General features: G+C 41.8%; 61 protein-coding genes, 4 pseudogenes and 1 riboswitch (1 of these 66 cut by a window edge). Of the genes and pseudogenes, 49 read left to right on the forward strand and 16 right to left on the reverse strand.

What is annotated here, in order from left to right:
• Nucleotides 1-336: 336 nt before the first annotated feature.
• The 5 genes from CU633_RS00410 (at nt 337) to CU633_RS00430 (ending at nt 4,743) form a co-directional block, all read left to right on the forward strand.
• Entirely contained in the window at nt 337-1,125 is a 789-nt protein-coding gene (locus CU633_RS00410) for a PAS domain S-box protein (RefSeq protein WP_101657756.1), read from the forward strand.
• Nucleotides 1,126-1,390: 265 nt separating this feature from the next.
• Nucleotides 1,391-2,524 (forward strand): ABC transporter ATP-binding protein, encoded by a 1,134-nt coding sequence (locus CU633_RS00415; RefSeq protein ID WP_101657757.1) that lies wholly within the window; start codon nt 1,391-1,393, stop codon nt 2,522-2,524.
• A complete protein-coding gene (locus tag CU633_RS00420; protein ID WP_101657758.1) occupies nt 2,525-3,172 on the forward strand; it encodes an ABC transporter permease in 648 nt (215 codons plus the stop codon). It abuts the gene before it with no gap.
• Nucleotides 3,173-3,202: 30 nt separating this feature from the next.
• Nucleotides 3,203-4,096, forward strand: a complete 894-nt coding sequence (locus CU633_RS00425; protein ID WP_101657759.1) for a glycine betaine ABC transporter substrate-binding protein — start codon at nt 3,203-3,205, stop codon at nt 4,094-4,096.
• A 14-nt stretch (nt 4,097-4,110) separates the two neighbouring features.
• Nucleotides 4,111-4,743, forward strand: coding sequence for an ABC transporter permease (locus CU633_RS00430; RefSeq protein WP_101657760.1), 633 nt, complete (start codon nt 4,111-4,113; stop codon nt 4,741-4,743).
• A 41-nt stretch (nt 4,744-4,784) separates the two neighbouring features.
• Here CU633_RS00430 and CU633_RS00435 read toward each other — a convergent pair whose 3' ends face one another.
• On the reverse strand, nt 4,785-4,967 hold the full coding sequence (locus CU633_RS00435; protein WP_101657761.1) for a hypothetical protein: 183 nt from the start codon (nt 4,965-4,967) through the stop codon (nt 4,785-4,787).
• A 264-nt stretch (nt 4,968-5,231) separates the two neighbouring features.
• Here CU633_RS00435 and CU633_RS00440 point away from each other — a divergent pair, with 264 nt between their 5' ends.
• The 3 genes from CU633_RS00440 to cotJC are packed head-to-tail and all read left to right on the forward strand — an operon-like array spanning nt 5,232 to nt 6,307.
• Complete coding sequence (locus CU633_RS00440; RefSeq protein ID WP_101657913.1) at nt 5,232-5,459, forward strand: spore coat associated protein CotJA; 228 nt, start codon at nt 5,232-5,234, stop codon at nt 5,457-5,459.
• Nucleotides 5,456-5,716 (forward strand): spore coat protein CotJB, encoded by a 261-nt coding sequence (locus tag CU633_RS00445; RefSeq protein ID WP_101657762.1) that lies wholly within the window; start codon nt 5,456-5,458, stop codon nt 5,714-5,716. The genes CU633_RS00440 and CU633_RS00445 overlap by 4 nt, the downstream gene beginning before the upstream one ends.
• Before the next feature lie 21 nt (nt 5,717-5,737).
• A complete protein-coding gene (cotJC, locus tag CU633_RS00450; protein WP_101657763.1) occupies nt 5,738-6,307 on the forward strand; it encodes a spore coat protein CotJC in 570 nt (189 codons plus the stop codon).
• A 52-nt stretch (nt 6,308-6,359) separates the two neighbouring features.
• Here the strand turns inward: cotJC and CU633_RS00455 are convergent, their stop codons facing one another.
• The gene (locus CU633_RS00455) at nt 6,360-6,521 is read right to left on the reverse strand and encodes a VOC family protein (protein WP_257958344.1); all 162 of its coding nucleotides are present in this window, start codon (nt 6,519-6,521) and stop codon (nt 6,360-6,362) included.
• Between the two features lie 144 nt (nt 6,522-6,665).
• Here CU633_RS00455 and CU633_RS00460 point away from each other — a divergent pair, with 144 nt between their 5' ends.
• Together CU633_RS00460 and CU633_RS00465 are read left to right on the forward strand one after the other, a co-directional pair.
• A complete protein-coding gene (locus CU633_RS00460; protein WP_101657764.1) occupies nt 6,666-7,427 on the forward strand; it encodes a kanamycin nucleotidyltransferase C-terminal domain-containing protein in 762 nt (253 codons plus the stop codon).
• Nucleotides 7,428-7,678: 251 nt separating this feature from the next.
• Entirely contained in the window at nt 7,679-7,966 is a 288-nt protein-coding gene (locus CU633_RS00465; RefSeq protein WP_101657765.1) for a YfjL-like protein, read from the forward strand.
• 701 nt (nt 7,967-8,667) lie between these two features.
• Here CU633_RS00465 and CU633_RS00475 read toward each other — a convergent pair.
• Nucleotides 8,668-9,303, reverse strand: coding sequence for a hypothetical protein (locus CU633_RS00475; protein ID WP_101657767.1), 636 nt, complete (start codon nt 9,301-9,303; stop codon nt 8,668-8,670).
• 851 nt (nt 9,304-10,154) lie between these two features.
• Here CU633_RS00475 and CU633_RS00480 point away from each other — a divergent pair.
• Entirely contained in the window at nt 10,155-10,325 is a 171-nt protein-coding gene (locus tag CU633_RS00480; protein WP_219620939.1) for a hypothetical protein, read from the forward strand.
• Here the strand turns inward: CU633_RS00480 and CU633_RS00485 are convergent.
• Together CU633_RS00485 and CU633_RS00490 are read right to left on the reverse strand one after the other, a co-directional pair.
• Entirely contained in the window at nt 10,318-11,061 is a 744-nt protein-coding gene (locus CU633_RS00485; RefSeq protein WP_101657768.1) for an alpha/beta hydrolase, read from the reverse strand. The genes CU633_RS00480 and CU633_RS00485 overlap by 8 nt on opposite strands.
• 145 nt (nt 11,062-11,206) lie before the next feature.
• On the reverse strand, nt 11,207-11,416 hold the full coding sequence (locus CU633_RS00490) for a YozQ family protein (protein ID WP_101657769.1): 210 nt from the start codon (nt 11,414-11,416) through the stop codon (nt 11,207-11,209).
• A 169-nt stretch (nt 11,417-11,585) separates the two neighbouring features.
• Between CU633_RS00490 and CU633_RS00495 the strand changes: the two genes are divergently transcribed.
• The 6 genes from CU633_RS00495 (at nt 11,586) to CU633_RS00520 (ending at nt 18,164) form a co-directional block, all read left to right on the forward strand.
• Entirely contained in the window at nt 11,586-12,347 is a 762-nt protein-coding gene (locus CU633_RS00495) for a TraR/DksA C4-type zinc finger protein (protein WP_101657770.1), read from the forward strand.
• Nucleotides 12,348-12,611: 264 nt separating this feature from the next.
• Entirely contained in the window at nt 12,612-13,298 is a 687-nt protein-coding gene (locus tag CU633_RS00500) for a zinc metallopeptidase (RefSeq protein ID WP_101657771.1), read from the forward strand.
• A gap of 129 nt (nt 13,299-13,427) precedes the next feature.
• Nucleotides 13,428-14,183 (forward strand): GDSL-type esterase/lipase family protein, encoded by a 756-nt coding sequence (locus tag CU633_RS00505; RefSeq protein ID WP_180954809.1) that lies wholly within the window; start codon nt 13,428-13,430, stop codon nt 14,181-14,183.
• 292 nt (nt 14,184-14,475) lie between these two features.
• The gene (locus CU633_RS00510) at nt 14,476-15,960 is read left to right on the forward strand and encodes a spore germination protein (RefSeq protein WP_101657773.1); all 1,485 of its coding nucleotides are present in this window, start codon (nt 14,476-14,478) and stop codon (nt 15,958-15,960) included.
• A 6-nt stretch (nt 15,961-15,966) separates the two neighbouring features.
• The gene (locus CU633_RS00515; protein WP_257958347.1) at nt 15,967-17,085 is read left to right on the forward strand and encodes a GerAB/ArcD/ProY family transporter; all 1,119 of its coding nucleotides are present in this window, start codon (nt 15,967-15,969) and stop codon (nt 17,083-17,085) included.
• A gap of 2 nt (nt 17,086-17,087) precedes the next feature.
• The gene (locus CU633_RS00520) at nt 17,088-18,164 is read left to right on the forward strand and encodes a Ger(x)C family spore germination protein (protein WP_101657774.1); all 1,077 of its coding nucleotides are present in this window, start codon (nt 17,088-17,090) and stop codon (nt 18,162-18,164) included.
• A gap of 92 nt (nt 18,165-18,256) precedes the next feature.
• Here the strand turns inward: CU633_RS00520 and CU633_RS00525 are convergent, their stop codons facing one another.
• A complete protein-coding gene (locus CU633_RS00525) occupies nt 18,257-19,021 on the reverse strand; it encodes an HAD family hydrolase (RefSeq protein ID WP_101657775.1) in 765 nt (254 codons plus the stop codon).
• A 190-nt stretch (nt 19,022-19,211) separates the two neighbouring features.
• Here CU633_RS00525 and yhfZ point away from each other — a divergent pair, with 190 nt between their 5' ends.
• The 13 genes and pseudogenes from yhfZ (at nt 19,212) to CU633_RS00590 (ending at nt 31,965) form a co-directional block, all read left to right on the forward strand.
• On the forward strand, nt 19,212-20,132 hold the full coding sequence (gene yhfZ / locus CU633_RS00530; protein ID WP_101657776.1) for a GntR family transcriptional regulator YhfZ: 921 nt from the start codon (nt 19,212-19,214) through the stop codon (nt 20,130-20,132).
• 126 nt (nt 20,133-20,258) lie between these two features.
• Nucleotides 20,259-20,621: a PRD domain-containing protein gene (locus CU633_RS00535; protein ID WP_101657777.1), complete on the forward strand. Its 363-nt coding sequence runs from the start codon at nt 20,259-20,261 to the stop codon at nt 20,619-20,621.
• Nucleotides 20,621-20,992 carry a DUF2620 domain-containing protein gene (locus CU633_RS00540; RefSeq protein WP_101657778.1) on the forward strand — a complete coding sequence of 124 codons (372 nt, stop codon included), beginning with the start codon at nt 20,621-20,623 and terminating at the stop codon, nt 20,990-20,992. The genes CU633_RS00535 and CU633_RS00540 overlap by 1 nt, the downstream gene beginning before the upstream one ends.
• Nucleotides 20,993-21,003: 11 nt before the next feature.
• Entirely contained in the window at nt 21,004-22,506 is a 1,503-nt protein-coding gene (locus tag CU633_RS00545; protein WP_101657779.1) for a YhfT family protein, read from the forward strand.
• Between the two features lie 58 nt (nt 22,507-22,564).
• Nucleotides 22,565-23,482 carry a phosphotriesterase family protein gene (locus CU633_RS00550; protein ID WP_101657780.1) on the forward strand — a complete coding sequence of 306 codons (918 nt, stop codon included), beginning with the start codon at nt 22,565-22,567 and terminating at the stop codon, nt 23,480-23,482.
• A 54-nt stretch (nt 23,483-23,536) separates the two neighbouring features.
• Nucleotides 23,537-24,643 carry an aminotransferase class V-fold PLP-dependent enzyme gene (locus CU633_RS00555; RefSeq protein WP_101657781.1) on the forward strand — a complete coding sequence of 369 codons (1,107 nt, stop codon included), beginning with the start codon at nt 23,537-23,539 and terminating at the stop codon, nt 24,641-24,643.
• Between the two features lie 7 nt (nt 24,644-24,650).
• On the forward strand, nt 24,651-25,814 hold the full coding sequence (locus CU633_RS00560) for a YhfX family PLP-dependent enzyme (RefSeq protein WP_101657782.1): 1,164 nt from the start codon (nt 24,651-24,653) through the stop codon (nt 25,812-25,814).
• 3 nt (nt 25,815-25,817) lie between these two features.
• Nucleotides 25,818-27,005: a phosphopentomutase gene (locus tag CU633_RS00565; protein ID WP_101657783.1), complete on the forward strand. Its 1,188-nt coding sequence runs from the start codon at nt 25,818-25,820 to the stop codon at nt 27,003-27,005.
• A gap of 53 nt (nt 27,006-27,058) precedes the next feature.
• Nucleotides 27,059-27,802 (forward strand): glucosamine-6-phosphate deaminase, encoded by a 744-nt coding sequence (nagB, locus tag CU633_RS00570; protein ID WP_101657784.1) that lies wholly within the window; start codon nt 27,059-27,061, stop codon nt 27,800-27,802.
• Between the two features lie 164 nt (nt 27,803-27,966).
• Nucleotides 27,967-28,785, forward strand: a complete 819-nt coding sequence (locus CU633_RS00575) for a histidinol-phosphatase (protein ID WP_101657785.1) — start codon at nt 27,967-27,969, stop codon at nt 28,783-28,785.
• A 19-nt stretch (nt 28,786-28,804) separates the two neighbouring features.
• Nucleotides 28,805-29,668, forward strand: a pseudogene (locus tag CU633_RS00580) (aldose epimerase family protein).
• 262 nt (nt 29,669-29,930) lie between these two features.
• Nucleotides 29,931-31,031 carry a glycerol dehydrogenase gene (locus tag CU633_RS00585; RefSeq protein ID WP_101657786.1) on the forward strand — a complete coding sequence of 367 codons (1,101 nt, stop codon included), beginning with the start codon at nt 29,931-29,933 and terminating at the stop codon, nt 31,029-31,031.
• Between the two features lie 445 nt (nt 31,032-31,476).
• Nucleotides 31,477-31,965: a DinB family protein gene (locus CU633_RS00590; protein WP_101657787.1), complete on the forward strand. Its 489-nt coding sequence runs from the start codon at nt 31,477-31,479 to the stop codon at nt 31,963-31,965.
• Nucleotides 31,966-31,992: 27 nt separating this feature from the next.
• Here the strand turns inward: CU633_RS00590 and CU633_RS00595 are convergent, their stop codons facing one another.
• The 4 genes from CU633_RS00595 to hxlA form a co-directional block, all read right to left on the reverse strand.
• Nucleotides 31,993-32,517 carry a potassium channel family protein gene (locus CU633_RS00595; protein ID WP_101657788.1) on the reverse strand — a complete coding sequence of 175 codons (525 nt, stop codon included), beginning with the start codon at nt 32,515-32,517 and terminating at the stop codon, nt 31,993-31,995.
• Nucleotides 32,518-32,754: 237 nt separating this feature from the next.
• Nucleotides 32,755-33,471 carry a 3-ketoacyl-ACP reductase gene (locus tag CU633_RS00600; RefSeq protein WP_101657789.1) on the reverse strand — a complete coding sequence of 239 codons (717 nt, stop codon included), beginning with the start codon at nt 33,469-33,471 and terminating at the stop codon, nt 32,755-32,757.
• A gap of 56 nt (nt 33,472-33,527) precedes the next feature.
• Nucleotides 33,528-34,085: a 6-phospho-3-hexuloisomerase gene (hxlB, locus tag CU633_RS00605; protein WP_101657790.1), complete on the reverse strand. Its 558-nt coding sequence runs from the start codon at nt 34,083-34,085 to the stop codon at nt 33,528-33,530.
• Nucleotides 34,086-34,092: 7 nt separating this feature from the next.
• Nucleotides 34,093-34,725, reverse strand: a complete 633-nt coding sequence (hxlA, locus tag CU633_RS00610) for a 3-hexulose-6-phosphate synthase (protein ID WP_101657791.1) — start codon at nt 34,723-34,725, stop codon at nt 34,093-34,095.
• 206 nt (nt 34,726-34,931) lie between these two features.
• Here hxlA and CU633_RS00615 point away from each other — a divergent pair, with 206 nt between their 5' ends.
• The 7 genes from CU633_RS00615 (at nt 34,932) to CU633_RS23180 (ending at nt 38,751) form a co-directional block, all read left to right on the forward strand.
• Complete coding sequence (locus CU633_RS00615) at nt 34,932-35,315, forward strand: winged helix-turn-helix transcriptional regulator (protein WP_101657792.1); 384 nt, start codon at nt 34,932-34,934, stop codon at nt 35,313-35,315.
• A gap of 29 nt (nt 35,316-35,344) precedes the next feature.
• The gene (locus CU633_RS00620; protein ID WP_101657793.1) at nt 35,345-35,548 is read left to right on the forward strand and encodes a hypothetical protein; all 204 of its coding nucleotides are present in this window, start codon (nt 35,345-35,347) and stop codon (nt 35,546-35,548) included.
• Nucleotides 35,549-35,619: 71 nt separating this feature from the next.
• On the forward strand, nt 35,620-36,630 hold the full coding sequence (locus CU633_RS00625; protein WP_101657794.1) for an LLM class flavin-dependent oxidoreductase: 1,011 nt from the start codon (nt 35,620-35,622) through the stop codon (nt 36,628-36,630).
• Between the two features lie 172 nt (nt 36,631-36,802).
• Nucleotides 36,803-37,222, forward strand: coding sequence for an RrF2 family transcriptional regulator (locus CU633_RS00630; RefSeq protein WP_101657795.1), 420 nt, complete (start codon nt 36,803-36,805; stop codon nt 37,220-37,222).
• A 115-nt stretch (nt 37,223-37,337) separates the two neighbouring features.
• Nucleotides 37,338-37,721, forward strand: a complete 384-nt coding sequence (locus CU633_RS00635) for an IDEAL domain-containing protein (RefSeq protein ID WP_257958352.1) — start codon at nt 37,338-37,340, stop codon at nt 37,719-37,721.
• A gap of 112 nt (nt 37,722-37,833) precedes the next feature.
• On the forward strand, nt 37,834-38,484 hold the full coding sequence (locus tag CU633_RS00640) for a DsbA family oxidoreductase (RefSeq protein ID WP_101657915.1): 651 nt from the start codon (nt 37,834-37,836) through the stop codon (nt 38,482-38,484).
• Nucleotides 38,485-38,616: 132 nt separating this feature from the next.
• Nucleotides 38,617-38,751, forward strand: coding sequence for a hypothetical protein (locus tag CU633_RS23180; protein WP_257958374.1), 135 nt, complete (start codon nt 38,617-38,619; stop codon nt 38,749-38,751).
• Between the two features lie 329 nt (nt 38,752-39,080).
• On the opposite strand, the gene CU633_RS00645 is transcribed toward CU633_RS23180, so the two are convergent.
• Nucleotides 39,081-40,049, reverse strand: coding sequence for an NADPH:quinone oxidoreductase family protein (locus CU633_RS00645; protein WP_101657916.1), 969 nt, complete (start codon nt 40,047-40,049; stop codon nt 39,081-39,083).
• Between the two features lie 220 nt (nt 40,050-40,269).
• Here CU633_RS00645 and CU633_RS00650 point away from each other — a divergent pair, with 220 nt between their 5' ends.
• Nucleotides 40,270-40,680, forward strand: a complete 411-nt coding sequence (locus CU633_RS00650) for a DoxX family protein (RefSeq protein ID WP_101657797.1) — start codon at nt 40,270-40,272, stop codon at nt 40,678-40,680.
• A gap of 39 nt (nt 40,681-40,719) precedes the next feature.
• Here the strand turns inward: CU633_RS00650 and CU633_RS00655 are convergent.
• Nucleotides 40,720-40,884 (reverse strand): annotated as a pseudogene (locus tag CU633_RS00655) (winged helix-turn-helix transcriptional regulator); the annotation flags it as partial.
• Nucleotides 40,885-40,962: 78 nt separating this feature from the next.
• On the opposite strand from CU633_RS00655, the gene CU633_RS00660 reads away from it, so the two are divergent.
• Complete coding sequence (locus CU633_RS00660) at nt 40,963-41,262, forward strand: heme biosynthesis protein HemY (RefSeq protein WP_101657798.1); 300 nt, start codon at nt 40,963-40,965, stop codon at nt 41,260-41,262.
• 78 nt (nt 41,263-41,340) lie between these two features.
• On the opposite strand, the gene CU633_RS00665 is transcribed toward CU633_RS00660, so the two are convergent.
• Nucleotides 41,341-41,559: a hypothetical protein gene (locus CU633_RS00665; RefSeq protein ID WP_101657799.1), complete on the reverse strand. Its 219-nt coding sequence runs from the start codon at nt 41,557-41,559 to the stop codon at nt 41,341-41,343.
• A gap of 167 nt (nt 41,560-41,726) precedes the next feature.
• Here CU633_RS00665 and CU633_RS00670 point away from each other — a divergent pair, with 167 nt between their 5' ends.
• From CU633_RS00670 to CU633_RS22625, 5 genes and pseudogenes are all read left to right on the forward strand, one after another.
• Complete coding sequence (locus CU633_RS00670; RefSeq protein WP_101657800.1) at nt 41,727-42,530, forward strand: formate/nitrite transporter family protein; 804 nt, start codon at nt 41,727-41,729, stop codon at nt 42,528-42,530.
• Nucleotides 42,531-42,541: 11 nt separating this feature from the next.
• Nucleotides 42,542-45,523, forward strand: a pseudogene (gene fdhF, locus CU633_RS00675) (formate dehydrogenase subunit alpha).
• Nucleotides 45,498-45,995 carry a DUF1641 domain-containing protein gene (locus CU633_RS00680; protein ID WP_101657801.1) on the forward strand — a complete coding sequence of 166 codons (498 nt, stop codon included), beginning with the start codon at nt 45,498-45,500 and terminating at the stop codon, nt 45,993-45,995. Before fdhF ends, CU633_RS00680 begins: the two are co-directional and overlap by 26 nt.
• Nucleotides 45,996-46,012: 17 nt before the next feature.
• Nucleotides 46,013-46,231: a heavy-metal-associated domain-containing protein gene (locus CU633_RS00685; RefSeq protein ID WP_101657802.1), complete on the forward strand. Its 219-nt coding sequence runs from the start codon at nt 46,013-46,015 to the stop codon at nt 46,229-46,231.
• A gap of 29 nt (nt 46,232-46,260) precedes the next feature.
• A complete protein-coding gene (locus tag CU633_RS22625; protein ID WP_180954810.1) occupies nt 46,261-46,401 on the forward strand; it encodes a hypothetical protein in 141 nt (46 codons plus the stop codon).
• Nucleotides 46,402-46,954: 553 nt separating this feature from the next.
• On the opposite strand, the gene CU633_RS00690 is transcribed toward CU633_RS22625, so the two are convergent.
• Nucleotides 46,955-47,107: a YpzG family protein gene (locus CU633_RS00690; protein ID WP_101657803.1), complete on the reverse strand. Its 153-nt coding sequence runs from the start codon at nt 47,105-47,107 to the stop codon at nt 46,955-46,957.
• A 258-nt stretch (nt 47,108-47,365) separates the two neighbouring features.
• Nucleotides 47,366-47,547, forward strand: a riboswitch (Lysine riboswitch).
• A 99-nt stretch (nt 47,548-47,646) separates the two neighbouring features.
• Between CU633_RS00690 and CU633_RS00695 the strand changes: the two are divergent.
• The 5 genes and pseudogenes from CU633_RS00695 to CU633_RS00720 all read left to right on the forward strand — a co-directional run bounded on the left by CU633_RS00695 (nt 47,647) and on the right by CU633_RS00720 (nt 54,390).
• Nucleotides 47,647-49,044 (forward strand): annotated as a pseudogene (locus CU633_RS00695) (amino acid permease).
• Between the two features lie 282 nt (nt 49,045-49,326).
• Complete coding sequence (locus CU633_RS00700; protein WP_101657804.1) at nt 49,327-50,592, forward strand: ammonium transporter; 1,266 nt, start codon at nt 49,327-49,329, stop codon at nt 50,590-50,592.
• A gap of 60 nt (nt 50,593-50,652) precedes the next feature.
• On the forward strand, nt 50,653-51,624 hold the full coding sequence (locus CU633_RS00705; RefSeq protein ID WP_101657805.1) for a DUF294 nucleotidyltransferase-like domain-containing protein: 972 nt from the start codon (nt 50,653-50,655) through the stop codon (nt 51,622-51,624).
• On the forward strand, nt 51,621-52,349 hold the full coding sequence (locus CU633_RS00710; RefSeq protein WP_101657806.1) for an exonuclease domain-containing protein: 729 nt from the start codon (nt 51,621-51,623) through the stop codon (nt 52,347-52,349). Before CU633_RS00705 ends, CU633_RS00710 begins: the two co-directional genes overlap by 4 nt.
• 343 nt (nt 52,350-52,692) lie before the next feature.
• On the forward strand, nt 52,693-54,390 hold the full coding sequence (locus CU633_RS00720; RefSeq protein WP_101657807.1) for a glycoside hydrolase family 13 protein: 1,698 nt from the start codon (nt 52,693-52,695) through the stop codon (nt 54,388-54,390).
• An 89-nt stretch (nt 54,391-54,479) separates the two neighbouring features.
• On the opposite strand, the gene liaG is transcribed toward CU633_RS00720, so the two are convergent.
• Together liaG and CU633_RS00730 are read right to left on the reverse strand one after the other, a co-directional pair.
• The gene (liaG, locus tag CU633_RS00725) at nt 54,480-55,337 is read right to left on the reverse strand and encodes a LiaG family protein (protein ID WP_101657808.1); all 858 of its coding nucleotides are present in this window, start codon (nt 55,335-55,337) and stop codon (nt 54,480-54,482) included.
• Nucleotides 55,338-55,654: 317 nt separating this feature from the next.
• On the reverse strand, nt 55,655-56,050 hold the 3' portion of the coding sequence (locus CU633_RS00730) for an FMN-dependent NADH-azoreductase (RefSeq protein WP_101657809.1). The gene runs 231 nt beyond the window's last position; the window shows 396 of its 627 coding nt (coding positions 232-627); its start codon lies off the right edge, out of view; it ends in the stop codon at nt 55,655-55,657.

Here is a 56,050-nt window from a genome sequence, read left to right on the forward strand (position 1 = left end):
TAACACGGTTTCACTATGGCTTTTCTATTTTTATGGTGTTGCATTTGATTTTACAATTAACCTGAAAATCAAATACGTAAATCCCGTAACCTCTCATGCAGTGCTCGCCCCAATCCTAAACGAGCTGAATATAATTATCTCGATGAAGGTTCCAAAATCTTAAAAAAAATCATGTAAATTTTGCATGTAAGGCTTAAACATATTCAAATAGGGTAAACAAAAGGGAACCGCTTAAATCTGGAGCCGGCCCTTTTATGGTTTCATGACGTCGAAATTCAATTCCAATTCTTCTATATTGTTATTCTATAGTTTAGCTTTTGGTAGAGGAGTGACATGATGAAAAAAGACGCCTTAAGTGAAGACTATCAATCCATTCTTGAAAACGAACAAATGTATCGCCAGATTATTGAGTACTCAGTCGAAACAATTATTATCCACGCTGACCATAAAGTTTTGTATATAAACCAATCAGGTGCAAATTTTCTAAGAGCTACTAAAAAAGAACTGATTGGCGCCTGTGTATTGGACATTTTTGAAGAGGGCTCCAAACCTGCAATAAAAGAAAGAATACGGAAGACGATGACAGAAAATCAACCTGGTGAACTGATTGAGCAAACCATTTTCAGGATGGACGGTACACTTGTTGAAGTTGAATTGTACTGTCATCCTGTTTTATTTGGGGATAAAAGGGCAGTACAATCCACTCTTAGAGATATAACAAAACGGAAAGAAGAAGAAAGACAACATAAGAGAGAAATTAATGAAGTATCCGCACCGATCGTACCTGTATTGGATGGCATATTTGTTCTACCTCTTGTTGGTTCTATCGATTCGGATCGAGCCAGACAGCTGCTCGAAGTTCTCCCTGGAAAAATTCAAAAACTCAATGTTACATACTTAATTATTGATTTTTCAGGTATATACAATTTCGATGAACTGGTAACCGATTACCTTCTGAAGATTAGTGCCATCATGGAATTGCTTGGTGTCGAAGCGATTATCACGGGAATAAGGCCGGAGCTTGCCCGGATTGCAGTCCAGCTTGGTGTAAATCTGCCTGGCACCCGCAAAATGGCTTCTGTCCAGCAGGCATTACACTACCTGGGAGTTGGGAAAATCAAGTAAGTTTTTAAAAAGGTCTGCCGGATGTTTTTACGGCTGACCTTTTTTTCACAGACTCAGGCAATCAGACACAATTGTTTAATCATTGAATAGGTTTAATAATGATTAGTAATAAGCCGAATTTTTACACACGGCAGAAGGCTGTTGTATACGCATCCTTCTAACTGGAAATTAAGGAAAAAATCAAAATAGGTAATTAGTCGTTTTATTCTTTTTAAATAGGGTAAAAGTAGCTAAGTAACTAACTAGCTAGATATGGGGGCCATTCATGATACGATTTAAGAATGTATCGAAAAGATACAATGATGGATTTGAAGCATTGAAAAATATTAATTTGGAACTGGAAGCAGGAAAAATACATGTTTTTATCGGGCCAAGCGGCTGCGGAAAGTCAACAACCATGAAATTGATCAATCAGTTGATTACACCATCTGAAGGGAAGGTCTATATCAATCATCAAGATGTCTCAAAGATGAATCCAGTCGTTTTACGCCGGAAAATAGGCTATGTCATTCAAAGCATCGGGTTGTTTCCTCATATGACAATCGCAGATAATGTTGCGGCTGTGCCGAGATTATTAAAATGGGACGAAAATAAAACGCAATCTAAGGTAGATGAGCTACTTTCGATGGTTAATTTAGCCCCGGATATTTACCGCAACCGGAAACCCCGCGAACTTAGCGGCGGGCAGCAGCAGCGGGTTGGTGTGATTCGGGCGCTTGCGGCTGAACCGGACATTATTCTAATGGATGAACCGTTTAGTGCTTTGGATCCGATCAGCAGGGAACAGCTGCAAAACGAGTTACTGAATGTCCAGGAGGACTTGAAAAAGACGATAGTGTTTGTCACCCATGACATGGATGAAGCGATCAAAATCGCTGACAATATTGTTTTGATGAAAGGTGGAGAGGTTGTCCAGGTCGGCACACCGGATTTTATTTTGCGACACCCTGCAAATAACTTTGTAAAAGAGTTTATCGGGAAAAGCCGGTTGAAAGAGCAGATGGAGATACCAACCGTAAACGAAGTGATGGTTAATAACCCGGCAACGGCCTATCCAGAGCGCGGACTGGCAGCGGCTTTAAAAATAATGGAACAACGGAGAGTCGATTCGCTCATTATCGTGGACCATCAAAAAAAACTGTTGGGCTACGCCCCGATTTTAAATGTTCTTGGCCAGTACCGTGACGAAACGAAGACGTTACGGGACGTGATGCAACCCTTCACATATACCGTTGAACCAAACATCCCCTTTACCGTTGCCCTGGATTATATGGGCCAGCATAATCTTCCCTATGTACCTGTAGTGACAGCAGAACAAAAACTTGTTGGGATCATCACCCGTGGCAGCATGGTACGCCTAATGGCAGAAGTATTCCCGATCGATGATGAGGTGATGTAAATGGAACTGGTACACAATTACTTGAGCTTCTTGCAGAAGCGATTCCCGGATATACTGGCCCGATCAGGGGAGCATTTAACGATCGTGGCCCTGGCCGTTCTTTTCGGCTGTCTGGTTGCGATCACGATGGGGATTTTTTTAACCCGCTTTAAAGAGGGACGGCTGACTTCGCTGGTGTTCGGCATCATCAATATTTTTCAGACAGTACCGACGATAGCGCTGCTGGCGATGCTGATCCCACTCTTCGGGATCGGATTAAAGCCGGCTGTTTTTGCTCTATTTCTATATTCGCTCCTCCCTTTGCTTCGCAACACTTATTCAGGTATTAAAGAGGTCGATGAAAGCATTATCGAGTCAGCGCGGGGGATTGGCTTTAGCCAGATGCAGCGATTATGGAAAATCGAATTGCCACTGGCGTTTCCGTTTATCCTTTCCGGCATTCGGCTTACAACCGTCTATATCATCAGCTGGACAACCTTGGCTGCTTTAATTGGAGCCGGGGGATTAGGTGATTTAATTATTGCCGGTATGGCAAATAACGATAACTTTCTTATATTTACAGGAACGGTCAGTGCCATTATTTTAGCGCTGATCGTCGATGCAGTACTCGGCTTCGTCAGCAGAAAAGCAGAGCAAGCGCAGGCCTAAAAAAAGAAAAGAGAAACATAAGGAGACAATATGTTAAAACCGACAAAAATATGGGCTGCAGTGTTAATCCTATCGCTCGGTTTATTATCATCCTGCAGCTCCCAGGAAACGATTCGAATTGGAGCGGCGACATACACCGAAACGAAAATCATGGCAGCCATTTACAAAGAATTGATAGAAGATAGAACAGATATAAGCGTGGATATTATCCCCGATTTACTGTCAAACCCGATGATCCTCAATTCAATGAGCCGGGATGATTTGGATATGGCATTGATGTATTCGGGTGTTATTTTTAATAACTTTTTCCCTGTTGAGCAAACCACCGATCGAGAATCTGTGCTTCAACAGGCACAAGAAGGATTCGACAAATACTATGACTTTACATGGTTTGATCCATTGGGTTGGGAAAATACGTATGCATTGACTGTCAGAGCTGATGTAGCAAAAGAAAAGGGTCTTGAAAACGTTTCAGATTTAAAGGAGTTTCGATCGGATATGGAATTTGGCGTAGATTCATCTTGGATGGAACGAAAGCAGGATGGTTATCCGGCGTTTATTAAACATTATGGATTTGATTTTCAAAATGCGTATGCGATGGATATTAATCTCGTATATGAAGCAGTTGCCAATCAAAGAGTGGATGTCGTTCTTGCCTACTCCACCGACCCGAGATTGATAGAATTCGATTTAAAAACATTAAAAGACGACAAACGTTTTTTTCCTCCTTATGATGCTTCCATGGTCGCCAGAAATGAGGTTTTAGAAAAGCATCCGGAGTTAGAAAAGATCATGAATGAGCTTGTCGGAGAGATAGATGAAGAAACGATCACCCGCCTTAATTATGAAGTAGATATAAAAAACCGCAATGAACGGGAAGTCGCAAGAGAATTTTTAAAAGAAAAAGGCCTCCTAAATAAATAGACGGAGTGGAAAAAATGACATTTTTACAAGAACTATTTACTTACATGGCAGAAAACTTTGACCTCCTGCTTGTTTACACCGGTCAGCATTTGCTGATGGTGGCCATCGGAGTAGCAGCAGCTCTTATTGTTGGAACCTTCCTCGGTATCCTCTGCAGCCGTTATTCAAAGCTTGCTCCAGTTATTTTATCAATTGCCAACATCATTCAAATTATCCCCAGTTTAGCCCTGTTGGCTCTGCTCATGCTGTACTTTGGGCTTGGATTTTATACAGTTGTTGCGGCTCTGTTTCTATATTCGCTCTTGCCTATCATTCGCCATACGTATGTAGGACTCCAGCAGGTGAATTCGTCGATAACAGAAGCCGGGCGCGGCATTGGGATGACATATGTTCAGCTATTGACAAAAGTCCAGCTCCCGCTTGCGATGCCTTTTATGATGGCCGGCTTGCGTATAGCCGCTGTCATCGCGGTCGGCGTAGCAACACTTGCCCCATTCGTGGGAGGAGACGGGTTGGGTCGTGAAATCTTCTCCGGGATCAACTCGCGGAATGATATCCGCATATACGTGGGGGCGATCCCCGCTTGTCTCATCGCGATCCTGGCCGATATCAGTTTAGGCAAATTGGAGAGAAGGATGAAAATATAATTGGCATAGGATGATATTTAGGTTAAGCAGTTACTGATGCATCATGGTTCGGAATTCCCTTTGGATTCTGTGTTATTATGTTCATTCAAATAAGGGTTTTCGGTCGTGGCGAAGTTTACAGATAGAAGGCTTTCTTCCGGCTTAAGGCCATTTAAATCTTTTCGTTCTTGATCACCTGTCTCTTCAACTGCTGAGACGGATACATTTCTTCTTTCTTTTTCCATTAAAGATTCACTTCCTTCTCATTTTAGAGTAGGATTCCCTAAAATGATTTTTTTATCCATAATATGGGCTTACAGCTTCCCAAGTAAATAATTTCGATTCAAATTAGAAATAGGGGATACCGAAGTATTTAATTACTTTGGCATCCTCTTATTTTATGTCGCACCTGTTTATTCCTGTCATGAGGACAACCGGGCGGTGAATATGGTTAGTAAAAATGACATTTTAAAAAGAGGTGTTGATAATTGACTGATCAACGGAAAAAGATGTTTTCACGCTTAAAAGCGTACCGTCCTTTTCATAGCCCATACGATCCTTGCAGACCGATAGGAGTAAAATATTATTCGACTCCCCCAAATCTTTATCTGGGATTCCAGCCCCCTAATCTTCAACAATTCTCGCCACACGAAGCATTAAAAAAGGGAACTTTATGGCCGGTGTTATGGGATTATTACAATAACCCGTATGAAGCAAAAGGGAGGGAGCCGGAGTGAAGCAGTTGCCCCAGGAATATTATCAACATTTGGAAAATATTCAGGCTATTGATTTTGTGCTTGTGGAATTGACACTTTATTTGGATACGCATCCCGAAGATTACCAAGCGATACAGCAGTTCAACCAGTATACGAGATACAGCAAACAGCTGAAGCGGGCATTTGAAGCGAAATTTGGTACCCTTCAACAGTTCGGAAACAGTTATGCGGATGCAAAATGGAGTTGGGGAACAAGCCCTTGGCCATGGCAAGTATAGGACAATGAAGGAGGAGAAGTAATGTGGATTTATGAAAAAAAGCTCCAATATCCGGTAAGGGTCAGCACTTGCAATCCAACGCTTGCCAAGTATTTGATCGAGCAATACGGGGGGGCGGACGGAGAATTAGCAGCGGCTTTACGTTATTTAAATCAACGGTATACGATCCCGGATAAAGTGATCGGCCTGCTGACGGATATTGGGACGGAGGAATTTGCCCATCTTGAGATGATTGCGACGATGGTTTATAAGCTGACAAAAGATGCGACACCTGAACAATTAAGAGACGCCGGATTAGGCGATCATTATGCCAACCATGATGCGGCTTTATTTTATCATAACGCCGCAGGAGTCCCTTTTACAGCTACATATATTCAAGCAAAGGGAGACCCGATCGCGGATCTTTATGAAGATATTGCAGCAGAAGAAAAAGCAAGAGCCACGTATCAGTGGCTCATCGATATGTCAGATGACCCTGACTTGAATGACGGTTTGCGATTTTTAAGGGAACGCGAAGTCGTCCATTCACAGCGCTTCCGTGAAGCGGTTGAACTATTAAAAGATGAACGGGACCGGAAAAAGGTATTTTAAGCTGTAGCAGCACCCACAAAATCCCCTTTATTTCAAGGGGATTTTGTCTTCTTTAAAATAGTATTGGATCATGATCTCTGCTGAAGTTCCCAACTCGATGTTCTAATTCCTCTTTCCATTCATCGGCTTTTATAACCCCTAAGTTGGTTTCATACCACTTCTTTGACTTTTCCATATCCGTAACTGGGATAAAAATGCTGCCGACCTTAAACACCAATACCACTCCTTTCACTTCTTTAGACGATAGCTAAAACCCTTTTAATATATACATTTCCATGATGAAAACATATTTTTTTATGAAAATTTTGAAGGAAAGACTTCATCGGAAAAAGAAATATGTAAGGAAAGGGGGAATACGATGCTTCCATATCCAGCCTATACATCAAGAGAAGAAAAGATAGAAATGATCAGCAGCATAAAAGAAAGATTATTAAGCAAATACGGGGAAGACATACTGGCTATCGGTGTATATGGCTCGATAGGCCAGGAAAAGGACGGACCATATTCGGATATCGAAATGCATGTCATAACAGAAGATGGAATTGACATAAAAGGTCATGAGTTCATTTACGGCGACTTCAAAATAGAAATCGATACTATTCAAAAAAATGAAATGTTTAAAAAAGCGCAACAGGTTGGTGACTCATGGCCAATTAAAGCGGGTTCCTTTATTCATATCCTTACAGTGTATGACCCGCATCACTTATTTGAAGAAATCAAACAACTTCCCTTTCAGGTTTCGAGCTCAGCCATTAAAGAAACAATGCGGGAATTTATGATCTGGGAACCGTATGAAACAATCGGCAAAATACGAAATAATTATCAATCTAAAAACTTTAATTATCTTCCTCTGGCTGCATTAGATTTAGCGTGGCAAACAGCCAAACTGATCGGACTGGCCAATAGGCAATATTACTCTACCAGAGCGCGAACTTTTGAGGAATCAATGAAGCTGAAGTCGAAGCCTTCCGGATATAACGAGCTTGCGCAGGCAATTATGGCAGGAAGGCTGGATGATAAGCAGCATGTGTACCAGCTTTGTGAAAATTTGTGGACTGGTTTAAATAGTTGGTATGACGAACTTGGAATAGATTACATAGTAAAAGAGCTGCCGTTTTGATAAGGGTACTGGGCATTAATATGTAATGAACTGCGGCTCAATGGTTACTCGTTCAGACTTATTTTATTCGAACCAGTTTAAATAGGTTTGTTACCGAATGGCTGTCAACATGATTCATTCTTCCTAACAGAAACCAGGTGTTCGCGCCAGGCATTTATGATACATACACAAATCGGGGGAATGATCAAGCTGAAAAAGCAATAGTATACTGTAAGTGTAAAATAACCGCTTGTGGATGGGGGATACCAGTTTTGCGTAAAATACTTTGGTATACCGTCATATTTGTTGTTTTGGTTTTGATTGTGGCGCTATTTTTTTATGGAAATCCGATGGCGCGGAGAGACAGTATAGCGATTGCGAATGATTATATCAACAGTAAATACCCTGAGTATTCATTCACCGTTTCTGATGTGAGGTACTATCCGGGGGAAGGTACATTTGTGGTTTATGTCGTATCAAAGGACGGGAAAGTGACCGGTAATTTGGATGTTAGTAACAGTAAAGTAGTGCACGAGGAGTTTTCTGCTGATATAAAATAGCTGGGCTCTTATCATATGTATGACTGGGCTCGCTTCAGGAACTGGGAAACATGGAAGAATCCGAACAAAAAGAGCGAAGAGAAGTTTTAGTAAATGGAGAAAGTGAAAAACACAAGTTTGATATTAAGTGAAGTAGTTGAGGACGGAAATCTTAATTGCTATTTAATGTTCTTTCTCTAACTTTACCATAAAGGGAAAATTATATTTCTCTTCGTAATATGCTTTCTACATTAGATTATGGAGACTACATAAACTATCTAAAAGTAGCCTCACCATTTTCTTGTTTAATAAAAGTAGGATAACCCATATTCATAATAAGTATATGAGTCATCCTTTTTACTGGCATCTCTTTACTTTACATATAAGGGGGAATAGTTTTTTTGTAATCTCTGAGAAAAAACTGAAAACTTACGAAATCGCAAGATCTTTTTAAACTTCCAAGACGGACATATCAATGTTATAACCAATTCAACAATAATGTTATTAGTAAACTTTGAAATACCAGTACAACCACCGACTTCCATTTGACTTTATAATTATTTTTTTTCATTAGATAAGTTTGAGCTACAAAGTTTATTAACAATACGATGATTAATACAGCTATAAAACTAAACCAAAAGGGTGATTTTATAACTAACATATGATCCCTCCACCTAGATGTATTTTAACAAAAAAGATGAGCATAAATGCTCACCTATTCTCTAAAAAGAAATCTGGGCCCTTTCAACTCTATAATGCCCACTACCTAATAGTCTAACTGTTAAGTATGTATTGTATTCTACTAAATATTTCAGTGCTTTAAAAGTACCATGACTTTGAACTACCCATACACTAGGGTCTAACTTATCTATCCAAGTTCTGTGAGATTCAGTATACATAGCGCCAGTCATTAAAACATCTGTTGTAGCTCCATTAATTTTTCCTCCACTATATGTAAATTCTCCAGCAAGGATATGTTCAAAATTCCAACCAGCAGTATTTTTAACTGATGCACGATAAAGTTTCCTTGTTGAAGCTGCAGTGGCATAGGTTGATATACTAGTATTTAAATTCGTAGATTTATAGCCAAGAATAGCAGGCACGTTAGTACTCTCAAATCCAAATTCAATAGTATCTTTACCAATTTTTTCTTTAACTACAAAGTCTTCTATACCGTTATCCAAATTTTCGTTAGCCTTAACAACAATTTTATCAAGAGCAGCGTTAATTTCTTCTAGCTCTTGAGCAGTAAGTAATCCTTCCTTCTTATTTTGTGGTTCCTCAACATTTGTGTTTGCTGAAGCAAAAGTAGGAACCAACATAAAAATTGCTAGCAAGAGCACTATAATCTTTTTCATCAATCATCCACCCTTTCTTAGTAGTTTCAACGTAATTATACATAAATGGAATTATACTGTAAATAAAATTCTAAAATTTTCTAAAAATCTCAGCATTATAGATTTTGAGAAAAATAAGCCGCTAAGTGCTAAATCAAGAAGGGAATTTTGAAGATTTAGATACTTATTGAATATGAGCCATCACAATCCGTATTCTTGGCAGCGGCAATTCTAATGTCATATGTGACTGAGTTGAGAATTTTCGACTCTTATTGATAGTGGAACGAACCTCAGTACGTTTAGGTTCGTTTAAGTGTTAACTATGTTAGATATTTCATTGAAATTACTTTCAGCTCACCATACAACTGAATAGTTACTCAACTTTCGGTGCGACCAAGCATAGGTTGTGAAGTTTAGCAGGTGGAAATCCTGCTTGGAAAGGCTAAAGCCAAGCCACCAATAGCGAGTCTTGGACGGCTGAAAGTAATTTCAGACGTTAAGCGTAGACAGCCAGGTAGTAGGCCTGAAAGTGATTGAGCCTCGAAAAGAGTAAACCGGAGAGGTCGACGTTTTCGAAAGTACGGAAGACAACACTTATTCATGCGCTAAAGGCGAGGATGAATGAGCTCTCCCGGGGTCGAAGAGCCAGGCATGCTATACAATGACTTTACAGCAACTTGGGAGACCCTGTCCATTCTTCCATAGGGAGTATGACAAACAACCGATCAAAAGGGAGAAGGTCAAATGATGGACAGGGAGTCGGATCACTGCGTACTACCGATGAAACCGAGTAATGTCGGCAGAGGGAAGGCAGTGACATATCATCGATCTTGTTAAGGACACATTTTCTACACACAGGGGTAGGCGAAAAAATGCAAACAAATCTAGCAAGAATAGCAAAGATTGCAAAAGAAAGCCCACAAGAGCAATTCACATCGCTGTATCACCTTTTGAACGAGGAACTGCTGACACAATGCCATCGGGAACTGGACGGCAGTAAAGCAACAGGTGTCGATTACTCCAAAGTAAAGCAAGTTACTTAAGCGTTTTATCAATAAATACAAGTGTTTCATCAATAATCATGTCTTGATCATAATCAAGAGTAGCGACATGATAGCTGTTTTTTAATTCGATTTTTTCTTTAACCGGGGAGGATACCTGGTCGTAAATGATTTGCGAATTGCCGGGCGGAACGACATGATCCTCCTCCGAAACAAATATCAATACCGGACATGTTATTTGCGAGAGCTTATTTTTTACAATTTCCATCAATTTCACGATTTCCCGGACTGATTTAACCGGAGTCTTTTCATACGCAAGCTCTTTGACGTTTGGATTTTTAATATCCGACCCAATTGCATCCAAAAATCGCACATTTGCATGCTGGACGGCTTCCATATCGGGAATTTCAATCGCTGCATTGATCACAATAATCCCTTTTATGTCAGGGTATTTTTCAGCCAAGTATAAAGTAAGTGTCCCGCCCATTGACAAACCAGTGACAAAAATGGTGTCGCAGTGCTCCTTCAGCCACTGATAGCCTTCTTCGATCGAGCCAATCCAATCCTCATACGTTGTTGTCTCCATTTCTTCATAGTGGGTTCCATGTCCCTTGAGCCTGGGCCCGCAAACTGTGTACCCGGCTTTCGCGTATGCTTCTCCAAGCGGACGCATGCTTTGGGTTGACCCGGTGAATCCATGGGAAATTAAGATGCCGACCTTGTTTCCTTCAAAATAAAAGGGTTCAGCTCCTTCTAAAACCGGATATTTTTCTGCCATCCAACACCCCTCCTAATCGTTTTAAAACAGTCCTACTATTTCTTTCGATAAAGGAAAAAAATAACCTGCTTAAATTTAGGAAGAAGTATACTGAGCAACACAAATATCTACAATTTGAAACTGGCTGACAAGGTCTTTTATGAAATTAAATTGTATTCTCCCTGTCCCCCCTGTTTCCGGTTCTTGGAATCGAAGGCTGATCTCCTTGCGGAGGGACACTTTCTCCCATATAATTATCGCTTACTTGTTCATGCGTAGTAGCCAGTCCAATTGACACTTCATCATTACGATGATAATCTTTTTCCTCATAAAATTTACCTGCGACCTTTAAGCTTTCTTCGTTGTCTTTTTTCACGATATCGTCCTCCTTTGAATGTCTTTAATTATTTTCTACAGGGAGCTCCGGGATGATTCCATCCATTAAATGACAAAGTTAAAGATGGTTTATACACTTTTTACCTATAATCAACGCAGAAGTATTAACGAATAATAAAGAAAACATCACCGAGAAAGGGGTGTGTGCTTTGTTGGAAAAAGACCAAATTGCAGCGTTAAAAGCAGATCTTGAAAAATCGAAGAAAGACATTGAATGGCAATTTAAAGTGAATGACCATTTTAATTTAAAAAGCAACCTCACCCGCGAAACATCGATTGAGCTTTCAGCTTATGATAACCATCCAGGCGATGAAGGAACCGAGCTGTTTGAAAGAGAAAAAGATATTGCTCTCAACCAGCATTTGGAATATGAATTCAGCAATATAAAGAAAGCGATCCAGGCGATAGAAAATGGCACTTATGGATTGTGTGAAGTTTGCGGCAAGGAAATACCGATAGAACGTCTCGAAGCGATTCCACAAACAACCTTTTGCATTGAACACACGCCTGACAGAACCATTTCAGGTGACCGGCCTGTTGAAGAAGAAGTCCTTAGACCTCCATTTGGAAGATTTGACATGGATGAGCGCGAAGAAAATGTCGTTTTCGATACGGAGGATACTTGGCAGGACGTAGCCTCTTTTGGAAATTCTTCATCACCGTCAGACTTTTACGATGTGCCTGAAGACCAGGATTCATTATTCAATGAGCACAATGAAAATATTGGCTATGTTGAAGATTATGAAAACTTTATTGGAAATGATATTGAGGGGAAAAACATCACAGTTTATCCGCATAATAAGCAACATGAAGATTATGAACGACAGCTTGATGAAGAAGGAATCATGACCCAGTTTGGCGACCTCCCGGCATATGAGCATGATCCATATGTCGAAAGGGACGAAGATTGAAGTAAATGATTTGACATAGTATACTCCATTTCATATAATTTAGACATAAATCCGAATATTTTCTCCTAAAGGGGAGTAGCTTTTACAGCAAAGTCGTCATTACGGAGTTTTAAGCTCTCGGCTTTGTTGGCAGCTCAATGTTGTTAGCAAGACCTTTATCTTATGTTTTCATGGGGTAAAGGTCTTTATTTATGGCTTTTACCAATCTGGTAAAAGTCATTTTTTATATTAAAAAGATAAATCAACAATAAGGGGGAACAAAATATGTTTTTTCATCCAATGGATTTTCTGATCCTGATAGCATTTGCTATTTCAGTTTGGGCCCAGTTTAGAGTGAAAGGGAACTTTAATAAATGGTCTGAGGTTGGGACGAGAGCAAATTTAACCGGAGCTGAAGTCGCAAGAAGGATTCTCGACCGGAACGGTCTTTATGATGTGCGGATTGAAGTTGTTCGTGGTACACTTTCCGACCATTATGATCCAATCAGCCGAGTTGTCCGATTGTCCGAGCGCGTCTACTATGGAAACTCAATCGCGTCTGTATCCGTCGCTGCCCATGAAGTGGGACATGCGATTCAACATAAAGAAGCTTATGGAGCGTTAGTCTTGCGCCATCGGATCTTTCCGTTGGTCAATCTGACTTCCGGTGCCGCTCCTTTCTTATTGATAGGCGGATTTTTATTTCAAAACCTATCCTTAATCGGGCTCGGAATTCTCTTTTTCTCTGCCGTTGCAGCCTTCCAGTTAATCACCCTTCCGGTCGAGTTTAACGCGAGCTCACGTGCGAAAACCCTAATGCTCGCCGAAGGAATGATTTATAACGAAGAGGAACACGGTGTGAATAAAGTGTTAAATGCTGCGGCTTTAACATATGTGGCAGCTGCTCTAATTTCACTGTTAGAGTTACTCAAATACGTGATGATTTTCTTCCAGGCACAGCAGGAGGAATAATCAACGTGAATTTGAAGTCCAGCATGTAACGCTGTAATTAAAAATCTATCATTATTACCCCCTTCAGGCATTGTTTATATGCTGCTTGAAGGGGTATTTTATTTTCTAAAACCAAAGGGGGGCGATCTGGTGAGGAAGAATTTAAAGGGTATATTTCTGCTATCAGGTATCTGTCTGCTCCTTTTGCTGTCCGGTTTTGTATGGACCATCCAAAATCCTGATCAGGAATCGAATAAGCAGGCAATAACCGCAGACAAGGACGGTAAGCATATTGTAGCGATTGGAGACTCCTTGACAAGAGGATACGGCGATTCCAACGGAAAGGGTTACCCGGGCTACTTGGTAGAACATCTCCAAAAGAAATCAAAAGATAAGATCACATTGCAAAATCTGGGGGTTAGTCGCTCGCGCACTGATCAATGGCTGGATCTAATCAAGCAAGAAAAGGTACAAAGGCAGGTAGAGCAAGCGGATCTGCTCCTTATGACGATTGGGGCAAACGATTTGTTCCAGGAAGGGGAGACGTTAAAGAACCTGAATTCGCAGAACATGGATCAGTTAAGGAAGCAATATCTCGCTAATTTAAAGAAAATCATAACAGAGCTTAGAACTGTAAATGGCAAAGCGACGATTTTTTTTATTGGCTTGTATAATCCGTTGATCGAAACGAACAAGTCTGATTTGGTAACGCAAATAGTCAGGCAATGGAATTACGAAACAAGCCTGTTGTTGGATCAATATCATAATACTGTTTTTGTTCCGGCTTTCGATTTGTTCCAGTTAAATGCAAATGACTATTTGTATAAAGATAAGTTTCACCCGAATACAAGGGGCTATAAATTAATTGCAGAACGTGTGACCTCACTGATACGAAAGGAAGGTTGATGATAAGTTAATAAGCTGCGAAAATAAGAAGTCATTTAAGGGAACAGACTGTAAAACAGCCTGCTTATTAAAACAACTATATATGGATGATCAAATTTAAACGTGCACCGGACGCTTTACATTCCATGCACGTTTTTTTTATTAAAATAAAAAAGCCCTGCCGATTAGCTTTGGAAGTTTACGTGTTATTCGTTTGTCTGGTTTAAAATCCATAAAAAAATGCATACTACAAAAAAGCGAATTTGAAATCTGGAAAAATGCTGATATTAATCTTTCAGGTGAGGACGTAACTATGTTCTGGAAAAAGAAGAAACATCATGGAAATAACGACAAAAAAGGACCTCCATACAACCAGGATGCAAAGGTGACATTGGAAGCATTAAAACAAATGACTTCCAATATGGCTGATGCAGAAAACGTGCAACTCCAAACTGCAAATGCTCAAAAGGTTGAAACAGTATACATAAGGACGTTAATCGACCAGGAGCGCTTTAATGAATCGGTTGTTCAGCCTCTGAAGAGCTGTACCAGTGGATCGGTTGACCAGTGTATCTCAGCAGCAAAGGCAACAAAACTTAATACTTTGGATGAAGCGGCATCGCAGCTCATGGCGGGGAGCGTTTTGCTCCATGATCCTAAACAGAAACAGTGGTTGGCTGTCAAACTGAAAAATCCATTGGGGCGTGCGATTGAAAGTTCAGAAACGGAAACGATATTATATGGACCGAAAGACAGCTTCAGTGAACAATTGGAGCAAAATATTACCTTGATCCGGAGACGCCTGCCTTTAACTACACTGAAGACTGAAAAATTTATCGTCGGCAGCCGCAGCAAAACGACTGTTGTCATTATGTATTTAGAAGGCATCATCAATCCGAAAGTTCTTTCTATTGCCCGGGAAAAAGTCACAAACGTTGATTACGACCTTATTCTTGAATCGTCAAACCTGGCCGTTTTTATGGAAGATAATGAACATTCGGTATTTCCGCAGTTTCAGCAAACTGACCGGCCGGATATGTGTGCTTATTCATTGGGCATAGGCAAATTGGTTTTCTTGATTGGCAATACACCGTTTGCCCTGATTGCCCCCATTACAATTTTTCATCTGTTCCAGTCTCCGGAGGATTATGTTCATAGATGGATCGTCGCCAGTTTTTTGCGGTTGGTCCGCTATGTAAGTTTTTTCCTTTCGATTACACTGATCCCGGTGTATGTAGCATTAAACACTCACCATTATCAGATGATTCCGCTGCAAATTCTTTTTGTGTTAATGGAATCGAGAAGCAAATTGCCGTTTTCGCCTTTTTGGGAAGCGGCTCTGATGCTGCTTACTCTCGAAATTATTAAAGAAGCAAGCCTGCGAATGCCGACAAAAACAGGCCAGACATTAGGTGTCATTGGCGGAATTGTGATCGGGCAGGCGGCAGTAGAAGCGGGTTTCGCCAGTAAAGTATTGATTGTATTAGTCGGAATATCCGCGATTGCTTCGTTTTTAGTTCCGAACTATCTTGTCAGTAAAGCAAATACAATTATCCAATTCATCTTTCTGTTCTTTTCGTATTTATTTGGGATTTTGGGGATTGCACTCGGACTAGTCTGCCTGCTTGCCCATTTAAATGCACTGACATCCCTAAAACAGCCGTATTTCGCACCGGTGGCTCCATTTTTTCTCGAGGATTGGAAAGACTTCCTCATTCGTGCCCCGTTAACCTGGTTCAAAACTCGGCCGGAACATTTACGGCCTGTCCAGAAATGGCGTTACCGCCGAAGGAGATGATCAAGCGTGTCAACACTTTTGTATTCTGATAGAACAGCCACTTTTGGCACCAATTGGATTTTACCGGTAGTGAACCGCTTGCAAATGCTCTATTTTGTTTTAATCCTGCCCAGCAATCTGGTTAATTCTTATATGATCTGGGTAATCGCGGCGATTGGGGTTTTAGCACAGCTGAACCTTGTCATATTGTCCAGATGGCTGGCTTCTGATGTTGCAGCAAAAGGATTTCAAGGGTTTGTGCAGCTGTTTGGTGAACGGAAAATACGCGTGTTTGCATTCATAGGATTATTTTTGATTTTGCTTAAAATCATTGTTCTGACGATTGGCTACGTAGAGATTGTCCAACAATTTATTTTTCCGTCCGTTAAGAAAAATTGGCTTATTTTTATCATTTTTTTAACGGGCTGTTATGTAGCCTCCAAGGGGATGGAGAAGACGATCCGCTTTGGGATTGTTGTATTTATCTGTACGTTCTGGCTCATTTTTGCGTATATTCCCTTTTTCTTTGAACCAAATACAGCGCTCCATAATCTCTATCCTTTGATTCCAACAGATTCGCCAATTAAACCTTTGCAGGGCATATTAATGGTTTGGTCATGTTTGTCAGGTCCGGAATTTTTAGTTTGCCTGGTCCCCTGGTTAACGCCCGGCCAAAAAGTGCTGAAATATTTAACAGCAGCCAATATGATTACGATTGTTGAATATTTATTATTGTTCATCGCAAGCTCACTATTTTTCGGCACAAATTATTTGGGCCATGCCGAGTTTCCGGTTGTCAATCTGTTCCGCTACTTACAATGGCCCGTTTTTGAACGAATGGATGTCATTTTGATTGCGGTACATATTTTTTATTTTGTTTTTGCAATTTCTCTGTTTTTATTATGCTGTTACGGGGCTGTCCGGATTATGATCGGAAGAACTGATCAACCGACGACAAGAAAGGGATTTATATCTTGCTGTATCATGATTTTGATAGCTGTGCTGACGATCAATACCTGGTTTTGGGAATCTCAAAATGGATTAAATATTTGGCAAACTCTTCAGGTTTTACTCGGTGCATTTACATTCTTGTTAATTCCGACATTCCTTCTCGTTGCTACAAAAGTAAAAGGGAGCCGTGCCTGAAGATGGGATTTTTCAAAAAAACACTATTCATATTCCCGCTTTTATGCGTTGGGATGATTGCGGGGTGCTCTCTAATTGTGGAAGACAATATAGTCGAGGAAATCGCACCTGTGACCTTTTTATCGATGACGAAGGGAGAGCAAGGAAAACTGAAGTTCAGTACATTGGTGCCGCCTGTAACCAAAGAAGAGAAGCACCTGTTATCTCTTGAAATCGATTTATTGAAACAAGGAAGAAAAAATTTTAATTCAAGATATTATCGTGAATTAAAGCTTGGCCAGCTGCGCGCGTTATTTTTCAGCCAGGAACTGGCCGAACAGGAAGTCCTGCCTATTATCAATACGATCCTTGCTGACCCGGATGTGTCACCGCGCCTGTATTTAGTGATTGTTAAAGGCAATTTTGATGAGTATTTAAAAAGTCAGATAAAAAAGCAGAAGGACCTTGATTATCTTCTTTATCGAATGTTAAAAAGATATGAAAGAGATAATCAAGGCGAATTCACGATTGTAAATGTTCATCAATTTTTGAAGGAAGCCAGCTCTCCGTTTGTTGATCCGGTGCTGCCGGTCTTTAAGGCAGACAAAAAAGATTTAAAATATGAGGGAACCGGTTTTTTCCGGAATGACAAATTGGCTGGAATGGCTACATCAGAGGAAGAAGAGATTTTTCAACTGCTCGATGAAGATCGCTATATAAATGATCTGCCGATCTTACCTTTATCCGTTTCATTAGGGCACGTGCGCTCCCAAATTGATGTCCAATTCAGTAAAGATCATTCTTCAATGGATCTTATCGTTGATTTAAGGGGGAGAATAGATGAATATCGCGGCAGAAAAAACATACATAACGATTCCGATTTTAAAGAGCTAAACCGCGAGATTGAAAAATACCTCGAGAAAAACACAAAGGAATTAATAAAAAAAATGCAAGCGCTAAAGGTGGATCCTCTTGGAGTAGGAACCTATTTATTGAAACCGTTCGACAAGCCAATGCCGGAAAAGGAATGGCTGGATCGTTGGGAAAAGATGAATATTGACGTACGTTACCATCTTTATATTGAACCCTTGACGATATAAGCTCATATAATTGCTTGTCATGAGCTGTTAAAGTAAAAGTACCAATAACCGCTGTTGGTGGCTATTGGTACTTTGGAGTAAAATCCAACAACCTAGGAAATGAAAGCTTTATCGAGGTTAAAAACCTTTCGCAACGCTACGTCAACACCATGGTTGTCGTTATCTCCGGTTACCCAATCAGCGCTCTCTTTCACACAGTCGGGGGAATTTTCCATCGCAATCCCGACACCGGCTGCTGCCAGCATTTCGATGTCATTTGTTCCATTGCCTATTGCGACAACCTCATTCGCAGCAATTCCCAATCGATTAATCAACGGAACAATCCCCGTCCATTTCGATCCTTGCGGAAAAACCTCCAAACGATCTCCTTCGTCAAAGCTGGCGGCCCCGTCTATTTCCTTTTGAAAAGCAGCACGCTGAACGGGATCTGTATAAAGAACCAACCGGTGGGCATCGTGATTTGTATCCGCGATACCGGCGATCTCCGATTCAGGCAGCATATATTCTATTCCAAGCGGGGCATGATTCGAGCGGGAGGAACGATAACTAAAATGAATATAAACACCGTTTAAATCGTTTGTTTTCCTGCACAAATCATATGCCAGCCGGGCAGGAATTTTCACATCGTGAATGACATCGTTCCCGGAAACGACGTATCCGCCGTTGTACACTACATACATCGAGATGCCCAATCTTTCACCATGAATGATTGCACCATCCAGAGATCTGCCTGTCGCCAGGGCAACTAAAACGCCTCTTTGCTGAAGCTCCTGAATAGTTTTGATCAGATTTATATCCAGTTGATCTTTAGAATTTAAGATCGTTCCGTCAATATCCAGAAAAACAATCCGGTACATAAAAAATCCCCCCTTTATCGAATTTTATTTTTATATGATTCATCAACACATATAATAATATATCATTGTACAAATTTTTGTACATAGAAAATATTTTTGAAAAAAAGATATTGAAACCGTTTTCCGCATGTGTTATGCTAACAGCAAGAAAATACAAAAAAATGTACATTCCTTAAAAATGGTGATACGTATGAGGGAAAACCTCTATTCAAAAAAAGGCCTTATATTACAAAAGATAGCCGAACAATTGTTGTTTATTGAAATCGATCAGCGCTTGCCAAAGGTTGGTGATTTCGCCGAGAAATATCAGGTCGGCCGCGGTACAATCCAGTCTGCTTTAAAAAAATTGGAAGAAGAAAACTGTATACGCCTTGAACCGAGAGGCCATCTCGGTACATTTTTAAGAGCAAAGAATCTACCCAATTTATTGCTGTATGCCGGGGCAAACCAAATAACAGGAGTTATGCCGCTTCCTTATTCCAAAAAGTATGAGGGGCTGGCAACCGGTCTTACGTCAGAGTTCGAGAACTTGGGTCTCTCTCTTAATATAGCGTTCATGAGAGGGTCTGAAATTCGGCTCGATGGAGTAAGAAAAGAAAGATACGATTTTGCCCTTGTTTCTAAGTTTGCGGCTTTAGAGGAATTAAAAAAAGATAAAAATCTTAAAATTGCTTTGCAATTTGGTATGAAAACTTATGTTTCAGAACATGGTGTTGTTTTTGCCGATGCAGATAAAAGACAGCTTTCCAATGGAATGAAGGTCGGGATCGACAGCTTTTCGGCAGACCAACGAATATTAACACAGGCAGAAGTAAACGGGTTGGAAGTAGATTATCTGGAACTTAACTATATGCATTTGCTTCAACATTTGAAAGCAAATACGATTGACGCCATGATTTGGAATGTCGATGAAATTGACCCGGCTTCATTTCATATTCAACCGCTGTCTTCGCCACTTGCGATTCAATATGAGAAGCAAATGAATGAAGCGGTTTGTGTGATTAAGAAAGATAATCGGAAAATGGATTACATCATTAATATGCTTTCCAAAGATAAAATAGTGGAGATCCAGGCGGATGTAGTCAAAGGGAATCTTATTCCCAAGTATTAATTTTTTTAAATTGAATGTACAAAAAAATGTATTTTGGGGGTGATTATCTTTAATAAAAATGATCCGGCGCTTTCATTGTTAATTTACTATATGGCAGATCATACTAATTAAAAAGGAGGCAGCAGAATGGATGCCAGTTTAAAAGAAAGAATTGATTTATTGCATAACACAAACCAAATAAACGATGATATCTTTCATCGCTTACCGGATATTTTTGAGAAAGTCGAAAAATTCCTTGATGTGAAGCTTACCGAGGAAAACGCGGGGTCATTTGCCAGCCATATCTCTGTAGCTTTACAAAGAATATCCGAAAAGAAAGCGGTAACAGAGATAGCTGCTGAGCTGGAAACTGTTATTGAGAAGAATCCAGATTTTTACCAGTATGCCAAGCAACTATTGTCTGAAAATAGTGGAGATGTTGACATCAATGCTGAAGCAGCATTTATCACTTTATATTTTTGTTTATTAACAGGAAGGGAGAATGAATAATGTTAAGAATAGTGGTTGGAGGGCTTAAAAAAGATGTGACTGAAAGAGCTGCGAAGGCAGCTGGAGGAGACAAGGTTCAAGTAACCGTTACTTCGGATTTTGAAGGAGCTAAAAAATTAAAAGCCGGGGATGCAGATTATTATTTAGGTGCATGTAACAGCGGCGGAGGAGCAGCTCTTTCGGTTGCAATAGGTATATTAGGTTATGCAAATTGCTCGACTGTTGCAAAAGCAGGCGGGAAACCTAATGCCGAGGCAATTGACAAATTGGTTAATGAAGGAAAAGTTGCCTTTGGAATGGCTGTTGAAAGTATTGAAGAAGCTGTACCTCTTATTATAAAAAGCTTGCTTAAAAAGCATGGTCTTGAGTAGGAGGAACGCGAATGGATATCTTTCAAAATACTTCATTTCTTGAAATAGCCGTAATCGTGCTGCTTACTGCTTTGACTGCTTTAGCTTCACACTGGGGGAAAGCGGTATTCCATGATGGAATACGCCCAATTTTACCTGAATTTTTGGAAGGCAGAATGAAGCGTCCCGAACTCGCTTCAATCTCCTTTGGTTTAAGCATCGGATTTATCGTCTCTGTTGGACTGTCCTTTGCTGTCTCCTTTGAATTGTTAAATCCGTGGCTGCTTTTCCTGCCAACTGATATTTTAGGTGTTATGGCGACCAGATGGTGGATAGCAGCAGGCCTCGGCGGTATTTGGGGTTTCATTGCTTTATTTGGGCTTACTGGTGTACAAGCGGTATTTAATTTATTGCCTGTCGATTTACTTGGCGCCTTGGGGGAATTGTCAACACCGGTGCTTGTAGCCTTCACCGCATTCCCGATCATTGCGATTTTATACCAATTCGGATGGGTTAGAGCACTTATTTCCGGTATTTTCGTGTTAATCGTCCGTCAGCTTCTTCCACTTGTCGGCGGGGTTTTTACCGATAAAGCAGAAGCGAATGTAGAACAAGCCAGCCAATTGGCGAATGTGACGTTTCCAAAAGATGCTGATTTTGCAGCGAAAATAAATGTGCTGCAAGAAGCGGGAGGAGATAATCCGCAGATACAGGAATTAATCTCCCAAGCTAGCAATAATTTTTCGTTAGGTACAACCATCGGTGGCTTTACGATGCAGATCGCCGTTTTGATGCTGGTTGGGATGATTCTATTAGTCAGCTTTGCGATTATAAAAGATATGAAAAACAAAGGGGAAGTAAGTGTTGACTCCGATGAGGAGAACATTTTTGACGCCCGCACAAAACGAATTTATAAAGGTATCCCTATTTTAGCAGGAATTGGTGCCCTGTTAGCGGTGGCAGCCAATTTAGGCTTGATGACGGGTTCCGAGGTTTCCGGCCCGATCCTTCAACAGGCATGGGATGCGACAGGAAAAGAGCAAAGCGATCTTTTACAAAGTGCTGCTATTGCTGATATTATCCGGGGGATCAGCTTCATTCCGTTAATTGTGACAACCGCACTCGCTACCGGTGTTTATGGAGTCGTCGGACTAACTTTTGTTTTCCCGATTGGTTACTTATTGCCAAATCCAATTCTGGCAGCGATCGTCGGAGCTGTTTGGATTTGCCTGGAAATTGTCGCTCTTCGCGGAATCGGGCGTTTTCTGCAGCGCTTCCCGTCATTGCGGGAATCATCCGACAATATCCGTTCATCAATGAATTCCATGATCGAGCTGGCACTGTTCATCGGCGGAGCCTTTGCGGCCATGAAGATGGCACCGGATGCTATTGGTTTATCACTGACTATTTATATTCTTTTATATGCTGCAAACGAAGGTCTTGGACGTCCGATTATGAAGCTTGCTGCCGGACCGGTAGCAATTATTTTAACGGGAATCGTTCTTAACTTGTTATATTTCCTTCAATTAATTTAAATACAGAGATAGGTAGGGGCCCCGTGTGACCTACCTTTCATGTTAGGAGAGATTTTACATGAAAATCCAAACCGTCACTGGGCCGGTAGATCCTCAAGCGATTCAGAAAACGATGATTCATGAACATCTTGTTTTTGATCTTTCAGTGGTGAGGCAAGAAAAAGATCGTGATTCGAAGCTGGAAGATTCTCCGGAACTGGATCTTGAAATGAAACTGTTAGTCGACTCAGGCTGCAATACGATCGTGGAAGTTTCCAATATAGGAATGGGGAGAGATGCTAAAGCTTTAAGTGAAATAGCTCACAAACATCATTTAAACGTGATTGCTTCTACTGGCTTCTATAAGGAATCCGTGTACCCATCCTTTGTGTTTGAAAAAACAAAAGAAGAACTGGCAGACATCATGATTCGTGAAGTTACGGAAGGAATGGATGACACAACAATCAAAGCCGGGTTAATTGCTGAAATCGGCAGCAGCTATCAGGAGATTACAAAAACGGAAGAAAAAGTTTTTCAAGCTTCGATTTTGGCACATAAAACAACAGGTGCCCCGATTAGTACGCATTGTGAAATCGGGACGATGGGAAAAGGTCAGCTGGACATATTCGAAAAACATCATGTTGACATGAGCCGTGTATCGTTTGGGCATCAGGATTTAAACGAAGATGTCGAAGAACAACTGCTGCTGTTAAAAAGCGGCGCATATATCCAATTTGACACGATCGGCAAAAACAGTTACCGAAAAGATTCAGATAAGGTCGATAACCTGCTCGTATTGCTCGGGCGTGGATACGAAGATCAATTGATGCTTTCGTGTGACATTACAAGAAAATCTCATTTAAAAGGCTATGGCGGTTATGGCTATAACCATCTGTTTGAAAATTTCATCCCGGCTCTTATCGAAAAGGGAGTTACAAACGAAATTCTTGATAAAATGCTTGTTCACAATCCAAGAAAGTTTCTGGCATTTTTGTAGATCCTCAGGTTCATGAACAAATAAATTGTCCACGATAAGAAAGAAGGCCAGGCAATGTATGAACAATCAGTTTTGAGAGATATGACTTTTGCAGAAGCCAGGGAGCTTCAATTCCGGTTAATGGATGAAGTGACACAGGAATTCAAGAATAACGAGTTCTTTCATATTGGAGATGTTGGCCTTCATCCGCAATATAAACGGCCGTTAATGACGGCGCGGGTTGAAAGTGTACTTGCTAAAACATTTCAGGCAGAAGCGTGTGCCCTGGTTCGCGGCAGCGGCACAGGCGCGATTCGGGTCATTCTCAGTGCATTACTTGAAGCAGGGGATCAATGTATCGTCCACAGTGCCCCAATGTATACAACCACGAAAGAAACATTTCGCTTAATGGGTTTAAAGCAAAACCGTGTTGACTTTAATGATCAGTCAGCTCTTACCGAGGCTTTAAACGATGATAAAGAATCGAAGCTGTTTTATGTACAGCATTCACGCCAGCAGCCGACTGACGAGTATGACTTGCAAGAGGTGATCGCACTTGTAAAAGAAAAGCGGCCTGACTTACCGATTGTAGTGGATGACAATTATTGTGCGATGAAGATAAAAGAAATCGGTACCCAGCTTGGCGCTGATTTTTCAACCTTTTCCGGATTTAAGCTTTTAGGTCCGGAGGGGATTGGGATTATTTTAGGCAGGAAAGATGTAATTGAACGAATACACGAGCGGAATTATTCAGGCGGGGGACAGGTCCAGGGCTTTGAAGCCCATGAGCTCCTGCGCAGCCTGGTTTTTGCTCCGGTCATGATCGCCATTCAAACCGAGCAGGTAGACGAATTATGCCGCTCTCTAAATAATGGGGTAATAAAAGGTATAAAAGAAGCTTACATTACAAACTCACAATCGAAGAATGTGATTGTTGAATTCGAACAACCGATTGCAGCAGAAGTGATCGAACTCGCCTCCAAATATGGGGCAGCGACCTATCCGGTTGGGGCAGAGTCACGCTATGAATTAATTCCGATGATTTATCGGGTATCCGGAAGTTTCGTTGAAAGCAGACCTGAATTAAAGCAGCATGGGACGCGAATCAACCCTATGAAATCTTCTGCAAATACTGTCATTAGAATTTTACAAAATGTAATGGAAGAACTATCAAGGGGGTAACAAGCCCATGTTTTTGGAAATGACGCTTAAACGAAATGAAGGGCTGATAAGGTCTGCTGTTAAACTGCATCAGGAGGGAATCATCCCGGCGAATACGTATGTGATCGACCTGGATGCGCTTGAGCATAACGTAAAAAAGCTTAGTTTAACAGCAAGTGAACATGGCCTGAATTTATATTATATGACGAAACAAATCGGCAGAAGCGCTTTTGCCGGCCAGGTGATTGAAAAAAATGGAATTGACCGGGCTGTAGCAGTTGATATTGATGAAGCGTTTGAATTAAAGAAGGGCAATTGCCGGATCGGGAATATTGGCCATATTGTCCAGCCGAGCAAATCGCAGTGGCCTGAAGTCCTGATGAAGCTAAAACCGGAAGTTGTCACGCTCTTTTCCGTTGAAAGGGCCAAACAATTATCAGAGCCTGCAATTAAATTAGGCAAGGTCCAGGATGTCATTCTCCGCGTGATTAAACCGGAAGACATGGTATACCCCGGACAATTTGGCGGATTTATATTGGACCAGTTGGAAGGCGATCTTGATGAATTGCTGAAACTGAAAGGAATTCGCGTGATTGGGATCACCAGCTTTCCTGTCTTGCAGTTGAATGAAGAAAAAAATGATTTCACTTTTACGTCCAATATTGAAACGATTGTGAAGGCCCGTGAAGTATTGGAAAACAAAGGCATCGCCGTTACGCATGTCAATGCTCCGAGTGCAACGAGCTGCCATACGATCCCGATGCTAAAGCGTTACGGTGTAACGCATGGCGAACCGGGACATGCCTTAACAGGAACGACGCCATTGCATGCATACAGAGACGATTTGCAGGAAATCCCGGGTATTGTCTATGCATCGGAAATTTCCCATATGGATGATGAGCACGCCTATACAATTGCGGGAGGATTCTATGCCCGCTCTAATATGGAGGGCGCATTATACGGCAGCAATGGCTCGGATATTGTCATCCAGCGAACAAAGGTCGATTGTGTATCACCTGTAAACATTGATTACTATGGCTGCCTGGAGCGGAAAAATAATATGAACGTCGGGGATTCCGTCATTCAATCGTTTCGGACGCAAATATTTGTGACAAGAGCGCATGTTGCTTATGTCAGGAACGTGAATTCAACAAATCCCGAGCTCGCTTTTTTCCAAAGAAGGGGGATATAAGGAATGGCAAAAATAACGTTACTTGTATTAGACGGGTTTGGCGTTGGTGCCATGGAGGATTGTAAAGAAGTAAAGCCTGAAGACGTAAACGCCAATACTTATAAACACATAAGAGAAACTGTAGATTTAAATATTCCTACGTTAATTGAGCTTGGGTTGGGTAAAATTGCCGATGATATCGGGACACCGAAGGCTGCGTATGGAAAAAGCAACCTGGCCCATCCAGGCGCTGATACCTTTATGGGGCATCAGGAATTAATGGGAAGCAAGCCGGGAGTCTCGAACAAACGGTTAATGAAGGACGTAGGACCGCAAATTAAACGTGCTTTGGAATTACAAGGCTACGAAGTGGTCTATCCAATTGCCGGAGCGACGGTTTTGCTTGTCAATAACGCTGCTGTCATTGGAGACAACCTTGAATCACAAGTTGGCAACATTATTAATGTAGTTGGAGACTTGAATCAACTATCGTTTGCAGAACTGACGAAAATCGGAAAAATAGTCAGGGAAAATGTCGATACAAGCAGGGTGATTGTCTTTGGCAATAAAAAGACAAATATAGAAACGATTCTTTCAGTTGTGACCAACAAAAATGATGTGCAATGGGGAGTCGACAGCCCAAAAGCAAATGTTTATGGCGAAGGCTACCATGTCCTTCATTTAGGTTATGGGGTCGACTTTGAGAAACAATTTGCCTATATGGCGGAAAAGAAAAATATCCCTGTCTACCGAATCGGCAAAACGGCTGACGTCATCCAGGCAAATGGCTATAAGGATCCCGTCGTCAATACAAAAGACGTTCTTGAAACGTATCGCGAGCTTTACCACAAAAGCGAAGAAAACGCAGTATTTTTGGTAAATGTTCAAGAAACAGATTTGGCCGGGCATAAAGAAGACAGCCAGTGGTATAAAGAAGTATTAGAAGAGTCTGACCAGTTTTTAGCTTCTTTTATTCCTGAATTAGCGGAAGAGGACGTGCTTATTATTACCGCTGATCATGGAAACGACCCGACAATTGGCCACTCCAATCATACACGCGAACAAACTCCGATCTTAATTGTCGGCCGGAAGGTAAAGCCTGTTTCAATTGGAACAAGAGAGACAATGGCGGATATCGCGGCAACGATGGCGGAATTTACGGGTGTTGATAAGCCTGAATTCGGTAAAAGCTTTTTAAAGGAAATTATTTAACATCTTAAAATTATAAGGTTCTTTACATGCCTTTTAACGAGAGGAATGAGAAGATGCGGCTTGTTAAAGTTAGAAGTCATGAGGAAATGAGTCAATTTGCAGCCCGGCATATACTTGATAAGATAAAGTCCAATTCAAAAGTATCACTTGGTCTTGCGACGGGCGGCACGCCAGTTAGGACATATGAATTGTTAATTGAAGATTACCAAAAGAACCACACATCATATGAGCATGTCTTTACGTACAATTTGGACGAGTATGCGGGGATTGCACCAGATCATCCGAATAGTTACCGTTATTTTATGTTTGAGCATCTGTTCAACCACATCAATATTCCGGAAGAAAATGTTCATATACCAAGAGGTACTGCAAGCGATATTAAAAAAGAAGCGAAGCGCTATGAAAAGCTGATTGACAGCATCGGTGGAGTAGATTTGCAACTTCTCGGGATTGGCGAGAACGGGCATATCGGGTTCAATGAACCAGGAACCCCCTTTAATACGAAGACACATATTGTCGAATTGACAGAATCAACAAGAAAAGCAAACTCGCGTTATTTTGTTGATTATTCCGAAGTGCCAACACATGCGATCACCATGGGAATAGCGACGATTTTAAAAAGCAAAGAAATATTGCTTCTTGCATCAGGAGAACAAAAAGCTGACGCCATATACCGGATGTTTGAAGGTGTGGTAGGCACTGACTGCCCCGCTTCCGTGTTAAGAAATCACCAAAATGTCATTGTCGTTGCCGATGACAAAGCGGTTTCGAAGCTGGAGAAAGTAAGAATAGGATAAAATTCCAGTCCTGATAAAAGGGTGAGTGTATAATCCCGGAACTGCTTGTGAAAATAGCCCAATTCCATGTAAACAAGGGATTGAGGCTTTTTTATTATTCAATTTACAATTGAGGAGTATGATAAGGTATATACAAAATGAATTCCTGAAGGGGTGCATGACAAATGAACAATGATTTAAAATTTGATTTTCATACCCATCACCACCGTTGTGGGCATGCGCGCGGAGAAATTCGTGATTACATCGAAGCAGCCATTAAAAACGGGTTGGATATCATCGGTATTTCCGATCACTCGCCGCATTTCGGAAGTGAAGAAGACCAGCCTTTTCCGCTTATCACGATGGGCAAAAGCCATTTTCCGGAATACATAGCTGAAGTCCTTCAATTAAAAGAAGAGTATAAAGGGAAAATTGAAGTGTTGCTCGGTGTAGAATCCGATTTCTTTCCGGAGCACACAGAAGTTTATCGCCGTTTTTACGAACTCTATCCATTCGATTACGTCATTGGTTCCGTACATTACGTTGACGGCATTAACATATTTAAGAAGGATAGATGGGAAGGTCTTTCTGATAAACAAAAACTCGCGACGAAGGAATCTTATTACGATCTTATCGAACAGTCGGCCCGGAGCGGGATGTTTCAAATTTTAGGCCATATTGATGCCATGAAGGGCTTTTACCCTGAGTTTTCGTCTATTCAAACGGAAGCACTCGAACGAACATTAAAGGTAATTGCCGAATCTGACATTGCCATAGAAATTAATACGTCAGGAAAAACGAAAGACTGTGGCGGCTGGTATCCGGCAGATGATATTCTCGAAATGGCTTTGTCTTATGGCGTCAAGGTTACTTTTGGTTCTGATGCCCATGATCCGGACCGTGTCGGTGATGATTTTGAAGCGGTGAGACAGCGCCTCAAGGAAATCGGTTATCAGGAATGGGTGTATTTTAAGGAGAAGAAAAGGTTTTCTGTACCTATATAATTGAAAAGGCGGGTCGTTCATGTATGAAGTAAAACAGGATCACGATGAAATTTACAAAATTTATGAGTTAACCGATACATCGGCCAATTCCTGGTTAAAGGTTGCCCCTGAAAGAGGCGGAATTATTATTGGTTTTGGCGTTCAAGGCGAGGAAATATTGTTTTTGAATAAACAAACATTCTACGATGCTGATGCGAATATTAGAGGCGGAATCCCAATTTTGTTCCCGATATCCGGCCAATTGGAAAATGGGGAATATGTGTGGGAGGATAAAGTATATAAGATGAAAAACCATGGGTTTGCAAGAAATCATCCATGGGAAGTAATCGGGACAAGTGTAGACGGAGAAGCATCGATAAGCTTGCGTTTAAAAAGCAATGATGAAATGAAAAAGTCTTATCCTTTTGACTTTTAAGTGATTTTTACATACGTTTTGCAAGAGGGTACTTTGACAATCAACCAGGAATATGTCAATCGATCGAATTCAGCAATGCCGCTCTATGCCGGATTCCATCCCTATTTCAAGACATCCGGTAAAAACATTCGCTACGACACGGATGCCCAAACCTACTTGGACTATAATGATTTGCAGTATAAAGCTGTAAGCTCAGGTTTGGACCTGACCGATAAGAAGGAATCATTCGTGTTAACGGATGCAATAAAAAAGGAGATTTCCTTTGCTTTGCCGGAACTAAACAAGAAGATTTTGATGAAATATGGGGAAGAATTCAAATATGTGTATTTATGGACCGAGCAAGGACAGGATTTCATTTGTGTTGAACCATGGATGGCCAAGACAGATGAATTAAATCGTAAAGAGGAATTGTTTTTTGTAAACCCGGGCGAATCCTTGAAGACTTTTTTGACAATCTCGGTAGTCTGAAACATATCTCTTTGATATAAATTCCGGATAAATATATAGCCACAAAAACAAGCGGGTTTCGCAAAGCAACCTGTTTGTTTTTTTATAAGATGTTAAATTTTTGTGAAATAACAGTTAAATATGCAGCAAGATACAAACTTGAAGAAGGATTTGCGATGCGGTTTGGCTAAATAGTTATTTAAAGGGGAATTCTAGGAAAGGAGTAAACCATCGAGCAATTTGATTAGCAAAATACTGATGAAAAAAAGGAGGATCACAAATAATGACAAAAATGATTATTTCACCAAGCAAGTACATACAGGGGCCGGATGAACTGTCGAAGATTGCATCGTATACAGCCCAATTAGGACAGCATGCTTTTATCATTGCGGATGATTTTATTATGAATCTCATTAAAGAAACAGTATCAAGCAGCTATGCCAATCAAGAGAATACCTATACAGCCGAGAAGTTTAATGGGGAATGCTCAAAACCGGAAATCAGCCGCTTAAAAGAAATTTGTTCATCGGTAAATGCTGATGTAGTGGTTGGTATTGGCGGCGGTAAAACGCTTGATACAGCGAAAGCAATAGGTTACTACAATAATATTCCGGTTATTGTGGTGCCTACAATTGCCTCAACAGATGCGCCAACGAGTGCGCTGTCCGTTATTTATAAAGAAAACGGCGAGTTTGATGAATATCTTTTGCTCCCTCTAAATCCAACCTATGTCATTATGGATACGAAGATCATTGCGGCTGCACCTGTGCGTCTTCTCGTAGCAGGCATGGGGGATGCTCTTGCAACGTATTTCGAAGCCCGCGCCTGTAAAAGGGCTAATAAATCAGCGATGGCTGGCGGTGCGGTAACCGAGGCTGCCATTGCACTTGCAAGACTTTGCTATGATACGCTGATTGAAGAAGGACTGAAAGCCAAACTGGCTGTTGAAAATAAAGGAACAACCGAAGCGGTTGAGAAAATAATTGAAGCAAATACTTATCTAAGCGGGATTGGCTTTGAAAGTGGCGGCCTCGCTGCAGCCCATGCCATTCATAATGGCATGACAGTTTTAGAAGAAGCTCACCATATGTATCATGGTGAAAAAGTAGCTTTTGGTACACTCGCACAGCTTGTTTTGGAAAACGCACCGCACGAGGAAATTGAGGAAGTTATTGATTTCTGTTTAAGTGTCGGCCTTCCGTTGACCTTAGAGGATATCGGTGTAAAAACGATCAATGAAGACCAAATTCGCAGAGTAGCAGAGCTTGCTTGCGCCGAAGGGGAAACGATCTACAATATGCCTTTCAATGTCACTCCAGATCTCGTCTATACAGCGATTCTGACTGCTGATAAACTGGGGCATTATTATAAGTCTCTTAATTAATAACTATTGCTCCCTACAAGGCAGGTTTGGTACCAAACCTGCCTTTATGAGTCTTAGTATCGTGCCTGGTTCTTACATATTGTGGTTTCGCTTAAATAAAACCGATTTTCGCTTAATTCCTGAATTTTTCGCTTGAATACTCCTTCGTTTCGCTTAATTCCCTCGAATTTCCGCTTAAATATTCGAGCTCCATACCTTTAAAAGTAAATTATTGTAAATAAAAGGATAATAATGTAAATATTTATCGTTTAAAATCAACTTGTTCGACCGAATTTGATTACTTTCTCCTAAAACGGGTGTAAAACGGTTCACTTTTTAAAAAAAGTAAGCAAAAACTACTAAAGTTAGTATTTGTTTTGATGTCCACCCCATTTGCGTTATCTTTTGCCGCAAAGAGGGAATGGTCCCTATGTGTAAAAATCGTTGAGGAAAAGGAGAGAGGGAATTGAATCAAAAATCAATTTTTTTAAACCAGATCGCTGCTTGCCATAACGAGGATGGATGGTTTGCTTCTTTTGACAGGGCCGTAAAAGGTCTGACAAGTGAACAGGCTTCCTGGAAACAGACAATTATGACGAACTCCATATGGGAAATCATCAACCATTTACGGTTTTGGAATCTGCGCTATTTTCATTATTTCACGGGAGTCCCAACCAACAAAATGCAAGGAGATAATGACAGCACCTTCCGCAACCGGGATCAGCTGGATTGGCCCGCGGCAGTGGAAAGTTTGAATGAAATTATGTCCGACTGGTACAAAGCGATAGAGAAAAGTGATGACATGAAGCTTGCGAGTCCGATCCATGAGCAATCTGACGAACCGTGGGCAGATGCAATTGCCAACCTTAATATCCATAATGCTTACCATATTGGGCAAATCGTCTACATCAGGAAACTTCAAGGCAGCTGGGATCCGGAGCAGGGTGTTCATTAAATTTGTGTAATGGAATGAAACTCGTGTTCAATTATTCAGTTTTTTAATTAGCTTCGCGGTAAGGATGGACATAAGGATGGCGTTCGTGATGACCCCAACCAGCATTTCGGACGCGGACAGGGCATTAGAAAGTAAACCGATGGATGTGATGTCACCATAGCCTGTTGTCGTAAAAGTGGTAATGCTGTAATATAAAAAGTCATCGCCTGAAAGGTTTTTACCGGAAAAGCTAAAAGCTTTATGGCCTTTAATCCTGTATACGAGGAAATATAAATTTGCATATGTGATGATAATTAAGCTTAAAAGCAAACTTGATCCGATAAAGATTTGCTTTAAGCTTGATTTGGAATTTGGAATGACAACAATAAAATCAATGAGCAGATACAGGCAGATGGTTAAAAGTAATATGAGAAGTGTTATTAAGACATAGTTGCCTGTTTTTTCGTTTATTTTGTATATAGTATTAATGATTAAGAGGATAATGACCAGAATATTGAAAAGGAAATATGTAAGCAATTTTTTCTTATCAAATTCTTTTTTAAGTTTCTTCATAAATAAACCCCGGTGTAATTAATAACCATATTTTTCCCTGTCAGCTAAAATTCATTCAATCATTTTGAAAAGTTGATCTGCCAGGCCATTTCAATCAAGATGGCTGCTGATTCTCCATGTCCCGGGACATTCTTGGTGGATGCTCGGCAGAAGGTTCCTTGGGCAACTATGTCAGAAAAAAAGAATCGCCCTTTGGCTCATATGTACTTTAGCCAAAAAGAACGATTCTTTTCTTGTTTAAGGATTGGTTGACCATAGTCCCGCGGTCTTAACGAAGACACGCGGATGCAGTTTTAGTTGAGCTACCATGAATTCAGCAAGATCCTCCGGCTGCATGACCTTTTCGGGATTGCCGTCGGTGAGATTTGTTTCAATTGCTAAATCGGTTGCAACAGTACTTGGTGTTAATGCACTTACACGGATATTATGCTTTCTGACTTCAAGCATCAGCGATTCGGTTAAGCCGAGAACCGCGAATTTTGATGCGCTGTACGCGCTTGTAACAGGTGCGCCCTTTTGGCCGGCTGATGATGAAATATTAATGATATCTCCGGCTTTTTTCTCGATCATTTCCGGTAATACAGCTCTTGTTACATTATAGACGCCCATCAAATTTACCCGGACGATCTTCTCCCACTCTTCGGGTGTTAATTCAAGAAAGCCGCCAAATTTGGCAATTCCGGCATTGTTAATTAAAATATCAACCGTATTGAGGTCGGATCTGATGTGTTCGACCGCATGGGTAACGGATTCAAGATCTGCTACATCTGCAACTGCTGCAGAAACCTTCACACCATATTCCGATAACTCAGTTGCAACCTTTTCGAGGTTTTCCATCGTCAGGCCGACCAAACCGATATTAACTCCTTCTTTCGCCAATGCGATGGCAGCAGCACGCCCAATTCCTCTTCCCGCTCCTGTGATTAAGGCTGTTTTTCCATTCAATGAAGGCATTTTTACACTCTCCTTTTAAAATGATGCAAAAAGAACTTTTTTACGCGAAACCTTCTCTACTCAAGATTGGCATGCCTGCCATACATCGTTCCCGAGTCCAACCCTTTTTTCTCCATGAACCGTAAAATAACGGCATCGAAAAATAACAGCAGGGTTTGCTCAAATAGAGATCCCATTGGTTGAATTGTTTTATCATCATTTTCCGACTTATCCTTGGGTGAGCCAGGCAGTTTAATCGCAATGTCTGCTAATTTTCCGATTGTAGACTCCGGGAAAATCGTAACAGCTACAACAGTTCCGCCGATATTTTTTGCTTTCTCTGCCATCGAAACCAGGCTTTTCGTTTCTCCTGACCCTGATCCGATGATCAAAATATCCTCTTTTTCAAAGTTGGGGGTTACCGTTTCGCCTATTACGTAAGAATCCAAACCGATATGCATCATCCGCATCGCAAAAGATTTAGCCATCAATCCGGATCTTCCCGCACCTGCGACAAAGATTTTCTTAGCTGCGAGAATACAGTTCACAAGCTGCTCTGCTTGTTCATCGGCAATTAAATCAATGCTTCGCTTTAATTCTTCAATGACTTCCGCTAAATATTCAATGGTATTCATAATGACCTTAACCTTGTTTGATCAATCGTTGCATTTCTGCTGCTGCCGCTTTTTTGTCTTCTTTTCCTGTAATTCCGCCGCCAACAATAATAAGGTCGGGCTGGGCCTGAATCACTTCAGGAAGAGTTTCTAATTTGATCCCGCCGGCAATAGCTGTTTTCGCATTTTTAACAACACGCTTGATAGTCGCTAAATCTTCGAAAGAATTTTGGCCAACTGCCTGAAGGTCATATCCAGTGTGCACACAAATATAGTCAACGCCAAGAGCATCCACTTCTTTTGCACGGCCTTCCAGATCCTTCACTGCAATCATATCGACAAGGATTTTCCTGCCTTGTTTTTTCGCTTCTTCCACGGCCCCTTTAATCGATTCATCTTCAGCGGCTCCAAGGATTGTCACGATATCCGCACCAGCTTCAGAAGCCTTCATCACTTCATATCCGGCTGCATCCATAATTTTCAAGTCTGCCAATACTTTTAAATTGGGAAAAGCTTCTTTCATTTCTTTTACAGCTCTTAGTCCTTCATTGATGACAACAGGTGTTCCAATTTCGACGATATCAATATGCTCCTCGACTTCTTTTACGAGGTCAATTGCTTCCGGGATGTTAACAAGATCTAATGCTAATTGTAGTTCCATGAATGTTTCACTCCTAGTATGATTTCTTAGTTGCACTGTAGTAATATACCCAATTTTTTTCGCAGTAAAATACGTCTTTGGATGCTTTCCCAGGCCGGAATAATTGTGATTATACTATGTATGTTATATAGTTGAAAGTACGCACTTTATTCATACATAGTGCTAAAAAGTATACTATGATGGTTAACGATATGGAGGAAAAATCAATGACACGGATGCAGGGAAAGACGTTTAACTGTGAGAAAGAATTAACCCTTTCAGTGATTGGCGGCAAGTGGAAGATGCTGATCTTATGGCATTTAGGGAAAGAAGGCACGAAGCGGTTTGGCGAGTTAAAGGCACTCATCCCCGGTATTACACAAAGAATGCTCGTGAACCAGCTTCGCGAATTGGAAGAAGACTTGATTGTCAATCGCAAAGTGTATCCAATCGTGCCGCCAAAAGTAGAATATTCACTGACTGAGGAAGGCAGGAGCCTGATGCCCATTCTCGATTCCATGTACCAATGGGGCAAAAACTATATGGAGAATGTGATGGAGAAACAGCCTGAGACAGGATTTAGTAAAGTAAAACAAGGAACAATAAAATAAAATTCCAAAAGAAAAACGGAGGTAATGACATGTATGTAGTAAAGCTATATGACAAATCTGCGGTTTGCCAGCATATCGGGCGCTTTGATGATCTTAAGGCATCAGAAGAAGCGGCCAAAAGAGGGTTGAATTACAGCAATGTGGCGATCGTTTATGAAGGAGAAATGCCAGTTAAATTGTATGATAACGGTGAATACAAGGACGGATTTCCTTTAGGGGTTGGCAGCTATTAAAGCTGTTTTTGCCTGTACATTGCATGCTTAGACCGATGCGATTTGAAGCAAGGCAGGAAAGAGGGGAAAAAATGAAATTAAGTATTTTAGACCAATCGCCGATTTCTTCTGGAAATACAGCGGGACAAGCATTGCAGGCCTCCATGCACTTGGCGCAAATCGGAGAAAAGTGGGGTTACTCGCGGTACTGGATCGCTGAACACCATGATTTGCCGGGACTGGCATGTCCAGCGCCCGAAGTGATGCTAGCCTATATTGGGGCAAACACGAAAAAGATCCGGATCGGATCTGGTGCCGTTTTACTGCCGCACTACAAACCATACAAAATTGCCGAAACGTTTAATATGCTTGCCACCCTGTTTCCAGACCGTATTGATATTGGAATTGGACGGGCACCGGGGGGCTCCGCCGAAGTAACGATGGCGCTGTCGGATAATTTTTTGGAGCAAGTTCGAAAAATGCCCGAATTGGTTAAACACCTTCTTCATTTCTTACATGATGATTTTTCTTCTGACGAAATGTTTTCAAAAATCTCTGCAGCACCCCTGCCTGTGGTCTCTCCCGAACCGTGGATTCTTGGCACAAGCGAAAAAAGCGCCATTCTTGCTGCGGAATATGGAACTGCCTATGCTTTTGGGCATTTTATGAGTGAAAAGGAAGGCCCGGCTATTTTAAAAAGGTATACTGAAAATTTTAGACCTAATGGCAAGCTAAAGCATCCTGCCTCGATACTGGCCGTTTCCGCTATTTGTGCTGAAACAACCGAAAAAGCAGAAGAACTCGCATTAAGCAGCCATGTGTGGCAAATGCAGCTGGCAAAAGGCGAGGGCAAGAACGGCATACCTTCTGTGGAAGAAGCGAAGCAGTATATAAATAAAAGTGATTGGCGCCAAAGTGTCGACAATATGAAAAGAAAAATGGTCATAGGGAATCCGCAGGAAGTGAAAGCCAAGCTTCAAGAACTGCAAGTTTTATACGAAGCGGATGAATTAATGATTGTGACAATCACACACAGCGATGAAGACCGGGCTCGTTCATACGAATTAATCGCCAATGAAGTGTTAACACTCCGCCGTGACTGATCAAAAGGGCGGCCCATTTTCGCTGCTTTCTGTTTTATATGGATCGCAGCGGGTAAACAAAAAATATAAAGTTAGATAATTCCGTCGAATTGCTCCTTTTGAAGCAGAAGTTTTGACATTGCAAACTGTATCAAATAAAATTACAGTAAGCTTCATTAGGAGGATACCGCAAGTGAACAGTGAATTTACCATAGCCGTGCACAGCCTGGCTTATTTGGCTTATTTGCCTGAGCGTATGGCCAGCAGCGAGATGATCGCGAAGAATGTATCGACACACCCGGCAAGAATTCGTAAAATCATGAGCTGCCTGCGTAAAAATGGATTTGTTAAAACAAAAGAGGGTATGGGGGGCGGATATATTCTTAACAACAACCCTCATGACATCACGTTGGCACAAATCTATCGGTCCATTTCACATGGGGCTCTCAAACCGCATGCTTGCACCGGGGATCCGGAACAGGACTGTCCGGTCTCATCGAATATTCCTGAAGTGATGGACCAAATTTTCAATGAAGCAGAAGTGTCTTTAGTAAAATACTTGGATCAGGTTACGATTCATTCCGTACTGGAGAAAATTAAACAGTGTCGCTGATATTGATTTGATTTTTTTCTTTTTTAACCGAAGTGTAATATTTTTTGTTACAGATAGACAATGACCTTTCAGTGCATTCAACATAAGAAAACTAAAAATTTTGAATGGATGGTGAATGTTAGTTATGACGGCGGCAAACAAAGGATTTGAAATAGGCGATTGGGTCAAGGGGAAGTCGCGAAATGGAGAGTTAATCCGCGGTTATATTGAAACGATCGACCAGGTAAATGGGATTGTAAAAGTGAATGTGTTGGACAGCGATAATGAAAAATCGATCGGAAAAACGATTGCAACGCTGAGCAGATGGGTGGCGAAATTGGATGTCGCTGAGACAAGGGATGAAGAAGAGCTTCGCTATTTGATCGATCTTGCGCTCATTACGAAGGATGAGCCTTGGTTTACGGAGTTGACGACGGAATTATCAGCACTAAAACAGGGATCACAAGATACACAACAAAAAAAACCTGCCAACCTGACTTTCACAAACCGTTTGGGCTAAAATAATTGAGCAGGACCATTAATTTTTTGAGTCGGACATAAGGGCTCTAAACATGGTTATTTTAAATGCAGCAAAGCATCTTGAGTCGACTATGGCTTGGAGGAATTGAATGATGGCGTTGAAGATAAAGGTTTATTCAGACTATGTCTGTCCCTTTTGTTTCCTGGCAGAAAAACCTCTCGACGAAGCAATAGAAGGAAAAGATGTCGAAGTGGAATGGATGCCGTATGAACTGCGGCCATATCCAAATGAGACGTTGCTGCCTGAAGGGGATTATTTGCAAAATACATGGAGACAATCGGTTTACCCAATGGCCGAACGTCTCGGAATTCCGATTGTGCTTCCGAAAGTATCACCGCAGCCTTATACTCACTTAGCCTTTGAGGGTTTCCAATATGCGAAGGAACATGGAAAAGGAAATGAATATAACGATCGTATGCTCCGTGCTTTCTTTCAGGAAGAACAGGACATCGGGAATATCGATATTTTGACAAAGCTGGCCGGAGAAGTGGGCCTGGATGAAACAGAATACCGAGAAGCGTTGGAAACAAGAAAGTACAAAGAGGCACATCAAAAAGCCCTTCAGCACGCTTACACAGAAGCAAATATTACCGCCGTTCCCACGTTTGTGATCGGTGATACTGTTCTTGCCGGTGTTCGTTCAAAGGAGACAATTGAACAAGTGATCGAGGAAGAACTAAAAAAACAACGATCTGATGATCAGTTTTTTGAAGGAATGGCTTGCGGGATTGATGGGTGTTAAATAGTTCAAAGATTTATGCAAGGGATTGCGATTGATGCAATCCCTTTTTCTATGAAAGTTTCGTGATCCTATCAAAAAGTAATTTAATTGAGTTATAATGTAAGTGCTTACATATTTAAGGGGGGAAGATTAATGAAGGCACAGCAAACTGTATACGTAAATGAGTTTACAAATGGCATTTTGGATCCGGAACAAGAAATGCTCGGTCCTGTCAAAGTCGGCTTGACTGATCTTGTAAAGGCTCAATATAGCCAGTCCCTGGAGTAAGATGCTCAAAATTGATTCATCCAAGTTGAAGATATATCCGGGAAAGTTGACGATAAAGTGGCCGAAGTTGAAGATATATCCGGGAAAGTTGACGATAAAGTGGCCGAAGTTGAAGATATATCTGGAAAGTTAACGATAAAATGATTGAAGTTGATGATATATCTCGAAGTTGACGATAAAGTAGTCAAGGTTGATGATATATCTGAAAAGTTGACGATAAAGTGAGCGAAGTTGACGAAATAAAAGAATTAAAAAGGAAAAGGCTGCTGATCATCATTCAGCAGCCTTTTTCTTTTCACGTGTATTGAGGCAAGCTGAGCGTTTCTGTGTTACATCTTCACTACGATTCTTCCCCGCGCCTGTCCTTTTAAAATCGAAGGCAGTGTTTCCGGCAATTGTTCAAGGGTAATTTCTTTTTGGAGATTATCCAATAGGTTGGCCGGTTTTAAGTCGGTTGCCATTCGGTTCCATAGCTCTTTTCGGACATCCATCGGGCAATAAACAGAGTCGATCCCGAGTAAATTGACACCGCGAAGAATAAATGGAAATACGGTGGCCGGTACATCGGTTCCGCCCGTCAAGCCACTTACAGCAACAGCCCCGCCGTAGCTCAATTTGCTTAAGATCGAGGCAAGAGTATTTCCACCGACTGGATCAATCGCCCCAACCCAGAGCTGTTTATCTAAAGGTTTAATTTTTTCATTGTAAACATCTTCCCGGGAGATAATCTCTTTTGCACCGAGTTTATGTAAAAAATCATGTTCTTCAGCTTTACCGGTACTGGCGACAACTTCATATCCCAGCTTTGCAAGCATTGAAACAGCCAAACTTCCAACGCCACCTGTAGCTCCTGTGACAAGAACCTTGCCTTTGTCCGGCGTCAGGCCGTTGTCCTCCAGTCGCTGGATCGAAAGCGCTGCTGTAAAACCGGCTGTACCATAGACCATCGCTTCTTTTAAGGTTAAATTTTTCGGCAGTGGAACAATCCAGTCCCCGGGAATGCGCGCGTATTCACTGTAGCCTCCATAATGTGAAACCCCAATTTCATAGCTTGTCGCAATCACTTCATCCCCCTCGTTAAAGCGGGGATCTTCAGAAGACACGACGACTCCGGCTAGATCAATACCCGGTATGAAGGGATACGACCTGACAATTTTGCCATTGGGAGTGCCAGCCAAACCGTCTTTAAAGTTAATTCCGGAATACGCAACCTTGATTAACACATCAGCTTCGGGCAACTCATTTAAAGAAATGTTTTTGATATCAACCGAAAAATCATTTTCAGTTTTATCGACCATTAATGCTTTAAACTGTTCAACCACGCTTAAAACCCCTCTCTTATATACAAACTGGTCTAAAAACAACCATGTGCTTCCTCTCTATCTTACTACATTTTTGAAAAATTAACTTTTGCTGTTTTGTGAAATCCTTTTTTACTGAGCCAGGCGGAATAAAGATCATCTTTAAGGGAAACTTACAGATACATATTAGATTCATATTTAAACGAGGAGGTTTCACATGGTAGATTTGGGCCTTTTGATTATACGTGTGATCGTCGGCCTTTATTATGCTGCACATGGCGCCCAGAAGGCATTCGGCTGGTTTGGCGGGGGAGGGCCTGCAGGGACAGGTGCTTTTTTTGAGCAAATCGGAATTAAACCAGGCAAAACGATGGCGCTTTTAGCCGGTTGGGGTGAATTCATCGGAGGTATTTTATTTTTACTCGGGTTTTTAACACCTTTAGCTGCAATATTAATTATTATTCCGATGATTGTTGCGATCAAAACGGTTCATGGCAAAAATGGACTGTTTTCTGACACGGGTGGCATCGAATATAATATTGTCCTGATCGCGGTTGCGTTAGGAATTATGCTGACCGGTCCAGGTGCCATTTCATTGGATGCGGCGTTTGATTTAACTTTCTTGTAATCACATCTGTAACGGATGGAAGCTAAAGCACATTGGGCTTTAGCTTTTTAACATATCCTCTTGGTTGTTTTTCTGATTTTCCAAATGCTTTTTACCCCATTCCCCCATCATGTCCAAGATCGGGATAAAACTCTTTCCTGTATGCGTTAGAGAATATTCAACTTTAGGAGGGATTTCTTTATAAACTTCCCTGTGAAAATATCCCGCGAAAGCAGGATTTTTTGTTTTTTACGAAAATCATGGGATAATATAATACAGAAAACAAGAATAGGGGACAACAGGATGAAATGTAAAATTAACCGAAATGCAGCCAAGGAACTAAAAAAGATGTTGAGCACTGAAGAAGCGGAAGGCAAAATGATCCGCGTGTACGTTACTTTGCACCACGGTGATCACGCCCATTTTGATTTAAAGCTTGATACACCAACAGAGCATGATGAAATCGTCAAAACAGACAAAGATATTGATATTCTTCTTGATAAACGTGAAGATTTTCTCGATGGTGTCTGGATCCAGTACTTTTATGTAGGTGGAGAGGGATTTGTCATTACCAATCCAGCAAAAGGCAGCCATCACCATTAAGTCAGGATATGGTGATTTAAAAAATACGTAAAGCAAAAAAAAAGCGAAGTCCGTTATGGATTTCGCTCTTTTGCTTAATTAAGGCAAAAAGTATATATCATTATAAGGAGGATCCGGAAGTTTCGTTTTACGCAACCTTCCTTCATTAACAAGATCCACTAATCCCTGCTCAATGTCAGAAGGGTTTACCCCAAAAATATCAGCCATTTTCACTGTCGATAGAGACATATATTTTGGTTTTTTTGATGAGGAATGGATCATTGTCTCGACCCGTTGAAATAGCTTTTCCTTCTCCATGCGCGCCCACCTTCCATTAATTGATCTTTTTAATAACATTCCCAAAATGATAAAAAATGACAAACAAAAAACATATTTAATCCCCTGCGAAAATTATCCTAAATTTCCTTATAAAAGCTCGAAAAAAGCAGATAGTAAGAAGTGAGTTTAAGTAGGAGGGAACCTTAATGGCGTTTCGTACTCCCCAGCGCATCGCCCAGTATACAGCAGAAACCGGCGTTCGGAAATCGACATTACCGCTTCGGAGCATGCTCGTATTAGGGTTTTTGGGCGGAGCATTTATCTCTCTGGGCTATCTGTTAGATATAAGGGTGACAGCAGAATTACCGAACGACTGGGGAACCTTTGGCGCCTTTTTGGGTGCGGCAGTCTTCCCGATGGGACTTATATTAATCGTAATTGGCGGAGGGGAGCTCTTAACCGGAAACATGATGGCCGTTTCAATGGCTTTCTTATCAAGGCGTATTACGCTATACCGTCTCTTGAAAAATTGGTTTTGGATTACGATCAGCAACTTTATCGGCTCGATCTTTGTCGCTTATTGCTTCGGACATCTCGCCGGTTTGACAGAAGCAGGACCATATCTGGCGAAGACGGTCGCAATCGCGGGGGCGAAGCTGGATGAAGGCTTCTGGGAAGCGCTGTTTTCAGCTATTGGCTGTAACTGGCTGGTCGGTCTGGCCATTTGGCTATCGTATGGTGCTGAGGATGTTAGCGGGAAAATACTTGCTGTCTGGTTTCCGATTATGGGGTTTGTTGCAATTGGATTTCAGCACGTTGTCGCCAATATGTTCGTCATTCCAGCAGCCATATTCTCGGGCCATTATAGCTGGGGCGATTTTATGTCTAATTTCATACCCGTATTTATTGGAAATATGATTGGCGGGGCTGTATTTGTGTCGACACTGTACTGGATTGCTTACAAAGAGGATATGGTCCCCGACGCAACAGCCGGAAAATCTGATAGTTAGGAGAAGTGATGATGACGGAACCAACGTTTTCAGTGCAAATTAATGGAGAAGTGTACACAGCTAAACCGGGGCAAACGATTTTGGATTTTGCCAAGGCGCAGGATTTATTTATTCCCAGTATTTGCTTTCACCCGAACCTCGGCACGATTCAAACCTGTGATACATGTCTTGTCAATGTCGGGGGCGAACTCGTTCGCGCCTGTGCTACAAAAGTGGAGCAGGGGATGGAGATTGACTCCTTTTCCAAGCCGGTCAGAGAGGCTCAGGATGAAGCGATGTCGCGAATATTAAAAAACCATGAATTGTACTGTACAGTCTGCGATAACAACAATGGAAACTGCACGGTCCATAATACGGCCGAGTATTTGGAGATTGAACATCAAAAATATGAGTTTGAGGCGAAGCCGTATCCACCGGACAATTCCCATCCGATGTACCGATATGAACCAGACCAATGCATTCTTTGCGGAAGATGTGTAGAAGCTTGCCAGGACTTACAGGTAAATGAGACTCTCACGATTGATTGGAGCCGCGAGGTACCACGGGTCATTTGGGATAATGATGTTCCGATTGATGAATCCTCCTGTGTTTCCTGCGGCCACTGCGTCAATGTTTGCCCGTGCAATGCCTTAATGGAAAAATCGATGCTCGGAAAAGCCGGCTATTTGACAGGGATTCCGCCTAAGATATTGGGGCCGATGATCGATTTAACAAAAGAGGTCGAGCCGGGTTACAAGGAAATTTTTGCAATATCAGAAGTGGAAGCAGCGATGCGCAAAGCCCGTATCAAGAGGACGAAAACGGTATGCACCTATTGCGGAGTCGGCTGCAGCTTTGAGGTTTGGACAAAGGATCGAGAAATCCTCAGGATCCAGCCTACCGAAGAGGCACCGGTTAATGGTATTTCCACTTGTGTTAAGGGTAAATGGGGCTGGGATTTTGTCAACAGTCATGAGCGCTTAACAAAGCCGTTAATCCGAAAGGGAGATGAGTTTGTTGAAGCAACCTGGGATGAGGCTCTCAATTTGATTGCCAACAAGCTGACTGAAATAAAAGAGAAGCATGGCCCGGATTCGATTGGTTATATAGCTTCCTCGAAATGCTCCAATGAGGAAAATTATTTGTTCCAGAAATTTGCCCGTGCTGTGATGGGATCGAATAATGTCGATAACTGTTCACGATATTGTCAATCACCGGCGACTGCAGCTCTGATGCGAACGGTTGGGCTGGGAGGCGATGCTGGCACGATCCGGGATATCGCATCAGCCGAGCTAGTCCTTGTTATTGGCGCAAACCCTGCCGAGTCCCATCCAGTTTTATCAACGCGCGTGAAGCGTGCCCATAAATTGTTTGGGCAAAAACTGATCGTAGCCGACTTGCGGGAGCATGAACTGGCGCAGCGGGCCGATCTATTGGTGCATCCGAAACCGGGCACAGACCTGATTTGGTTAAATGCCGTAACCAAATATATTCTTGACCAAGGCTGGGAAGCTAAAGAATTCCTGGCCAACCGGGTGAACGGTTTGGAAAAATATGTGGAATCGCTCGAAAAATATACACTTGAGTATGCCGAAGAAAAAACGGGAATTTCCCGGGACATATTAATACAAATTGCGACGTTGATCCATGACGCCAAAACAGTATGTGCCCTCTGGGCAATGGGCGTAACGCAGCATACGGGCGCAACGGATACAAGTACGGCGATTTCGAATCTGTTATTAATCACCGGCAATTATGGCCGTCCCGGCACAGGAGCTTACCCGTTAAGGGGACATAATAATGTTCAGGGAGCATGTGATTTTGGGACAATGCCGGCATGGTTCCCTGGATACGAACCTGTCTAGGACCCTGAAGTCCGGGAAAAATATGAAAAAGCATGGGGTGTGTCTCTCCCGGCAGAACCGGGCATGAACAACCACCAAATGGTAGAGGGAATTGATAAAGGCAAGCTGAAGGCTCTTTATCTTTTCGGAGAAGAAATGGCGTTAGTTGATTCTAACTCAAATTATGTCGAATCAAATTTTGAAAAGCTTGATTTTTTTGTCGTACAGGACATCTTCTTTACGAGGACTGCCCAATTTGCCGATGTGGTGTTACCGGCCGCTCCAAATCTGGAAAAGGACGGTACATTTGTCAATACGGAACGCCGAATCCAGCGCTTTTATAAAGTATTCGAACCGCTGGGAGAGGCAAGACCCGATTGGGAAATCTTTCAGAATCTGGCGAACCGGCTCGGGGCAAATTGGAAGTATGAACACCCTGGTGAAATTATGGAGGAAGCAGCCAAGCTCGCACCGCTGTTTGCCGGCGTCAGCTACGATCGGCTCGAAGGCTGGAACAGCCTGGTTTGGCCGGTTGCCCCAAACGGGGAGGACACGCCTTTACTGTATACTGAGCGGTTTGCCTTTCAAGACGGCAAAGCCAGACTCGTTCCTGTTGATTGGACTAAGCCATATGAACCTGGTGAGGAATACGACCTGCATTTAAATAATGGCCGGATCCTTGAGCATTTCCATGAAGGGAATATGACATACCGGGATGAAGGCATCACCCACAAGGTACCTGAACCATGGCTGGAAGTTTCCGAACAGCTTGCCAAAGAAAGAGGATTGAAAGATGGTTCATTGGTGCGCCTGACTTCACCATACGGCCATGTTGAGATTGGTGTTACCGTTACCGACCGGGTGCAGGGCAATGAACTTTATCTACCGATGCATTCACCAGAAATCATCTCAGCTGTCAATCGCTTAACAAGCAGCTATCATGATTACATCACCCACACCCCCAGTTATAAGGAAATGAGTGTGAAAATGGAAGTATTGGAAGTAGAGGGACACCCGCCGATTCCGAGAGAAAATCATCGCTTTGGCAACCGGGTGCCGCAAATCAGTGTCAGGGTTGAAGAAAAATGGAAACGGTCTGATTTCACACCAATACCGGAAATGTTTGAAATGGGAGGTGATGAGTATGGCGAAGGCAATCAGGCAAATTAAGCAAGATGTTCCCAACCCCGCGGAAGAACAAGCCCAGGCAATCTCGGATATTTTAAAGGAGCTCACGCAAAACCGCGAAGCGATTATGGCTGCGATTGGGATTTTAAAAGGTTTGCATGAAATGAGAGCCCTGGAGATTGTCCATGGGCTCATCGACCAGCGCACCGAAGTAGGGGCCATTGCGATTCAGCAATTGAATCAACCGGCGATGCACAATACGATCAAGAACGGAATGGGTGCGGTTAAATTTCTTGGTACTTTGCAGCCCGGCCAGTTTGAAACCATTCTTGAAGGAGTCGGCCGGGGATTGAAACGCTTGTCTAAAACCGGGCAAGAGGGGGAAAAGCAGACGATATGGAAAATGAGAAGGCGGCTGCGCAGCCCCGAGATCAGGGCTGCGATGACAACGATGGTTGATTTCCTTGAAGGAATGGGAGAAGTTTTTCTGAAAAACAAGCAAAACAATCAGTAGGGGGAGGGTGACACGAATTGGAGACAGGCGTTTTTTTCGTAAAAAATATGTCAAATCAGCAGGATGCAGATAAAGTTTTGAATACCTTGCTTGATGTGTGGGGCATTGGCAGAGCCGAAGTGCATTTGGAAAACCATCAAGCCGTATTTACTTATGATAAACGAATGGCATCCTACCAGGACTTTCAATACGCGCTTATTGACCGGGGCTACCACGCTGAGCCGGTTGAAAAATAAATTTCAATCTTTAGAGGAGGGAACTACTGATGAAAACATGCGAAGTATGCGGCTTAACAGAGAAAGAAGAGCACGATGAGACGGCAAAAGTGGAAGGTACATTGCTGCATGTTTGCCAAGACTGCCAAAATGACCGCAAATTGGATTATCTGCAGAACGATTTCTTTTAAAAACTTAAGGGGATATCTTTAATATTGGGCATCCCCTTAAACGGAGTTGCAGGGCCTGGTTACTGATACTGATAAGACATTCATAGCATAAAGAGGTCGTGGCATGAAAAAACCGGTAAAAGTGAAACGGGAAATTCTTCGTTTCTTTGAGGCTTTTTTTGAAGAATAGCTTTTTTTCATTTTTCCTAAGCTTTTTTCAAAAAACTTTGTTGCCATTGCCAATATAAGAACGTTTGTTCTATAATAAATATGGGGAATCTACAGGATTGCCCATTTGCCATGAATGCACGTTACACTTGATAATTCACAATATCAAGCAACTCATGGCTTTTCTAAAAAGCAACAATCTTTTAGAAAAGAGCGTAGTAAAGAGAAAATGCAAGCTTGGCATTTCAAAACACTGCCAAGCTGGCTCAAACCAATGTTTATGATTTTCAAGACAAAATTCAATCCTATCATTTATTGGCTGATATGTTCCATTAGGGCTGTCCCGGAAAATATAAAAAGAAAGAAGACTGAAACAGCCTTCTTTCTTTTGGTTCAGAAATATCCTTTACCACCTGTGAGCTTTTGCGTTACTTCTGAGTATCATGGTCGTTTGCGACATCTGTGTGTGACCATTTACTTGAGAACTCGCGCGCTTACGTCTCGTCCAATTATGGTGAAACTGCCTAGAATGTGGATCCAAGTGATCTTTATAGCTCATTTTGAATCACCTCATCGCAGGATGGAATATTCTGAAACAAGTGATATTCACGAATATCATTAAAAGTATGTGAATACATTGAAGAAAAAATACATTCTGCGCTTGAAACAAAGTATTATTTTCGGTCAAGAGCAAAGTTCCCGAACAGACTAAAAATAGCCACTAATCTAAATACTCCCCGGACTGTTGACAGATGGTTGCGTTGTTGCTATTCTAAATACTAGCAATTTCATATGAACAAAATCCTCATCGCTATCTCGGTGAGGTAGAGGTTGCGGCAATTAAGAGTAGCTTTTTCTGAGGTCTGGTGGGATCTGTGACGGAAAGTGAAAGGGATTGCCGCCGAAGTATGGATGGACCCACACAGCCATTCACGCTGGGACTGCATCGAATAGGTGCAGGACTGTCCCGGATTTATTCTGGGGAGAGCTATCACGAGACAGGATGCGGGTTTTTTTATACTCAGAGAAACGCGCGGGTACACTATACCTACGCGTTTTTTTATTGTTTTATATACTGGATTCTTTGGGGGTTTTTGCATGAATGAAAAAAATTGGGGACTTTGGCTGCTGACAGCTTTAGTCGTTGGAAATATGGTCGGTTCGGGGATTTTTATGCTTCCGAGTACACTGGCGTAAATTGCCAGCCCAATGGGAGTTACGATTGCCTGGATCATAACAGGTTTCGGCGTGCTGATGATCGCCCTTGTCTTTGGGAAATTATCGATTCGCCGTCCCGATTTAACGGCGGGGCCGCAAAGCTATGCGCGTGCTCTATTCCAATCCGAAAGTAAAGGGAAGCTTGCCGGATTTAGCATGGTTTGGGGATATTGGGTTGCAAACTGGATCAGTAATGTTGCGATCATCACCAGCTTTGCCGGATATTTGTCAACCTTCTTCCCGGTTATGGGCAGTTCTGCTGTGCTCTTTACCATTGGGGGGCAGTCAATTGAAGCAGGCAGATTTGTTACGTTCATCGTTTGTACGACTTTGCTGTGGGGAACTCATTATATTTTAATAACAAACCTTAATGCTGCCGGAAAATTAAATTTTGTTGCTACGGTATCAAAGGTAATCGGATTTCTCTTATTCATTGTCGCTGCCTTGTTTGCTTTCCAGTCTTCCAACTTGGGAGAGTACTATACAACTGTAGTCGATGCGGAGGGGCAAACGCACAATCTTGCCAGCCAAATCAATTTGGTCATGATTTCAACGCTTTGGGCATTTGTCGGAATTGAATCGGCTGTTATTTTATCAGGGCGTGCAAAATCGCAGCGGGATGTCAGCCGTGCTACCGTAATTGGATTATTCATCGCGCTCGTTATTTACATGGGAATTACGCTGCTCATCATGGGTATTTTACCTCAGGAAGTATTGCGAGCATCTGATAAACCGTTTGTTGATGCCCTGTCTGTGATGATAGGTGAAAACGGTGGGACGATTATGGGAGTGCTTGCGGTCATTTCATTGTTTGGAGCGACAATCGGCTGGGTGCTGCTAAGCTCGGAAGTTCCGTACCAGGCGGCAAAATCGGGCGTTTTCCCTGCTTATTTTGCGAAGGTTAATAAAAACGGAAGCCCTGTCCGTGCCCTTGCGGTGACTAATGCAATGTCACAAATCTTTATCTTTTCGACGATTTCAGGGACGATCAGTGAAGCCTATACGTTTTTAACAACATCAGCCACACTTGCATATTTAATTCCGTATCTTGTTTCAGCAATTTTCTTTTTAAAGCTGACGATTAAAGGAGAAACATATGACCTCATGAAAGGACCGCGCGTTCTTGACGGAGTCATTGCCTCACTGGCGCTAATTTATTCGTTATATGTGATCAGATCAGGGACTGCCGATCTGCAAACATTTTCATTAGGAATTGGGCTATTCCTTGCCGGATTTATTATTTACCCGATTGTCAACCGCAAAAAGTCAAAAAACTAACATGCCAGTATAAGAACAAAGCTGACCCGGGGATTTCATCCTTTGCAAGTCAGCTTTGTTTTTTATTTTCTTCTAAAAAATCCCCAGAAAACCGCCGTGTCTATTCTTTGCTGAGTAGTGATGATCGATTATGTTATATTTTCTTACATAAAATAATCAGAAACTTTGAAAATCTTATTGACAGATCATTCAAATCGGTTAAAATAAGAAATAATAAATCAATGTTATATTTTCTAACATAAAATGTTATGAAAAGGTACATTGAAAAAAGGAGGAAGAAGTATGGACGCCGTCTTTTTAATGAACAGCTTGTGGGTAATGGTCAGCGCGGTTTTAGTCATTTTGATGATCGGTGGATTTATTCTGCTTGAAGCCGGTTCAACACGAATGAAAAATGCCGGTCATATCGCAGGAAAAACGATCTTTACCTTTGGTCTTGCCTCAATTGTGTTTTGGGCAGTAGGATTCGGCTTTATTTTTGGTGATAACGCGAATTTTTTAGTTGGTCTTTCGCACTTTTTTTATTCCGGTTATGAGATTGAAGGAATGAATCTTTCTTCAGCGGTTTTCTTCCTATTTCAATTGGCTTTTGCGGGAATCGCGATTACGATCGCACTCGGCGGCTTTGCAGAACGCGCGAAATTATCGGTCTATTTGGTTTTCACTATTCTGTTTTCCGCGCTTGTCTACCCGGTGGTTGCCCACTGGATTTGGGGCGGAGGCTGGTTGGCGGAGCATGGCAAACAGGATTTTGCCGGATCTACCGTCGTCCATTTGACTGGTGCAATGGCAGCCCTGGCTGCGACAATTTTGCTTAAACCCAGAATTGGCAAGTACAATAAAGATGGTTCGGCGAATAACATTTACGGGCATAACCAAGTATATACTTCCTTGGGGGTATTGATTTTATGGATTGGCTGGTTTGGATTTAATGCGGGCAGTACAGTATCTGTAGATAATGGATTCTTCGGGTTTGTTGCACTGAATACAAATCTTGCTGCTGGAGCCGGTGCAGTTGCCGCGCTATTAATTTCATGGGTCGTATTAGGGAAATCGGATGTAACAACATTGCTGAACGGAGCACTTGCCGGGCTGGTTGCCATCACCGCATCATGTGCTTTCGTTGATACATGGGCCGCGGTTGTGATCGGGTTTGTTGCAGGAGTGCTGGTATTCTATAGTGCGAGATTTTTTGAAAAGAGAAAAATTGATGATCCGATTTATGCTTTATCAGTTCATGGGGCGGCCGGAGTTTGGGGAACATTATCAACTGGCTTCTTTGCGACCCCGGAGCTTGCAACTGTCGGCTCACCAGGGTTATTTTATGGTGGAGGACTCCACCAGCTGGGAGTTCAATTGATGGGGGTAGCGGTTTCAGGAGCTTACGCATTTGCAGTTTCATTCGCGATTTTATTCATTGCCAAGAAAGTGATGAATGGACTTCGTGTAACAGAAGAAGAAGAGATTATGGGTCTCGATATGAGTGAACACGGCAGCTATGGATATCCTGAAGTATTCATGGCAAAAGAGAATAAGCTGACCTCATAAGATTAAAAATTTTGCAAAAGGCTTATGAAATTTTCTCCCGGGCATGAAGGAAGTGTGGCAATGGCCGATGGTTTTGAATCTTATGAAGCGATTAAAATATGGAAGGATGAAGTGATTGATTCGTTTCAGGGCGATACACTTTCCTTAAATGAGTTTCATGACAGGGTGTTGCGCAAGGTCTATCGGCTGGCGGCTAACCGGCTGAAAAATGGAACCCCTCCCTGCGGCTTTTCCTGGTTTATTACGGGCAGCGGAGGGCGGTTTGAGCAAGGGCTGATCAGCGACCAGGATCACGGCATTATTTATGAAACATCCAGTCCGGAAGCTGCTGCTTATTTTTCGAAGCTTGGCGAAGAGCTTTCCTATGGAATGGCTGTTGCCGGATACCCTTATTGTGAAGGGAAAGTAATGAGTTCAAATCCACTCTGGTGTCAATCAACAGCTGGATGGAAAGCTCAGCTTTTGCAATGGCTCGAGGAGGAAAGCTGGCAGTCGATCCGTTATCTGCATATTTTTTACGATGCGCGGCCGCTGGTTGGCGCAGAAAGCTTTGTAAACGAGCTGAAATCGTTTATTTACGACTTTCAAAAAGAGCATCCAAAATTATTAATGCGTTTATTGGAAAATGTCATGCATATGAAAAACGCAGTCGGCCCTTTCGGCCAAATTATTGCCGAAGAAAAAGGACTCCATAAAGGGTCGGTCGATTTAAAAACCACTGCGATTATTCCGTATGTCAATGCAGTCAGGATTTTAGCCATAAAAGAAGGCATAAAAGAGACATCGACCCTGGCGAGAATGGATCGGCTGGCAGAAAATCATCATGAACTGCCGGAGTACAGAGAGAATTTTAGAAAGCTGTTAAGCTACCGATTGTTGCTCGCAACAGATAAATCGTATGAGGATAGCCATTATTTGAATTTAAAAAACCTAAGTAAAGCTGAAAAACATGAACTAAAGAAAATCCTTAAAGATGGAAAAAAGCTTCAACAATACGTCCAGGCAATTGTTGAAAAGGGTGTTAGCAAATGAGATTTCCGCTTATTGATATGATGAGAGGAATTCATGGAAAGATCAATTCAACCGTATTGGGGGGAGTTCTGGGGGGGCAGAACTCTCAACAAGTGGCATTTTTGCGCCAGCTGCAAAAAGAGATGAAGGTTGAAGCATTAATGGTCACACCATTACATGAGTTGAATGTCGTTGTATTTGATATCGAAACGACCGGTTTTTTTCCCGATCAAGGAGATGAAATGATCTCATTGGGAGCAGTTCGGGTTAGCGGCAGGGAAATTCATGAAGACGAGGTATTTTACTCACTTGTTCGTTTCGAGAAAAATCTTTCACCGGAAATAGAGAGACTAACCGGAATTACGAACGATCAACTGAAAGACGCACCTTATCTTTCAGAAGTCCTTATTCAATTTTTTGAATTCGTAAATGGTGATCCCCTTGTTGCCCACCATGCAAATCATGAAAAAAGCTTTTTGCAAAATGCGTGTTGGAAACTGTTTCGCGCACCCTTAAAGCATCGGATTGTCGACACATCGTTTTTATACCGAATTGCCGAGCCTGAAGCAAATATGGTCAGGCTCGAAGATTTTTGTGAACATAACGGCATCCCGATAGCAGATCGCCATCATGCGCTTGGAGATGCAAAGCTGGCCGCCAAGCTGTGGTGCTGCTACCTTTCAAAAATCGAACAGCTTGGCTGCCGTACTTTATCAGATATATATGAACGGGTTGCGAAGCTGTAGATGGGTATGAAATGATAGGTGGCGTAAACGGGGATTCATTAAGGCAAGGAGCAGGAGGGCAAATTTGAATTTAAGAATAAAACCTGGCTGGTGAAGAATTTTGATTCTCTAAAAGCTCAGGTTTTATTTTTTTGGGATAAAAAAAATTTTTTTCGGAAAATATTGAAAAGGTTTTCAGAGAGTGCTAAGATGATGGCGCTTGCCCCGATAATCATTGTGTATATCTTTGCGCAAAAATGGGTGATTAGCGGCGTTATGAGAGGCTCAATCAAATAAACTGTCATGCGAATGTAGAAGCTATAATAATAAAGCGTACGAATAATAGTGATTGGAGCGATTTTCGTTGAACAAAACCTGGTGGAAAGAAAGTGTCATTTATCAAATTTATCCCCGCAGTTTTAATGACAGCAATGGCGACGGTATCGGTGATTTAAAAGGGATTACCGAAAAACTTGATTATTTAAAAGAATTGGGTGTCGATGTAATCTGGTTATCACCAGTCTATAAATCCCCAAATGATGACAATGGTTATGACATTAGTGATTACCAGGATATTATGGATGAATTCGGAACAATGAAAGACTGGGAGAAGCTGCTTGAAGAAGTCCATAACCGCGGGATGAAGCTGATTATGGACCTGGTCGTGAACCATTCGTCCGACGAGCATAAATGGTTTGTGGAATCGAGAAAATCGAAGGACAATCCTTATCGTGATTATTATGTTTGGCGCCCGGGAAAGGATGGCCGCGAGCCAAATAATTGGGAGTCGGCGTTCAGCGGTTCAGCCTGGCAATACGATGAAGGGACAGACGAATACTATCTACATTTATTCAGCAAAAAACAGCCGGACCTTAATTGGGAGAATCCTGCCTTAAGGAAAGAGATATACAATATGATGACGTGGTGGCTCGATAAAGGGATTGATGGCTTCCGTATGGATGTTATCAACTTTATCTCGAAAGAGCCTGGCCTGCCCGATGCCCCCAACCCTGAAGGGAAAAAGTATGTGGGAGGCGGGAGATTTTATATGAACGGCCCCCGTATTCATGAGTTTTTACATGAAATGAACAACGAAGTTCTGTCGAAATATGACATCATGACTGTCGGCGAAATGCCGGGTGTTACTGTAGACGAAGCAAAGCTATATACAGGGGAAGACCGCGAGGAACTGAATATGGTCTTCCAATTTGAACATGTGGATCTGGATTCAGGCCCGAATGGAAAATGGGATTTAAGGCCTCTTAATCTTCTTGATTTAAAGGCAAGTATTACGAAGTGGCAAACAGGCCTCAATGGGGCAGGCTGGAACAGTCTTTACTTAAATAACCATGACCAGCCGCGCATGGTGTCCCGGTTTGGAGACGACAGGAAATACCGGGTTGAGTCGGCGAAAATGCTGGCGACCTTCCTGCATATGCTTCAAGGTACTCCGTACATTTACCAGGGTGAAGAAATTGGCATGACCAATGTCCGTTTTGATTCGATTAAAGACTATAAAGATATCGAAATCCTGAATATGTATCGCGAAAAAGTGATTGAAGGCAAAGAAAACCATCAGAAAGTAATGGAATCGATTTACGTCAAGGGCCGGGAAAATGCAAGAACTCCTTTTCAATGGGACGATTCAGAGCATGCCGGCTTTACAAGCGGAGAACCATGGTTGAAAATAAACCCTAACTACCGGGAAATTAATGCAAAACAAGCGGTTGAAGATGAAAACTCAATTTATCATTATTACCGCAAGCTTATTAAACTTCGCAAAGAACATCCGATTATTGTCTATGGGGATTATCAATTGATTCTTCCGGAAGATAAGCAAATTTTTGCTTATACCCGTTCACTGGAAAATGAAAAGCTTCTGGTTGTGGCGAACTTCAGCGGTGAAGCTGTGCCATTCTCGTTGCCGGAAGATGTTGAATTCACTGCAGATGAACTATTAATCAGCAATTACACAATTGAAGGAAAACCGGCTTTATCGTTTGAATTGCGTCCATATGAAGCAAGAGTTTATGAGATTAGAAACGAGAATCAAACCGGCTGACTGCGCTGTCATCAAAAAAGGGATTGTATATTCAATATACAATCTCTTTTTATAAGTTTAAGAATCGCTTCTTTGAATTGCTTATCAATCTAAAAGATATTGATATCTCCGCTGGATACATCCAGGTTAATCTCATGTTTTCCTGATCCGTGCGTTCCTTCAATTCCATTTTTATCTTGTTCTTGATTCTTTAGCTGGAAATTACAATCGATATTGCCGCTGCTTACTTCGCCTTTTAACTTAAAATCAGCATCGTCAGGCAGGTCGAGATTGGCCTCCCCGGAACTGACATCAATCTTTATCGCATCTGCCAATTGATCCATCTGTACATGAAACTGACCTGATGATAAATCAGCTTCTATCTCTCCAGTATAGTTCGTTAACTCTGTTTCACCTGAACTAATTTCAAAGGTACCCTTTTCTGCTGACAGAGAATCAATCCGTACACTTCCTGAACCTGTTTGTTGCTCATATTGGCCAAGGTCGAAGTTTTTTAAGCTGGCCTGTCCGGAACCCATGTTTAATGATAAATGATTAAGTTTTAGCGGTTGTTTCTGAGATTTTCCTGCATAATCAACGCTGCCAGAGCCAATATTTATATTCATATCTTTACTGTAATCCTCGGGAATATAAATATCGAGCGTCGAGCTCGTGAAGAACCCAAAATTTTCATACCATTTGCGGCTGTATTCTACAGTAATACTGTCCCCGCTCTCTTTAACTGTCACTTTTCCTTTTCCGTCAACAACCGCTTCTACATTGTCTCTTTCTTCGGGGATGACCGTTGTTGTTGCACCGGCAACATCGATTTCAATCGTGTCAATTTTGTTGGTAACATGGGCCTGCTGCTCATCTTCACCAAACAGCAGTCCGGAAAAGCTAAAGTTGGAGAAAAATAATAAGTACACCCCCAGGATAATGGCAAAAATGACGAAAATTCTTTTCATTGGATTACCCGCTTTCTATATTTGCTTTGATGAGATGCATCACCTTGTATATGACATCACAGAAACGCCATCAACAAGTTCATTCTATTATGGAACATCATTTTTTTCATTGAACCGTGGGATTATTTTTTAATCAGACTTGAGGCTTATGAAATGGTTATGCCTGTCAACGTATTTAGAAGGTATAAATTGAAAATGAATCTTCCGGTTTTTGTCGAATAATCCCAAAAATAGGGAACCTCCCTATTCGATTATAACAGACAAAAAAGAGCTGTAAATCTGGGACAAGACCAAATTTACAGCTCTTTTTATGGAAATTAGAATTGATTTGCAGCTGTTGCTGCTTTGCGGATGCCCTCTTCAATGATTTCTGCTGCTCTGTCGGGAAATTGGTTATGTCCTTCCACAATAACAGTTGTTACATCCTTGATTCCCCAGAATCCAAGAACAGTCATGACATAGTTAACCGCCATCTCACTGGAGGCTGCAGGGCCCTCTGAATAAACACCGCCTCTTGCATTTAAAAGGACAACCTTCTTGTCTGAAAGCAATCCTTCAGGACCCTCTTGTGTATAGCGGAAAGTTTTTCCCGCCTGGCCAAGATAATCGAAATAAGTATGCAGAACCGCCGGGATCGTAAAGTTCCAAAGCGGGAACGCAAGGACAATTTTATCCGCAGCAATAAATTGGTTCAAGTACTTATTAACGAGCTC

The sequence above is a fragment of the Bacillus sp. V3-13 genome, assembly GCF_002860165.1.
Lineage (GTDB): Bacteria > Bacillota > Bacilli > Bacillales > Cytobacillaceae > Bacillus_BJ.

What these genes read in the sequence shown, in the direction of transcription:
- CU633_RS00690 (WP_101657803.1), bottom strand. Translation starts at nt 47,107, where the DNA reads ATGAGCTATAAAGATCACTTGGATCCACATTCTAGGCAGTTTCACCAT.
- CU633_RS23180 (WP_257958374.1), top strand. Translation starts at nt 38,617, where the DNA reads ATGAAGGCACAGCAAACTGTATACGTAAATGAGTTTACAAATGGCATT.
- CU633_RS00420 (WP_101657758.1), top strand. Translation starts at nt 2,525, where the DNA reads ATGGAACTGGTACACAATTACTTGAGCTTCTTGCAGAAGCGATTCCCG.
- CU633_RS00585 (WP_101657786.1), top strand. Translation starts at nt 29,931, where the DNA reads ATGACAAAAATGATTATTTCACCAAGCAAGTACATACAGGGGCCGGAT.
- CU633_RS00545 (WP_101657779.1), top strand. Translation starts at nt 21,004, where the DNA reads ATGGATATCTTTCAAAATACTTCATTTCTTGAAATAGCCGTAATCGTG.
- CU633_RS22625 (WP_180954810.1), top strand. Translation starts at nt 46,261, where the DNA reads ATGAAAACATGCGAAGTATGCGGCTTAACAGAGAAAGAAGAGCACGAT.
- CU633_RS00645 (WP_101657916.1), bottom strand. Translation starts at nt 40,049, where the DNA reads ATGGTCGATAAAACTGAAAATGATTTTTCGGTTGATATCAAAAACATT.
- CU633_RS00710 (WP_101657806.1), top strand. Translation starts at nt 51,621, where the DNA reads ATGAGATTTCCGCTTATTGATATGATGAGAGGAATTCATGGAAAGATC.
- CU633_RS00500 (WP_101657771.1), top strand. Translation starts at nt 12,612, where the DNA reads ATGTTTTTTCATCCAATGGATTTTCTGATCCTGATAGCATTTGCTATT.
- CU633_RS00480 (WP_219620939.1), top strand. Translation starts at nt 10,155, where the DNA reads ATGCAAACAAATCTAGCAAGAATAGCAAAGATTGCAAAAGAAAGCCCA.
- CU633_RS00670 (WP_101657800.1), top strand. Translation starts at nt 41,727, where the DNA reads ATGGCGTTTCGTACTCCCCAGCGCATCGCCCAGTATACAGCAGAAACC.
- CU633_RS00540 (WP_101657778.1), top strand. Translation starts at nt 20,621, where the DNA reads ATGTTAAGAATAGTGGTTGGAGGGCTTAAAAAAGATGTGACTGAAAGA.
- CU633_RS00705 (WP_101657805.1), top strand. Translation starts at nt 50,653, where the DNA reads ATGGCCGATGGTTTTGAATCTTATGAAGCGATTAAAATATGGAAGGAT.
- CU633_RS00625 (WP_101657794.1), top strand. Translation starts at nt 35,620, where the DNA reads ATGAAATTAAGTATTTTAGACCAATCGCCGATTTCTTCTGGAAATACA.
- cotJC (WP_101657763.1), top strand. Translation starts at nt 5,738, where the DNA reads ATGTGGATTTATGAAAAAAAGCTCCAATATCCGGTAAGGGTCAGCACT.
- CU633_RS00660 (WP_101657798.1), top strand. Translation starts at nt 40,963, where the DNA reads ATGAAATGTAAAATTAACCGAAATGCAGCCAAGGAACTAAAAAAGATG.
- CU633_RS00665 (WP_101657799.1), bottom strand. Translation starts at nt 41,559, where the DNA reads ATGGAGAAGGAAAAGCTATTTCAACGGGTCGAGACAATGATCCATTCC.
- CU633_RS00485 (WP_101657768.1), bottom strand. Translation starts at nt 11,061, where the DNA reads ATGGCAGAAAAATATCCGGTTTTAGAAGGAGCTGAACCCTTTTATTTT.
- CU633_RS00550 (WP_101657780.1), top strand. Translation starts at nt 22,565, where the DNA reads ATGAAAATCCAAACCGTCACTGGGCCGGTAGATCCTCAAGCGATTCAG.
- CU633_RS00425 (WP_101657759.1), top strand. Translation starts at nt 3,203, where the DNA reads ATGTTAAAACCGACAAAAATATGGGCTGCAGTGTTAATCCTATCGCTC.
- CU633_RS00535 (WP_101657777.1), top strand. Translation starts at nt 20,259, where the DNA reads ATGGATGCCAGTTTAAAAGAAAGAATTGATTTATTGCATAACACAAAC.
- CU633_RS00525 (WP_101657775.1), bottom strand. Translation starts at nt 19,021, where the DNA reads ATGTACCGGATTGTTTTTCTGGATATTGACGGAACGATCTTAAATTCT.
- CU633_RS00595 (WP_101657788.1), bottom strand. Translation starts at nt 32,517, where the DNA reads ATGAAGAAACTTAAAAAAGAATTTGATAAGAAAAAATTGCTTACATAT.
- CU633_RS00565 (WP_101657783.1), top strand. Translation starts at nt 25,818, where the DNA reads ATGGCAAAAATAACGTTACTTGTATTAGACGGGTTTGGCGTTGGTGCC.
- yhfZ (WP_101657776.1), top strand. Translation starts at nt 19,212, where the DNA reads ATGAGGGAAAACCTCTATTCAAAAAAAGGCCTTATATTACAAAAGATA.
- hxlB (WP_101657790.1), bottom strand. Translation starts at nt 34,085, where the DNA reads ATGAATACCATTGAATATTTAGCGGAAGTCATTGAAGAATTAAAGCGA.
- CU633_RS00575 (WP_101657785.1), top strand. Translation starts at nt 27,967, where the DNA reads ATGAACAATGATTTAAAATTTGATTTTCATACCCATCACCACCGTTGT.
- nagB (WP_101657784.1), top strand. Translation starts at nt 27,059, where the DNA reads ATGCGGCTTGTTAAAGTTAGAAGTCATGAGGAAATGAGTCAATTTGCA.
- CU633_RS00635 (WP_257958352.1), top strand. Translation starts at nt 37,338, where the DNA reads ATGTTAGTTATGACGGCGGCAAACAAAGGATTTGAAATAGGCGATTGG.
- CU633_RS00600 (WP_101657789.1), bottom strand. Translation starts at nt 33,471, where the DNA reads ATGCCTTCATTGAATGGAAAAACAGCCTTAATCACAGGAGCGGGAAGA.
- CU633_RS00700 (WP_101657804.1), top strand. Translation starts at nt 49,327, where the DNA reads ATGGACGCCGTCTTTTTAATGAACAGCTTGTGGGTAATGGTCAGCGCG.
- CU633_RS00555 (WP_101657781.1), top strand. Translation starts at nt 23,537, where the DNA reads ATGTATGAACAATCAGTTTTGAGAGATATGACTTTTGCAGAAGCCAGG.
- hxlA (WP_101657791.1), bottom strand. Translation starts at nt 34,725, where the DNA reads ATGGAACTACAATTAGCATTAGATCTTGTTAACATCCCGGAAGCAATT.
- CU633_RS00650 (WP_101657797.1), top strand. Translation starts at nt 40,270, where the DNA reads ATGGTAGATTTGGGCCTTTTGATTATACGTGTGATCGTCGGCCTTTAT.
- CU633_RS00520 (WP_101657774.1), top strand. Translation starts at nt 17,088, where the DNA reads ATGGGATTTTTCAAAAAAACACTATTCATATTCCCGCTTTTATGCGTT.
- CU633_RS00440 (WP_101657913.1), top strand. Translation starts at nt 5,232, where the DNA reads ATGTTTTCACGCTTAAAAGCGTACCGTCCTTTTCATAGCCCATACGAT.
- CU633_RS00410 (WP_101657756.1), top strand. Translation starts at nt 337, where the DNA reads ATGAAAAAAGACGCCTTAAGTGAAGACTATCAATCCATTCTTGAAAAC.
- CU633_RS00640 (WP_101657915.1), top strand. Translation starts at nt 37,834, where the DNA reads ATGGCGTTGAAGATAAAGGTTTATTCAGACTATGTCTGTCCCTTTTGT.
- CU633_RS00430 (WP_101657760.1), top strand. Translation starts at nt 4,111, where the DNA reads ATGACATTTTTACAAGAACTATTTACTTACATGGCAGAAAACTTTGAC.
- CU633_RS00475 (WP_101657767.1), bottom strand. Translation starts at nt 9,303, where the DNA reads ATGAAAAAGATTATAGTGCTCTTGCTAGCAATTTTTATGTTGGTTCCT.
- CU633_RS00680 (WP_101657801.1), top strand. Translation starts at nt 45,498, where the DNA reads ATGGCGAAGGCAATCAGGCAAATTAAGCAAGATGTTCCCAACCCCGCG.
- CU633_RS00510 (WP_101657773.1), top strand. Translation starts at nt 14,476, where the DNA reads ATGTTCTGGAAAAAGAAGAAACATCATGGAAATAACGACAAAAAAGGA.
- CU633_RS00560 (WP_101657782.1), top strand. Translation starts at nt 24,651, where the DNA reads ATGTTTTTGGAAATGACGCTTAAACGAAATGAAGGGCTGATAAGGTCT.
- CU633_RS00620 (WP_101657793.1), top strand. Translation starts at nt 35,345, where the DNA reads ATGTATGTAGTAAAGCTATATGACAAATCTGCGGTTTGCCAGCATATC.
- CU633_RS00615 (WP_101657792.1), top strand. Translation starts at nt 34,932, where the DNA reads ATGACACGGATGCAGGGAAAGACGTTTAACTGTGAGAAAGAATTAACC.
- CU633_RS00415 (WP_101657757.1), top strand. Translation starts at nt 1,391, where the DNA reads ATGATACGATTTAAGAATGTATCGAAAAGATACAATGATGGATTTGAA.
- CU633_RS00435 (WP_101657761.1), bottom strand. Translation starts at nt 4,967, where the DNA reads ATGGAAAAAGAAAGAAGAAATGTATCCGTCTCAGCAGTTGAAGAGACA.
- CU633_RS00460 (WP_101657764.1), top strand. Translation starts at nt 6,666, where the DNA reads ATGCTTCCATATCCAGCCTATACATCAAGAGAAGAAAAGATAGAAATG.
- liaG (WP_101657808.1), bottom strand. Translation starts at nt 55,337, where the DNA reads ATGAAAAGAATTTTCGTCATTTTTGCCATTATCCTGGGGGTGTACTTA.